General features: G+C 61.3%; 52 protein-coding genes (2 of these 52 cut by a window edge). 31 read left to right on the top strand and 21 right to left on the bottom strand.

Going from position 1 to position 55138, the window contains the following annotated elements; translation table 11 throughout:
• From AC6BYQ_RS06210 to AC6BYQ_RS06200, 3 genes are all read right to left on the bottom strand, one after another.
• Nucleotides 1-668, bottom strand: partial view of a LysR family transcriptional regulator gene (locus tag AC6BYQ_RS06210; protein WP_063918970.1) — the 5' portion only. 226 nt of this gene lie to the left of the window's left edge; 668 of the gene's 894 nt are visible here — the first part of the coding sequence; it begins with the start codon at nucleotides 666-668; the stop codon falls past the left edge of the window.
• 59 nt (nucleotides 669-727) lie between these two features.
• Complete coding sequence (locus AC6BYQ_RS06205) at nucleotides 728-1912, bottom strand: MFS transporter (protein WP_063918971.1); 1185 nt, start codon at nucleotides 1910-1912, stop codon at nucleotides 728-730.
• 212 nt (nucleotides 1913-2124) lie between these two features.
• The gene (locus AC6BYQ_RS06200; RefSeq protein ID WP_498056513.1) at nucleotides 2125-5124 is read right to left on the bottom strand and encodes an amino acid adenylation domain-containing protein; all 3000 of its coding nucleotides are present in this window, start codon (nucleotides 5122-5124) and stop codon (nucleotides 2125-2127) included.
• A 329-nt stretch (nucleotides 5125-5453) separates the two neighbouring features.
• On the opposite strand from AC6BYQ_RS06200, the gene cqsA reads away from it, so the two are divergent.
• From cqsA to fabG, 4 genes are all read left to right on the top strand, one after another.
• Nucleotides 5454-6614, top strand: a complete 1161-nt coding sequence (gene cqsA, locus AC6BYQ_RS06195; RefSeq protein ID WP_074054790.1) for an alpha-hydroxyketone-type quorum-sensing autoinducer synthase — start codon at nucleotides 5454-5456, stop codon at nucleotides 6612-6614.
• A gap of 137 nt (nucleotides 6615-6751) precedes the next feature.
• Complete coding sequence (locus tag AC6BYQ_RS06190) at nucleotides 6752-7255, top strand: pyridoxamine 5'-phosphate oxidase family protein (protein WP_197667599.1); 504 nt, start codon at nucleotides 6752-6754, stop codon at nucleotides 7253-7255.
• A complete protein-coding gene (gene acs / locus AC6BYQ_RS06185) occupies nucleotides 7252-9210 on the top strand; it encodes an acetate--CoA ligase (RefSeq protein ID WP_498056512.1) in 1959 nt (652 codons plus the stop codon). Before AC6BYQ_RS06190 ends, acs begins: the two co-directional genes overlap by 4 nt.
• 186 nt (nucleotides 9211-9396) lie before the next feature.
• On the top strand, nucleotides 9397-10149 hold the full coding sequence (fabG, locus tag AC6BYQ_RS06180; RefSeq protein WP_019453908.1) for a 3-oxoacyl-ACP reductase FabG: 753 nt from the start codon (nucleotides 9397-9399) through the stop codon (nucleotides 10147-10149).
• Between the two features lie 46 nt (nucleotides 10150-10195).
• On the opposite strand, the gene lsrK is transcribed toward fabG, so the two are convergent.
• Complete coding sequence (gene lsrK, locus AC6BYQ_RS06175) at nucleotides 10196-11761, bottom strand: autoinducer-2 kinase (protein WP_498056511.1); 1566 nt, start codon at nucleotides 11759-11761, stop codon at nucleotides 10196-10198.
• Nucleotides 11762-11954: 193 nt separating this feature from the next.
• Between lsrK and lsrG the strand changes: the two genes are divergently transcribed.
• The 3 genes from lsrG to AC6BYQ_RS06160 all read left to right on the top strand — a co-directional run bounded on the left by lsrG (nucleotide 11955) and on the right by AC6BYQ_RS06160 (nucleotide 13915).
• Complete coding sequence (gene lsrG / locus AC6BYQ_RS06170) at nucleotides 11955-12248, top strand: (4S)-4-hydroxy-5-phosphonooxypentane-2,3-dione isomerase (RefSeq protein ID WP_019453906.1); 294 nt, start codon at nucleotides 11955-11957, stop codon at nucleotides 12246-12248.
• A gap of 87 nt (nucleotides 12249-12335) precedes the next feature.
• Nucleotides 12336-13241: an EamA family transporter gene (locus AC6BYQ_RS06165; protein WP_498056510.1), complete on the top strand. Its 906-nt coding sequence runs from the start codon at nucleotides 12336-12338 to the stop codon at nucleotides 13239-13241.
• An 83-nt stretch (nucleotides 13242-13324) separates the two neighbouring features.
• Nucleotides 13325-13915, top strand: coding sequence for a LysE family translocator (locus tag AC6BYQ_RS06160; protein ID WP_197667334.1), 591 nt, complete (start codon nucleotides 13325-13327; stop codon nucleotides 13913-13915).
• Here the strand turns inward: AC6BYQ_RS06160 and AC6BYQ_RS06155 are convergent.
• On the bottom strand, nucleotides 13891-14718 hold the full coding sequence (locus AC6BYQ_RS06155) for an AraC family ligand binding domain-containing protein (RefSeq protein WP_498056509.1): 828 nt from the start codon (nucleotides 14716-14718) through the stop codon (nucleotides 13891-13893). The genes AC6BYQ_RS06160 and AC6BYQ_RS06155 overlap by 25 nt on opposite strands.
• A gap of 69 nt (nucleotides 14719-14787) precedes the next feature.
• Between AC6BYQ_RS06155 and AC6BYQ_RS06150 the strand changes: the two genes are divergently transcribed.
• A complete protein-coding gene (locus tag AC6BYQ_RS06150) occupies nucleotides 14788-15006 on the top strand; it encodes a DUF7661 family protein (RefSeq protein WP_019453902.1) in 219 nt (72 codons plus the stop codon).
• Nucleotides 15007-15015: 9 nt separating this feature from the next.
• On the opposite strand, the gene AC6BYQ_RS06145 is transcribed toward AC6BYQ_RS06150, so the two are convergent.
• On the bottom strand, nucleotides 15016-15864 hold the full coding sequence (locus AC6BYQ_RS06145) for a PA4780 family RIO1-like protein kinase (protein WP_019453901.1): 849 nt from the start codon (nucleotides 15862-15864) through the stop codon (nucleotides 15016-15018).
• A gap of 120 nt (nucleotides 15865-15984) precedes the next feature.
• The gene (amyA, locus tag AC6BYQ_RS06140; RefSeq protein ID WP_025160006.1) at nucleotides 15985-17475 is read right to left on the bottom strand and encodes an alpha-amylase; all 1491 of its coding nucleotides are present in this window, start codon (nucleotides 17473-17475) and stop codon (nucleotides 15985-15987) included.
• A gap of 502 nt (nucleotides 17476-17977) precedes the next feature.
• Here amyA and AC6BYQ_RS06135 point away from each other — a divergent pair.
• Nucleotides 17978-18883 carry a bifunctional helix-turn-helix transcriptional regulator/GNAT family N-acetyltransferase gene (locus tag AC6BYQ_RS06135; protein ID WP_154747044.1) on the top strand — a complete coding sequence of 302 codons (906 nt, stop codon included), beginning with the start codon at nucleotides 17978-17980 and terminating at the stop codon, nucleotides 18881-18883.
• An 85-nt stretch (nucleotides 18884-18968) separates the two neighbouring features.
• A complete protein-coding gene (locus AC6BYQ_RS06130) occupies nucleotides 18969-20267 on the top strand; it encodes an SLC13 family permease (protein WP_063918979.1) in 1299 nt (432 codons plus the stop codon).
• On the opposite strand, the gene dapF is transcribed toward AC6BYQ_RS06130, so the two are convergent.
• The 3 genes from dapF to bhsA (AC6BYQ_RS06115) form a co-directional block, all read right to left on the bottom strand.
• Nucleotides 20242-21117: a diaminopimelate epimerase gene (gene dapF, locus AC6BYQ_RS06125; RefSeq protein ID WP_498056508.1), complete on the bottom strand. Its 876-nt coding sequence runs from the start codon at nucleotides 21115-21117 to the stop codon at nucleotides 20242-20244. The genes AC6BYQ_RS06130 and dapF overlap by 26 nt on opposite strands.
• A 113-nt stretch (nucleotides 21118-21230) precedes the next feature.
• Complete coding sequence (gene bhsA / locus AC6BYQ_RS06120) at nucleotides 21231-21488, bottom strand: multiple stress resistance protein BhsA (protein ID WP_004939517.1); 258 nt, start codon at nucleotides 21486-21488, stop codon at nucleotides 21231-21233.
• 193 nt (nucleotides 21489-21681) lie between these two features.
• The gene (gene bhsA / locus AC6BYQ_RS06115) at nucleotides 21682-21939 is read right to left on the bottom strand and encodes a multiple stress resistance protein BhsA (RefSeq protein ID WP_019454708.1); all 258 of its coding nucleotides are present in this window, start codon (nucleotides 21937-21939) and stop codon (nucleotides 21682-21684) included.
• A gap of 176 nt (nucleotides 21940-22115) precedes the next feature.
• Between bhsA (AC6BYQ_RS06115) and AC6BYQ_RS06110 the strand changes: the two genes are divergently transcribed.
• The gene (locus AC6BYQ_RS06110; protein ID WP_498056507.1) at nucleotides 22116-22760 is read left to right on the top strand and encodes a TetR/AcrR family transcriptional regulator; all 645 of its coding nucleotides are present in this window, start codon (nucleotides 22116-22118) and stop codon (nucleotides 22758-22760) included.
• A 35-nt stretch (nucleotides 22761-22795) separates the two neighbouring features.
• On the opposite strand, the gene AC6BYQ_RS06105 is transcribed toward AC6BYQ_RS06110, so the two are convergent.
• The 4 genes from AC6BYQ_RS06105 to AC6BYQ_RS06090 all read right to left on the bottom strand — a co-directional run bounded on the left by AC6BYQ_RS06105 (nucleotide 22796) and on the right by AC6BYQ_RS06090 (nucleotide 26031).
• Nucleotides 22796-23614, bottom strand: a complete 819-nt coding sequence (locus tag AC6BYQ_RS06105) for a MetQ/NlpA family ABC transporter substrate-binding protein (RefSeq protein ID WP_498056601.1) — start codon at nucleotides 23612-23614, stop codon at nucleotides 22796-22798.
• Between the two features lie 19 nt (nucleotides 23615-23633).
• A complete protein-coding gene (locus tag AC6BYQ_RS06100; RefSeq protein ID WP_019454705.1) occupies nucleotides 23634-24302 on the bottom strand; it encodes a methionine ABC transporter permease in 669 nt (222 codons plus the stop codon).
• Nucleotides 24295-25320 (bottom strand): methionine ABC transporter ATP-binding protein, encoded by a 1026-nt coding sequence (locus AC6BYQ_RS06095; RefSeq protein ID WP_498056506.1) that lies wholly within the window; start codon nucleotides 25318-25320, stop codon nucleotides 24295-24297. Before AC6BYQ_RS06095 ends, AC6BYQ_RS06100 begins: the two co-directional genes overlap by 8 nt.
• Before the next feature lie 267 nt (nucleotides 25321-25587).
• On the bottom strand, nucleotides 25588-26031 hold the full coding sequence (locus AC6BYQ_RS06090) for an acetyltransferase (RefSeq protein ID WP_019454703.1): 444 nt from the start codon (nucleotides 26029-26031) through the stop codon (nucleotides 25588-25590).
• A 241-nt stretch (nucleotides 26032-26272) separates the two neighbouring features.
• Between AC6BYQ_RS06090 and AC6BYQ_RS06085 the strand changes: the two genes are divergently transcribed.
• The 3 genes from AC6BYQ_RS06085 (at nucleotide 26273) to AC6BYQ_RS06075 (ending at nucleotide 28965) form a co-directional block, all read left to right on the top strand.
• A complete protein-coding gene (locus AC6BYQ_RS06085; protein ID WP_025160004.1) occupies nucleotides 26273-27145 on the top strand; it encodes an oxygenase MpaB family protein in 873 nt (290 codons plus the stop codon).
• Nucleotides 27146-27308: 163 nt separating this feature from the next.
• Nucleotides 27309-28412 (top strand): suppressor of fused domain protein, encoded by a 1104-nt coding sequence (locus AC6BYQ_RS06080; protein WP_063918981.1) that lies wholly within the window; start codon nucleotides 27309-27311, stop codon nucleotides 28410-28412.
• A 25-nt stretch (nucleotides 28413-28437) separates the two neighbouring features.
• Complete coding sequence (locus tag AC6BYQ_RS06075; protein WP_498056505.1) at nucleotides 28438-28965, top strand: cysteine hydrolase family protein; 528 nt, start codon at nucleotides 28438-28440, stop codon at nucleotides 28963-28965.
• Between the two features lie 33 nt (nucleotides 28966-28998).
• Here AC6BYQ_RS06075 and AC6BYQ_RS06070 read toward each other — a convergent pair whose 3' ends face one another.
• Entirely contained in the window at nucleotides 28999-29874 is an 876-nt protein-coding gene (locus tag AC6BYQ_RS06070) for an NAD(P)-dependent oxidoreductase (protein ID WP_498056600.1), read from the bottom strand.
• A 290-nt stretch (nucleotides 29875-30164) separates the two neighbouring features.
• Here AC6BYQ_RS06070 and trpS point away from each other — a divergent pair, with 290 nt between their 5' ends.
• From trpS to urtE, 15 genes are all read left to right on the top strand, one after another.
• A complete protein-coding gene (gene trpS, locus AC6BYQ_RS06065) occupies nucleotides 30165-31172 on the top strand; it encodes a tryptophan--tRNA ligase (protein WP_498056504.1) in 1008 nt (335 codons plus the stop codon).
• Nucleotides 31173-31289: 117 nt separating this feature from the next.
• Nucleotides 31290-32123: a phosphonate ABC transporter ATP-binding protein gene (gene phnC / locus AC6BYQ_RS06060; protein ID WP_019454697.1), complete on the top strand. Its 834-nt coding sequence runs from the start codon at nucleotides 31290-31292 to the stop codon at nucleotides 32121-32123.
• A gap of 41 nt (nucleotides 32124-32164) precedes the next feature.
• Nucleotides 32165-33097 (top strand): phosphonate ABC transporter substrate-binding protein, encoded by a 933-nt coding sequence (gene phnD, locus AC6BYQ_RS06055; RefSeq protein ID WP_019454696.1) that lies wholly within the window; start codon nucleotides 32165-32167, stop codon nucleotides 33095-33097.
• Nucleotides 33098-33175: 78 nt separating this feature from the next.
• The gene (gene phnE / locus AC6BYQ_RS06050; protein WP_019454695.1) at nucleotides 33176-34039 is read left to right on the top strand and encodes a phosphonate ABC transporter, permease protein PhnE; all 864 of its coding nucleotides are present in this window, start codon (nucleotides 33176-33178) and stop codon (nucleotides 34037-34039) included.
• Nucleotides 34036-34935, top strand: coding sequence for a phosphonate ABC transporter, permease protein PhnE (gene phnE, locus AC6BYQ_RS06045; RefSeq protein ID WP_019454694.1), 900 nt, complete (start codon nucleotides 34036-34038; stop codon nucleotides 34933-34935). Before phnE (AC6BYQ_RS06050) ends, phnE (AC6BYQ_RS06045) begins: the two co-directional genes overlap by 4 nt.
• Nucleotides 34936-35166: 231 nt before the next feature.
• Nucleotides 35167-35631 (top strand): YehS family protein, encoded by a 465-nt coding sequence (locus AC6BYQ_RS06040; RefSeq protein WP_004939471.1) that lies wholly within the window; start codon nucleotides 35167-35169, stop codon nucleotides 35629-35631.
• Between the two features lie 176 nt (nucleotides 35632-35807).
• Complete coding sequence (locus tag AC6BYQ_RS06035; protein WP_498056503.1) at nucleotides 35808-38372, top strand: putative mucin/carbohydrate-binding domain-containing protein; 2565 nt, start codon at nucleotides 35808-35810, stop codon at nucleotides 38370-38372.
• A 223-nt stretch (nucleotides 38373-38595) separates the two neighbouring features.
• Nucleotides 38596-40425, top strand: a complete 1830-nt coding sequence (gene atzF, locus AC6BYQ_RS06030; protein ID WP_498056502.1) for an allophanate hydrolase — start codon at nucleotides 38596-38598, stop codon at nucleotides 40423-40425.
• A gap of 2 nt (nucleotides 40426-40427) precedes the next feature.
• Complete coding sequence (gene uca, locus AC6BYQ_RS06025; protein WP_498056501.1) at nucleotides 40428-44048, top strand: urea carboxylase; 3621 nt, start codon at nucleotides 40428-40430, stop codon at nucleotides 44046-44048.
• Nucleotides 44049-44062: 14 nt separating this feature from the next.
• Entirely contained in the window at nucleotides 44063-44773 is a 711-nt protein-coding gene (locus AC6BYQ_RS06020) for a GntR family transcriptional regulator (RefSeq protein ID WP_197667600.1), read from the top strand.
• A 35-nt stretch (nucleotides 44774-44808) separates the two neighbouring features.
• Complete coding sequence (gene urtA / locus AC6BYQ_RS06015) at nucleotides 44809-46077, top strand: urea ABC transporter substrate-binding protein (protein ID WP_498056500.1); 1269 nt, start codon at nucleotides 44809-44811, stop codon at nucleotides 46075-46077.
• Nucleotides 46078-46133: 56 nt separating this feature from the next.
• A complete protein-coding gene (gene urtB, locus AC6BYQ_RS06010) occupies nucleotides 46134-47714 on the top strand; it encodes an urea ABC transporter permease subunit UrtB (RefSeq protein ID WP_498056499.1) in 1581 nt (526 codons plus the stop codon).
• A complete protein-coding gene (gene urtC / locus AC6BYQ_RS06005; RefSeq protein ID WP_498056498.1) occupies nucleotides 47714-48790 on the top strand; it encodes an urea ABC transporter permease subunit UrtC in 1077 nt (358 codons plus the stop codon). The genes urtB and urtC overlap by 1 nt, the downstream gene beginning before the upstream one ends.
• On the top strand, nucleotides 48787-49593 hold the full coding sequence (urtD, locus tag AC6BYQ_RS06000) for an urea ABC transporter ATP-binding protein UrtD (RefSeq protein ID WP_019454685.1): 807 nt from the start codon (nucleotides 48787-48789) through the stop codon (nucleotides 49591-49593). The genes urtC and urtD overlap by 4 nt, the downstream gene beginning before the upstream one ends.
• Before the next feature lie 12 nt (nucleotides 49594-49605).
• Nucleotides 49606-50304, top strand: a complete 699-nt coding sequence (gene urtE / locus AC6BYQ_RS05995) for an urea ABC transporter ATP-binding subunit UrtE (RefSeq protein WP_063918990.1) — start codon at nucleotides 49606-49608, stop codon at nucleotides 50302-50304.
• A gap of 7 nt (nucleotides 50305-50311) precedes the next feature.
• Here urtE and AC6BYQ_RS05990 read toward each other — a convergent pair whose 3' ends face one another.
• Nucleotides 50312-50611, bottom strand: a complete 300-nt coding sequence (locus tag AC6BYQ_RS05990; RefSeq protein WP_498056497.1) for a type II toxin-antitoxin system RelE/ParE family toxin — start codon at nucleotides 50609-50611, stop codon at nucleotides 50312-50314.
• Nucleotides 50596-50859: a type II toxin-antitoxin system ParD family antitoxin gene (locus tag AC6BYQ_RS05985; protein WP_004939442.1), complete on the bottom strand. Its 264-nt coding sequence runs from the start codon at nucleotides 50857-50859 to the stop codon at nucleotides 50596-50598. The genes AC6BYQ_RS05990 and AC6BYQ_RS05985 overlap by 16 nt, the downstream gene beginning before the upstream one ends.
• A gap of 134 nt (nucleotides 50860-50993) precedes the next feature.
• On the opposite strand from AC6BYQ_RS05985, the gene AC6BYQ_RS05980 reads away from it, so the two are divergent.
• On the top strand, nucleotides 50994-51506 hold the full coding sequence (locus AC6BYQ_RS05980) for a DUF2165 family protein (RefSeq protein ID WP_198635624.1): 513 nt from the start codon (nucleotides 50994-50996) through the stop codon (nucleotides 51504-51506).
• A 22-nt stretch (nucleotides 51507-51528) separates the two neighbouring features.
• On the opposite strand, the gene AC6BYQ_RS05975 is transcribed toward AC6BYQ_RS05980, so the two are convergent.
• The 3 genes from AC6BYQ_RS05975 to AC6BYQ_RS05965 form a co-directional block, all read right to left on the bottom strand.
• A complete protein-coding gene (locus tag AC6BYQ_RS05975) occupies nucleotides 51529-52041 on the bottom strand; it encodes a GNAT family N-acetyltransferase (protein WP_019454682.1) in 513 nt (170 codons plus the stop codon).
• A gap of 41 nt (nucleotides 52042-52082) precedes the next feature.
• Nucleotides 52083-53300 carry an FAD-dependent oxidoreductase gene (locus tag AC6BYQ_RS05970; protein WP_498056496.1) on the bottom strand — a complete coding sequence of 406 codons (1218 nt, stop codon included), beginning with the start codon at nucleotides 53298-53300 and terminating at the stop codon, nucleotides 52083-52085.
• A gap of 82 nt (nucleotides 53301-53382) precedes the next feature.
• Entirely contained in the window at nucleotides 53383-53946 is a 564-nt protein-coding gene (locus tag AC6BYQ_RS05965) for a DUF4865 family protein (RefSeq protein WP_154746758.1), read from the bottom strand.
• Nucleotides 53947-54051: 105 nt separating this feature from the next.
• Between AC6BYQ_RS05965 and AC6BYQ_RS05960 the strand changes: the two genes are divergently transcribed.
• Nucleotides 54052-54921: a LysR substrate-binding domain-containing protein gene (locus AC6BYQ_RS05960; protein ID WP_063918991.1), complete on the top strand. Its 870-nt coding sequence runs from the start codon at nucleotides 54052-54054 to the stop codon at nucleotides 54919-54921.
• Here the strand turns inward: AC6BYQ_RS05960 and sseA are convergent.
• Nucleotides 54918-55138, bottom strand: partial view of a 3-mercaptopyruvate sulfurtransferase gene (gene sseA, locus AC6BYQ_RS05955; RefSeq protein WP_074054759.1) — the 3' portion only. It continues 625 nt past the right edge of the window; 221 of the gene's 846 nt are visible here — the last part of the coding sequence; the start codon falls outside the window, past its right edge — the gene reads right to left on this strand; it ends in the stop codon at nucleotides 54918-54920. The two genes, AC6BYQ_RS05960 and sseA, sit on opposite strands and share 4 nt — an antisense overlap.

The raw sequence follows: 55138 nt of genomic DNA, 5'->3' as shown, positions 1-55138 counted from the left end.
CTGACCGGGTAGCGTTGTTGGATGGCGATCTCTTTGCCGCGTTCGACGTAGCGCTGCGGATGGATGCGGTCGTTGAGCGGGTGGCGATAGTGCACCATCGGAAAACCCTGTTCCAGATCGCACGGGTGGCGGGGCGTGCCGTGGCGCGCCAGGTAGTCTGGGGTGGCGCAGCTGACCCAGTCCAGATCGAACAGGCGCCGCGCGATCAGGCTGGAGTCGGCCAGCGGGCCGCTGCGGATCACGCAGTCGGCGCTGTCGCTGATAAGATCGATAACGCGATCGCCGACGCTCAGATCGATCTGTATCTGCGGGTAGCGCGCCAGAAAGTCGGGAAGGGCGGGCAGCAGCAGCCGGCGGGCGGTGCCGCCGCCGGTATCGATGCGCAGCACGCCCTGTGGAGAACTTTGCGATTCGGTCAGGCAGCCTTCCATCTGCTCCAGATCCGCCAGCCATTTCACCGTGCGCTGGTAATAGCATTCGCCCTCACGGGTGACCGAAACGCTGCGGGTGGTGCGCTGGAACAGCTTGGTCTGCAGGTGATCTTCCAGGCTCTGGATCAGCTTGGTGACCGTGGCTTTCGGCATGCCCAGCGACTCGGCGGCGCGGGTAAAGCCGCCGGTTTCCACCACGCGGTTGAACACCCGTATGGCGAGTAAATGATGGTCCATAGGCTCTCAGCGTAGTGCGCCGGCTGCCGCCGGCGCGTGTTTATGCGGGTAAATAATGATTAACACTGTTTAGCGCCAATCACGCCGGCGCGCAAGCTGAGACCGAACACCAGCGCGGCGGAGAGGATCAGCGCGCCGCCGAACAGCATGGCGCTGCTGACGCCCTGCCAGTCCACCACCTCGCCGCCCAGCAATGCGCCGGAGGCCAGCGCGATTTGGACGACGCACACCAGCAGCGCCTGGCCGGCCTCCGGCGCCTGCGGCACCGCGGCGAACATCCAGTTGGTGGCGCACACCGGCACGGCGCCAAAGGCCAGTCCCCAGACCATCACCATCAGCGTGGCGCCGCCGAGGCCGCTGAGCAGCGGTGAGACGATCAGGATGCCCGCCAACATGGCGGCGATCAGGATAAAGGTGGCGCGCAGGCTGTATTCCCCCAGGCGTTCGCCGAGGAACGTGCCCAGCAGGCCGACGGCGCCATAGGCCAACAGCTGCAGCGAGATGGCCGACGGGCTGAGCACGAACACCTGCTGCAGCAGGGGGCGCAGATAGGTATAGGCGGCGAAGTGGCCGATGAACAGCAGCACGATGGCGATAAGGCCGATGCGCGCCATCGGCAGGCGCAGCGGCAGCACCAGATCGCGCGGCGTGACCGGCCGGGACGGCGGCACCGACGTCAGTAAGCGCAGTTGCGCCAACAGTACGCCGACCGCCAGCGCCGCGCCGCCGAAGAAGGCGGCGCGCCAGCCGAACAGATCGCCGACCAGTGCGCCGATCGGCACGCCGCACACCGCGCCGACCGAAACGCCGCTGAGGATCAGCGCGGTGGCTCGCCCCTGGCTGGCTTCCGGCACCAGATGGCGGCCATAGTTGGCGGCGAACGACCAGAAGCCGCCGACGCAGACGCCCAGCAGCACGCGGCCGAGCAACATCATCGGAAAGTTGACGGCCAGCGCCGCCACCAGATTGGATACCACCAGCAGCAACGACAGCCCCAGCATCAATAAACGCCGATCCAGGCGGCCGGACATCAGGCTCAATGCGGGGGCGGCCACCGCCGCCACGATGCCGGGCATGGTGACCATCAGCCCGGCGCTGCCGGTACTGACGCCGAGCGAGGGGGCGATGTTGGTCAGCAGACCGATCGGCAGAAACTCGGTGGTGACCATGACAAAACAGGCAACCGTCAGCGAGAAGATCGCCAACCACGGGGATGATGCAGGGTTATCTTTATGATTCAGCATAATGCCGCTCTTCTCAGGTGAATGCGCAGGCCGCGCGAGGGGCGCAGCGTGACCGAAATCACAATTTACGGCAGGCGAGAGCGGCGGATAAATCCATTCACGGTGGTTACACTGTTTCTGAGGGGGAATAATCGTGTTCGGCTCAGGCCGTCATCGAGATGAGCGGACGGGACAACAATGGCGGATCCCGCCCGCACCGGTTTTATCGCCGGTCAGTTCACATTGCTTCCTCGATAACCGATCGACTGTCGCAAATAGCGCGCCAGCACTTCACGGGTAAATTGCGCTTCCTGAATCGCACTGCCTTGCAAAAATTTCTTCACGTTGCGTTTGTCCCACTGGTAGGTGTTTTGATACAGCTCCGCCGTCGATTGCCCCCCGGTGGCATTGTCCTTCATCAGGCTCAACAAAGGATAAAGCGGTGATTCGGGGTCAGCTTCCCAATGTTCAAACCACTCGGCCAGTGGTTGGCGTTGGAAGCTGAAGCCAAAATGCTGCTCCAGCAGGCCGAAAAACGCATCCATCGTCAGGCTGTCTTCGGGCTCGGGGGTCAGATGGAATTTATGCCCTAACGCCTGAGGATTCCGGCTGATATGGGCAATCACGCTGGTGATGTAATCGACGGTGGTCAATCCTTCGCGAAACTCGTGCAGCGTGGGGACGATGCCGCAATCCAGGCAGGTCTTAACCAGGTTTCCCCACCACTGATAGTCTGCGCTGACGCCCGTTCCGCTGTGGTTGGTCGCATAGCCCAGCCGGAAAGTCATCATCGGCAGGCCGCGGGCGGCCGCCAGATTGGCGACTTTCTCCATGACCCATTTGCTGCGCACGTAGCCAATATCGGTCAGCACCTCCGGCAGATTCAAATCGATATCGTCATCTTCATGCATGATCCACCGTTCGGAATGCGGCGGCTTCCAGCTGTAGACGGCAATGGAGGAGAGCAGCATCAGCGGTTTGGTGCGCCCCTGCGCCGCAAAGCGAATAATCTCCCGCACCCCCTGCACGTTAATATGCTTCAGGTAAGAGTAAGGCTGGATAAAGTTTACCGCACCGGCAGAGTGATAAACGATGTCGGTCTCCTGACTTAACCGTTGATATTCCGCCGTCGTGAGGCCTAACTGCGGTTGCGCAATATCGCCGCAGAGCGGCAAGGTTCGCGCGAGCTGATCCTCTGTCAGCGCAATGCGGTAGTGCGCGAGTGCCTGCAGCAGCCGCTGCCGCGCAGTATGCGCATCTGGGCCGCGGATCAAGCAATAAATCTTCGCTTCGGTGCTGCGTAGCAGGTCGGCCATAAGGTGGCTACCGACAAAACCGGTGGTACCCGTCAGCAGAATGCAACGTGGCGCGGTAATTTGGCGTTCGTCGAAACGGGGATCGATGTGAAGATCGTCCGGCAAGAAAATATCGTCTTGCAGAATGCGCAGCGGTTCGGCCGCGCTGCTCGGCGAAATAGTCTGGCTGCGCTGCTCAAGCGCTTCGGCTAATAGGCGAATGGTCGGGTGATCGTAGATATCGTGCACATAGGTGCGAACACCTGTTCTCTCTGAAATCGCGACCGCCATTTTTGCCGCCGTCAGAGAGTGGCCGCCTGAATGAACGAAGTTGTCGTTCGGCCCAGGTAAAACGCCCAGAAGTGCCTGCCAGATTTCGGCCAGAGGCGCTTCACGAGGGGTAAAGGACGATTTATGCAAGGCGGATTCGGTGCATTGTCGCTGGTGGTGGGCCAGCAGGGCATGCTTATCCACCTTATTGTTTATCGTCAGCGGCAGACGCGGCAACACGATCATCGCCGAAGGCATGAAGTAAGCCGGCAGTGCGTCGCCGAGATGTCGCCGCAGCGATTCCTGGAACTCATAAGAATCAGCGGCGTGCGAACTGACAAACGCCAGTATGCGTTTTTCTAGCTCGGGCTCGTCTTGCACCAGCGCAACGGCGCTTTTCACCTGCGGGTGTCGCAGCAGGACGCTTTCAATTTCCCCCAGCTCTATGCGGTTGCCGCGAATTTTAACCTGGTCGTCGAGTCGGCCCAGATATTGTATCCGCCCGTCCGGCAGTCGACAGGCGCGATCGCCGCTGCGGTAAAGGCGTGTACCCGGCGTAAACGGTGAAGGGATGAAGCGTTGGTTCGTCATTTCAGCATCGCCTAAATAGCCGACGGCCAAACCGGGACCGCCGATAAACAGCTCACCGGGTTCGCCATCCTTGAGCGGCTGCAGGTTGTCATCCAAAATAAACGCTTCTGCACCCGCGATCGGCATGCCGATGCTGGCCACAGGGTTGGTGCTGGCGCAGGCGACTGGGTTGCAGGTGGTGAAAATGGTCGCCTCGGTAGGGCCGTAATAATCTACCAGCGGGTAATCGATCTGCGACAGGCTGACGGGGTTCAGCTTTTCGCCGGCGGTAAACAGATAACGCAGCGAGAGTTCGGGCGGCTGCGGGGCGCTGACAATCTCCGGCACGAGTACCGTCGGAACAAAAGCATGAGTCAGGCGGCGGCGAGCAAAAAAATCGAGCAGCGCTGTGGGGCTCAGGCGTGTTTCTTCGCTATCCGGCAGCACCAGCGTGGCGCCGCAGATCAGTGGAGACCACACTTCCCACTGGGCGACATCGAATCCTATGCCGGCGATCAGCGTGCTGCGGCAGTGTTGATCCACGGCGAAATTCGCGTTGTGCCAGTTCACCAGGTTGTGCAACGCAGCGTGAGTGATCATGACGCCTTTCGGCATGCCCGTCGTGCCGGAGGTAAAGATCACATAGGCAATGTTGCTTGGCTCAGGCAGGGAAGAGGGGGGCGGTGCGGAGATAGGCTCTTGACTTGGCTTATCAATGGCAATCACCTGCAGCCCCGTTGTTTCAGCAAGATAAGAAAATGCGCTGCTTCCTATCAGTACCGCCGGCGAATGGCTTTGCCCAACAATTTGTGCAATGCGCTTTTCCGGGTTGTGAACATCGATGGGGATATAAGCGGCTCCCGCTTTAGCTATGCCCAGCATGCCGATAATAAACTCCGGCGTGCGTTGGACAATTAAAGGAATACAATGGCCTGGCCCTATTTCCGCCTGCTTCAGTCGGCTGCATAATCGATCGCTTTCTCGGTTCAATTGCTGATAGGTCATTTGCATGTCGCCATAAGCTATCGCGATATTATTTGGAGATTTAATGGACTGATTAATAAACTGTTCTATGACATTGTTAAACGTTTTAGACATTTTGCACTCCAGTTTTTATATCATGTGAGTAATCAATGATTGGACTTAGGCCGGAAAACATCTGTAAAAAGTAAACGTTAAGAGTCCCATTGTTATTAACAGGTGGTTTGCGTTGATGGGAACATACGGATTATGTCGGAGGTTTGCTAAAAATGTATTTTATTTTTACAAAGTGCCGTTAAAGGAATGGTATGAAAATGATTAAACTTTAAATTATTTTATGGTTAATGTTAATTGTGTTGAGGCTTGTCGCAAACTTGACGAGGTAAAGTTCCTTGCGTATATAAAATGTACGCAGTTCTCGACCAACCTACCTGGAGAAATGCAATATGAAGAGAAAAGAGGTTCCTAATTTCTTAAGTAAAAGAATTCATGAGCGTTTTCAACATAGATTCAATACCGAATGGGGTGGGGTTAATTTATTTAAAGTTAATCCGAAAGATGATAATGATGTGATACTTTGCTCCAATGATTATCTGGGGCTTTGTGACGAAGAAAAGCTTCACCTCAGCAACAAAAGAGACAGGACGGGGGAGAAAATCATGTCGTCCGTGTTGCTCAATGAAACCAGCTATCAGGCGGAAGTTGAACGGGCGTTCACCGAGTTTTTCGGCACGGAAGACAGCATCATGTGCCAATCCGGCTATGCCGCCAATACCGGGCTGATCCAGGCTATCGCCAACGAGGATACGCCGGTCTATATCGATATTCTGGCGCATATGTCACTGCATGACGGCGTGCGCCTGGCCGGCGCGACATCCCATCCTTTCGCTCATAACAGCGCCGAAAGCGCCAGAAAAAAAATCGCTCGCCATGGCCCCGGCATCGTTGTCGTGGATACGGTATACAGCTCCAATGGGAGCATGTGCCCCATCGCGGATTTTGTCGCATTGGCGGAGGAAACCGGCTGTGTGCTGGTCGTCGATGAATCTCACTCTGCGGGCACGCACGGCCCGCAAGGACGCGGTGTCGTTTATGAGCAAGGGTTGACGGATAAAGTCGATTTTATCACGGCCAGTCTGGCTAAAACCTTTGCCGGCCGGGGCGGATTAATCACATGCCCGACCATTTTCAAAGACTATTTCCAGCTTGAATCGCACCCGTCATTGTTCAGTTCCTCCGTCATGAACTATGATTTGAAATGGTTTATGGATGCCATTGAATATATTAAAGCGGCGGACAAGAAAAGAGAGAAGTTGCATGCCCATTCGAAATATCTTCGCTCCACATTGGACGATTTGGGATATGACGTCTCCGGCGGCAGCGAGCAAATCATTTCATTGGAGATCGGTTCAGAGAAAGAAGTGATGTCGCTGAAAAACCATCTGGAGAGCAACGGAATATTGGCGACAATCTTTTGCTATCCGGCGACAACGAAAAATAAAGGGAAAGTAAGATTGACGGCAAATGCCAATCTCAGCAATCATGCTCTCGAACGAATTGTGGATGCATTTAGAGAATACAAGAAAATGACTTGCCAATCAGCATAATACTTCCGTCAGATTAAATGGCGTGCTTTGATTTTCTATGATTCGCAACGTTGATTTTTACATTTCATTGTCAGTGCTATATAAAATCTCACCTCTTACAAATTTGTTATTGGGTTTTATTTGGAGGCATTATGTCGATGTCAATTAAAGAGAGAAGTCTTTTCTTATTAAAGCACGCTCAATTTTTCACGCTTGCCAGCCGTTCTTTAGATGGTTCTGTTTGGGCTGCGACGCTCAGCTATGTGGTAAACCGCATACCGCTGAAAATAATCTGGTGTTCGGAGCGACATGCCAGGCATTCTGAAAACCTGCGCCATGATAACAGAGTCAGCGGCGCTCTTTATCTCGCTGACTTGCCCGTAGAGTCTCCATTAGGGATCGATGGCGCGCAGTTTATTGGCGTGTCGAGGGAAGTGTCTGAAAATGAAACGGACGAGGTTTATCGTTATTTTTCATGTCAAAAATTCCCGGACGAGTCTATTCGAACGCAATGGATGCCGCCTTTGTCTGAGTTCGCCCGGCAGGGATCGCGGCGTTTTTATGAGCTGGATATTACCGAACTTTGGCTGCTGGATACCGATCGCTGGTTGGAAAGCAAAAAAGATAAAAGAATCGCCGTCGATCTGAGTAACGGCCTATGAAGCGGCCGCATAAACGCGCAGTTCCCGTCACCGTTGCACAAAACGCGCTGATCAATCGGGCACAATACGAACAATACTACCGGCGTTCAATCCAGGAGCCGGAGGCCTTCTGGAGGGAGCATGGCAAAATTCTGGATTGGATCAGGCCCTATACTCAGGTAAAAAACACCTCGTTTGAACCAGGGCGCGTCAGCATCCGTTGGTTTGAGGACGGCACGCTGAATGTGTCAGCCAACTGCCTGGATCGCCATCTGGCGAAGCGCGGCGATCGGCCCGCTCTCATCTGGGAGGGCGACGATCCGGCGCAATCCCGGACATTCACTTACCGGCAGTTGCATCACGACGTTTGCCGCTTCGCCAACGTGCTGAAAACACTCGGGGTTAACAAAGGCGACGTGGTGGCCATCTACATGCCGACGGTGCCGGAAACGGCAATTGCGATGCTGGCCTGCGCGCGCATCGGTGCCGTGCATTCGGTGATCTTCGGCGGCTTCTCGCCGGAGGCGGTAGCCGGGCGCATTATCGGTTCCAGCGCGAAACTGGTGATCACCGCCGATGAAGGGGTGCGCGCCGGTCGCCGCGTGCCGCTGAAGCAAAACGTCGATGAGGCGTTGAAAAAACCGGGGGTGAGCAGCGTGAGCAAGGTGGTGGTGCTGCAACGCATCGGCGCGTTGATCGGCTGGCAGGAAGGCCGCGACTGCTGGTGGCATGAGCTGATGCAAGACGCCGCCGCCGAGTGCGCGCCGGAAGAGATGAACGCCGAAGATCCGCTGTTTATCATGTATACCTCCGGCTCGACCGGCAAACCCAAAGGGGTGTTGCACACGACCGGCGGCTATCTGGTGTACGCCGCCCTGAGCTTTAAATATGTGTTCGACTATCATGATGGCGATGTTTTCTGGTGCACCGCCGATATGGGGTGGGCGATCACCCACAGCTATTTGCTGTATGGCCCGTTGGCCTGCGGCGCCATCACGGTGATGTTTGAGGGCGTGCCCGGCTATCCAGGCGCCAATCGCCTGGCGCAGGTGATCGATAAGCACCGGGTCAACATTTTGTACACCGCGCCGACCGCCATTCGCGCGCTGATGGCTGAAGGCGACAGGGCGACCGAGGGCACCCGCCGCGATTCGCTGCGCATCATGGGCACGGCCGGCGAGCCTATCAACCCGGAAGCCTGGGCCTGGTATCACCGCGCCATCGGCAATGGCAAATGCCCGATTGTCGATACCTGGTGGCAAACTGAAACCGGCGGCGCCATGCTGACGCCGCTGCCGGGCGTAACGGAGCTGAAGGCCGGCTCCGCCACGCGGCCATTTTTCGGCGTGCGGCCGGCGCTGGTCGATGGCAGCGGCAGGCTATTGGAGGGGGAATGTGAGGGCAACCTGGTGATCCTCGACTCCTGGCCGGGCCAGGCGCGTACGTTGATTGGCGAGCATGAACGTTTCGAACAGGCCTATTTCTCGACGTTTAAAGGCATGTACTTCAGCGGCGACGGCGCTCGTCGCGATGAGGACGGCGATTACTGGATAACCGGCCGCATCGACGATGTGCTGAACGTTTCCGGCCACCGCATGGGGACCGCCGAAATCGAGTCCGCGCTGGTATCGCACCCGAAGATCGCCGAAGCGGCGGTGGTCGGCATTCCTCATCACATCAAGGGGCAGTCGATTTACGCCTATGTCATGTTGAACCGCGGCGAGGCGCCGACGCCTGAGCTGTATGCCGAGGTACGCAACTGGGTGCGCCAGGAGATCGGCGCTATCGCCGTGCCTGACGTGCTGCACTGGACGGATGCGTTACCCAAGACGCGTTCCGGCAAAATCATGCGTCGCATCCTGCGTAATATCGCCATTGGCGATACCGATAATCATGGCGATACCTCTACGCTGGCGGAACCGGATGTGATCGACAAGTTGCTGGAAGAAAAGCGGTCAATGAACCTGTCTTTATAAAGCGGGCATGGCGCTCTCCTTTCATTGGCATTCAATCGATGTCAATAATTTGCCGAGTAATATAAATAATTGTAATTATTACTTATTTTTTTGCTGCATTTTTGACTTCTCGGCTATTCGACTCTAGGGTTAATTGCTTTTTCATTTTATCAACGATGAATGAGGTTGTTTTTAATGGAGGGAAACATGGCAGGCAGAAAGGTGTTGGTGACCGGCGGGAGCGGCGGCATCGGGTTGGGCATTGCGCTTTATTTCGCCAAAAAAGGCGCTCAGGTGGGGATTGTGGGGCGCGGTGAAGAGAGAATCGCCGCTGCGCAAGACAAGGCGCAGGGCATGGGACTGACGCTGCAAGGGTACGCCTGCGATGTCCGCGACGCCAACAAACTCAACGCGACCGTAGAGCGCTTCGCGGCACATAATGGCGGCCTGGATGTGTTGTGCTGCAATGCCGGCGTTTTTCCTTCCGTACCGCTCAATCAGATGACGGAGCAGCAATGGGACGACGTTCACGCCATTAACAGCAAAGGCACCTTCTTCAGCGTGCAGGCGGCGTATCCTTGGCTGAAACAATCCGCCTGCGGGCGGATTGTGCTGACTTCGTCGATCACCGGCCCTTTAACGGGCTATCCCGGCTGGGCGCATTATGCGTCAAGTAAAGCGGCGCAGCTGGGCTTTATGCGCTCTGCGGCGCTTGAGTTTGCCGCTGACCAGATCACCGTCAACGCCGTATTGCCGGGCAACGTCCTGACGGAAGGACTGAGTGAAATGGGGGAGGAGTATATCGCGGATATAGAAAGAACCATTCCACTGAAACGGCTGGGCTCCGTGGATGATATTGCGGCGGCGGTCTGTTTCCTGGCGTCTGAAGACGCCGGTTACATTACCGGGCAGACGATCGTCGTTGACGGCGGGTTGGTGTTGCCGGAAACGCTGGCTTAAGCCGGACTCTCGGGCAAACGGGCGCCTGGCGGCGCCCGTTTGCGTTTTAAAGCCCCGGCGCTTTCCACATGGAGGTGGTCAGGCCGTTATCCACCAGCGTCAGCTGATCGGCGTAAACCTGCCGCCAGTTTTCCTTCTGCTCCTGATACAAGGCGTGGTTGATCATGTCCGGCTGATGTTCGCGCTCCCAGCGCACCAGGCGCTCGCCGGTTTCGGCCAGCGATTCGTACAGCCCGGCGCCGACGCCGGCGGCGATGGCGCAGCCCAGCGCGGTGGCCTCTTTCACCACCGGTACCCGTACCGTCAGCCCGGTGACGTCGCTGAGGATCTGACTCCACAGTTTGCCCTTCGCACCGCCGCCGGCGAACACCAGCGAGCGGGCCTGCACGCCGGAGAAGGCGGCGATCTGCTCCAGATTGCAGGCGGAGACGATGGCGGCGTTCTCTTCCAGCGCGCGGAACAGCGTTTGTTTGTTGCAGCGTTCCGGATCGATCGATAGGTTGATGAACGACGGCGCGGCGTGATACCAGGTTTTGAAATGCATAGCGTCGGAAAAGATTGGCATTACGCCGTAGGCGCCCGGCGGCACTCTGGCCGCCATCTCTTCCAGCAGGCTGTAGGCATCGACGCCCAACCGCTCCGCCAGCAGTTTCTCTTCGGCGCAGAACGCGTCGCGGAACCAACGCATGGTCAGGCCGGTAAAGAAGCTGATGGATTCCGCCTGCGCCATGCCGGGAATGACGTGAGGATTGATGCGGATATTCATCTCCGGATCGATGGCCGGCTCCGGCAGGTTAACGATTTGCTGCCAGAAGGTGCCGCCGAGCACCGCTGTTTGCCCGGCTCGCACGATGCCAAGCCCCAGACTGCCGAGTTGCACGTCGCCGCCGCCCATCACCACCGGGGTGCCGCGCAGCAGCCCGCTCTCCTGCGCCGCCTGTTCGGTGACGCGCCCCAGCACGCTGCCGGTCTCTTTCACCGGCGACAGAATATCTGCGCGCAGGCCGGCCATATCGAGCAGCGCCGGCCGCCAGTCGCGGCTGGTCAGATCCAGCATGCCGGTGGTGCCGGCGTTGGAAGGATCGACCGCCAGCTCGCCGCTCAGCATGTTGGCCAACCAGTCGCTGATCATGGTCAGCGTCGCCGCCTGGCGGTAGATGTCCGGCCGATGGTGCGCCAGCCACAGCAGGCGCGGCATGGCGCTCAACGCCAGCGTCTGGCCGGAATAGTGATACACCTCGCGTTCGAAACCGTGGTTGTGCAGCTCTTTCAGCTCGCTGACTTCGTGGCTGGCGCGCGCATCGACGTTGGCGCAGGCCCAGATCGGCACGCCGTTGCGATCGTACAGAACGATGCCTTCACGCATCGAGCAGCAGGCCACCGCGCGGATCGCCTGAGCGCTCAATCCTGCGCGTTGCATCGCCTGGCGGATGCACTGACAGGCCAGCTGCCAGTTGCGGCTGAGGTCGAACTCCATCGAGCCGGGCACGCCCGGCACCGCCAGATGCTGCCACTCCGCTTGGCCGTGCGCGATCTGATTGCCCGCCAAATCGAAGATCACCGCGCGAATACTGCCTGTTCCTGCGTCCAGCGCCATCAAGTAGTTATCCATAGCCTATGCTCTCAGGGGGAGGAGTGTTAACTATAGATGCCGCCGCCTTGCCCTGCCGGGGAAGGTATGGGCACCGCCGGTGCGATTTGTGAGCCAGGCGGCAAAATTGCCGTTGCGGCAGGGCAATCGACGGGAATGAACCTATGGTTGGAAAGCGCCATGTTACGGCGCGCCGTTTAAACAAGGAGCTGTCATGCACGTCACATTGGTTGAGATCAACGTTAAACAGGACAAAATCGACGAATTTATCGAGGTTTTCCGCGCCAATCACCTGGGGGCGATCGAAGAGCCGGGCAATCTGCGCTTCGACGTGCTGCAGGATGAGCATATTCCAACGCGGTTTTACATCTACGAAGCCTATCGCGACGAGCAGGCGGTGGCGGCGCACAAGCAGACTCCGCACTATCTGCAGTGCGTGGAGAAGCTGGAAGCGCTGATGACCGGTCCGCGCAAGAAAACCACCTTTATCGGCCTGATGCCGGAATAATCGACGGATTTTGCCGGTGTCCATACGCCCGGTTTGGCTGTAACCTGCAAGCTAAAGCGAATTTTCAATGGGATAAGCGGGGCGAGGATGACATTGCGCGATCGGCTGTTGGCGCTGTTGGTGGTGGTGATCTGGGGCGTGAATTTCGTCGTGATCAAGTTCGGTTTACAGGGCATGCCGCCGTTTCTGCTGGCCGGAATGCGTTTTTTGCTGGTGGCGTTGCCGGCGATCTTCTTTATCCCGCGCCCGACCATTCCGTGGAAATGGCTGTTGCTGTACGGCATGACCATGAGCTTCGCGCAGTTCGCTTTTCTGTTCGTCGCCATCAAGGTGGGCATGCCAGCGGGATTGGCTTCGCTGGTGCTGCAGGCGCAGGTGTTCTTCACCCTGCTGCTGGGGGTCGTGCTGATGGGCGACAAGCTGCGCGTCAATCATTTCGTCGGCATCGCTATCGCCAGCGGCGGCATGCTGGTGCTGGCGCAGGCCAGCCTGCATAAGCCGGGCAGCGGCGCGGTGCCTCTGGCGGGCCTGTTGCTGACCCTGGCGGCGGCGTTTTCCTGGGCGCTGGGCAACCTGACCAACAAGAAGATCCTGGCCGGTTTCCCGCAGCGTAATATCTTATCGCTGGTGGTGTGGAGCGCGCCGATCCCGGTGGTGCCGTTCCTGGCCTGCAGCTGGCTGTTCGACGGCCCGCAGGCGGTGCTGAGCAGCCTGAGCCATGTGCAGCTCGGCACCTGGCTGGCGGTTGCCTACCTGGCGTTCGCCGCCACGCTGTTCGGTTATTCGGTGTGGGGCAGCCTGCTGGGGCGCTACGAGACCTGGCGCGTTGCACCGCTGACGCTGCTGGTGCCGCTGGTCGGGCTGTTCGCCGCCTGGTTGCTGCTGAACGAAGCGCTGTCGCCGGCTCAGTTCGGCGGCGCATTGCTGGTGCTGGCCGGCATGGCGGTCAATACCTTCGGGCTACCGCGCCGCCGGGCGGCGATCGCGCGTTAAACCGAACAGGGCAATTCTGTTCAATACCGGGTCGGCGCGGCCCGGCACTCTGGTGCCTGTGAATATTTTCTCAGGTGCCTATCATGAACATTTACCTCTCTATGGCCGCGTTTGCGCTGGCGGCCTCCATCACCCCCGGCCCGGTCAACATCGTCGCATTGAGCGCCGGGGCGCAATTCGGCTTTGGCGCGACCCAGCGTCACGTGTTCGGCGCCACGCTGGGGTTTACCCTGTTGTTGGTGCTGCTGGGATTGGGCATGCACCAGCTGCTGATCCTGTGGCCGGCGTTGACCCGCTTGATCCAGTGGGCCGGTGTGGCCTTCCTGCTGTTTATGGCTTATCGCCTGGCGTTTGATGATGGCAATTTGGGCCGCGGCGCGGCACGGCCGCCTTCCTGGCGCTACGGTGCGCTGATGCAATGGCTGAACCCCAAGGCGTGGCTGGCGTCGGTGGCCAGCCTCGGCGCCTTTGTCGGCGACGGCGATTGGCTGCTGCTGTGGCAGTTCGCCGGGCTCTATTTTGTGATTTGCTATGCTTCGGTGGCCTGCTGGGCCTATGTCGGCGCGATGCTGCGCGGCCTGCTCAGGCAGGCGCGCAACGTGCAGCGTTTCAACCGCGCGATGGCGCTGCTGTTGGCGGCCAGCGCCTGCTATCTGCTGGCTGAGGGTTTTTGATACTGGCCCGGCGTGGCGGCCAACAGCTGTTTGAAGGTGCGCTGAAAGTGCGCCTGATCGGCAAAACCGCTTTCGCTGGCGGCGGCGGCGATCGGCAGGCCGCTTTTCAACAGGCGGTGGCCGTGCTGCACGCGGCGATTGACCAGATAGGCGTGCGGCGTCATGCCGTAACGCTGGCGGAAGGCGCGGATCAGGTAAGAGGGCGACAGGGCGGCGGCGCGGCAAATGTCTTCCAGCGTCAGTGCCTGGGTGCAGTGCGCGTCGATGAACGCCGCCGCCGCTTCCAGCCGGGGATGCGGCGTTGCTTCGGGATGGCGGATGTCACCCAGCGCGCGCAGCAGGGCGCTGAAATACTCCACCATGGCGATCTGCTTTTCCAGCGCGCCGCACTGCGGAGCCGTCAGTAGCGCGTACAGCCGGTTCAGGCCGCTGAACAGCTCTGGATCGCGGCTAAGCGGTTGGCTAAAGGGGACAAAACGGTCGCCGTCGCCGCCGAGCAGTTCCTGCTGCAGTGCGCCGATCCAGGCGAGATCGAGATAGAACATGATGTACGACCAACGGCGGTCGGCTATCGGGTTGCAGGCATGCGCCTGCTGCGGGTTGATGATCACCAGATCGCCGGCGCCGACCTGCATGCGCCGCTCGCCGTTGACATAGGTGCTGATGCCGCCGGTGATGGCGCCGATGGAAAAGAATTCGTGGCTGTGCAGGCTGTAGCACACCTGGCGGCCATCCTCGATGGCGCGTGCTTCGACAAACGGCAACTGCGGATCGCGCCAGAACTGCGGCGTTTTTTCACTCATACGCTTTCCTTTTCACTGCGGCGGCATCACAGTGTTATAGCCTGAAAGCGACGAGAGGGGGAATGGCGGATGATGATTTTTAACGTGTTCGGCCGCCTGGTGGGCGTGAAGCGCATCGGGGACGAATGGCGGTTGTTCCGCGTGACGCTGCCGGAGCGCAAGTATTCCCCCAACTACGATATCGTGCTGCCGGCCGAACTGCGCGAAGAGGAGATCGCCGGCTATCTGGGGGATATCTATCACGAGGCGGCGACGCCGCAGCGGCCTGACGTGTTTCGCGTCGAATAGCGCGGCGCGTTACTCTTCCGTATTGCGCGCCATCATCCGGCGTTGGTGCTCCTCGCTGGCGGCCTGGATCTCTTCCAGCACCGAGCCGACGTCGGCGCGCTTCTGGATTTCGCTGAACCGGCCGCTGAGCACGCTGTCCGGCGTCAGGTTGCCTTCCTGATACAGCGCCCAGATCTCTTTGGCGTATTGGCTGTCGCGCAGCTCCGGTGCGAACTGGCCGTAATACTCCGCCAGATTGCCGATATCGCGTTCGAACATGCTTTTGGCGTGGTTGTTGGCGGCGGCGTCCACCACCTGCGGCAGATCGATGATCACCGGCCCGTCTTTATCCATCAGCACGTTGAATTCCGACAGGTCGCCGTGCACCAGCCCGGCGCACAGCATGCGCACCGCGTAGTTCATCATCAGGGCGTGATCGGCGCGCGCCTGTTCCGGCGTCAGGGTAACATCGCTCAGGCGCGGCGCCACCAGGCCTTCTTCGTCGGTGATCAGCTCCATCAGCAGCACGCCGTCCAGGCAGATATCCGGCTGCGGCACCCGCACTCCGGCCTTGGCCAGCAGATACAGCGCGTCCACTTCGGTGTTTTGCCAAGCTTCCTCTTGCTGCTGGCGGCCGAATTTGGAGCCTTTGCTCATGGCGCGCGCGTCGCGGCTGTTGCGGACCTTGCGCCCTTCCTGATAGTGAACGGCCTGCTTGAAGTTGCGCTTCTCGGCCTCTTTGTACACTTTGGCGCAGCGGATCTCATCGCCGCAGCGCACGATAAACACGTCGGCTTCTTTGCCGCTTTTCAACCGGCGGATGACTTCGTCGATTAACCCGTCATCAACCAGCGGCTGGAGTCGTTTTGGAATTTTCATGCAGCCTTGTACCCTATTTAGGCTCCGGTGTGAATGGCTTGCGCAGTTGATAGCGTAAGTTAGACCCGAAAGGCAAACATTAGTTTTGCCGCCGCGTCATCATTACGCGGCGGCAGGCGCTCACAGGCTGGCGGCCGGCACCCAAACGCTGACGCTGCCGGCATTGACCGGGAAATGGGCGCTGCCCTGATCGTCGGTAGTGATTTCTTCCTGGCGGTTGCCGAGGAAATCGCGCCAGGCGGTGTGCGCCAGATCGGCGCCGAGCGCGACCGTCTTGCCGCTCTCGCCGCCGTTGGTCAGCACCACCACGCAGCCGGGGGCCTCGGCGGTGCCGGCGCGGCTGAAGGCCACGCAGTGGCTGTCGTCGAAGTAGTCGGTTTGTGGGCCGTTGGCGAAGCGCTGGCGAGCGGCGATCAGTTTCTCCAGCTCCGGGATCGCCGGCATGTCTATTTGGTATTCGCCGCCGTCGCGCCCTTTGTCGCGGTAGCTGGCGCCATACAGGTCTGGGTAAAACACGCAGGGCACGCCCTGTTCGCGCAACAGGATCAGCGCGTAGGCCAGCGGTTTGAACCAGGGTTCCACCGGCGCTTCCAGCGACTGCAGTGGCTGGGTGTCATGGTTGGCGACCAGCGTCACCGCATGGGCCGGATCGGCGGCGGTCAGGGTATCGGTGAAGATCTGTGCCATGTCGAAGCCGTCGCCCTGTTTCGACGCCTGATGAAACTTCAGGTGCAGCGCCACGTCGAACAGCATCACCTTACCGTCCACCAACTCGATGTATTGTTGCAGCGCGCTGAGATCGTGCGACCAGTATTCGGCAACGATAAACAGGTCGCGTTGCGCACTGCCGCGCACGTGATCCGCCCACTCTTTGAAAAACCAGGCGGGAATGTGTTTGGCGGCGTCGAGGCGGAAGCCGTCGCACGGCAGGCTGTCCAGCAGCCAGCGCGCCCAGTATTTGAGCTCCTCCGTCACGGCGGCGTTGCGGAACTCGACGTCGGCGCCCATCAGATAGTCGTAGTTGCCTTTCTCGTCGTCGACCTGATCGTTCCAACCGTCGTCGCCATAGTCGTTGGCGATTTTGAATACCCCTTTGTCGTCCGGTTGCTCAACGTAGTCGACGCCGCCGAAGCATTTGTAATCCCAGATGAATTCGGAGTGCATGCCCTGGCGGCCGGGGAAGGTGAAGCGGGTATAGGCCAGCGCGTCGAAGCCCTGGTCGTCGATGTCATTGCGGTTGTTGGCATCCACTTTGAACACGTGTACCCGTTCTTTTTCGTCCGCGCCGAGCTTGTGGTTGAACACCACGTCGTAGATCACCCCCACGCCGTGTTCGCGCAGGGTAGTGGCGGCATGTTCGAGCGCCGCCCTGTCGCCGTATTTGGTGGCCACGCTGCCTTTCTGGTCAAATTCGCCCAGGTCGAACAGATCGTAAGTATCGTAGCCGACGGAGTAGCCGCCGGAAGCGCCCTTATAGGCGGGCGGCAGCCACAGGGCGGTGATGCCCAGTTCGGCGAGGTGCGGGGCGCGTTCGGCGGCCTCCCGCCACAGTTTGCCGCCGTCGGGGTAATACCAGTGGAAAAATTGCAGCAGGGTGGTTTTTTGCGTCATGAGCCAGCGTCCCGGTTAGCCAGAAGGAGAGGAGCAGTTAAAAGCATGGGCTACTTTTGGCAAAAGGGTAAATGACGCAGAGAGAAGAGCGGGGGCGGAAGGAAATATGTAACCGATCTTAACGAGATAGCGGTGAGGTTGTCGCTATCAATCTTTTTGATTATTCATTTTTATTATTATTTTTCAATTGGATGTGTTTTGTTTTCTTTATTGTCTCTATTCTTGTTGTTTTTGCGCCCTTTTTTATTTGGTTTTTATTTCAATTTTAATTGATTATTTAATATTTAAATTCAATTTATCGTTATTTATAAGTTTAAAATTCTGTTTAATGAAATGTTTTGACATATCCGCTTACGCCGTTGGTTATTCATTCGCAATTATTTATGCGTTATCGTTATGTTCTAAATTAGGTAACACTATCAACCAATAATCTGTCGCAACGCAGAGCGAACGAGAGAGCACAGAGGAGCATAACGCCGTGAACATCAGGGATTTCAGAGCATTGGCGCGCAGTTTGGTCAGAGAATTCGGCATGTTGAACAAGCAGAGCAACGGCTCGCGCTTTTCGCCGCTGCAGATCCATCTGATGATCGAAGTCAGCGAGCAGCCGCTCGGCGTCACGGAGTTGGCGGCCCGATTGTGCATTGACAAGGCCAGCGCCAGCCGGGCGTTGCGCAGCCTGGTCGCCGCCGGCGTGATAGAGACGGTGGATCATCCGGATGACAAGCGGCACAGCCTCCATCGGTTGAGTAAACCGGGCGGCAAGACGCTGGCCAGCATCGAGAACGACGCCGACGGTTTTATGCAGGCGGCGCTGGCGCAGTTGGACGACGATGAGCTGGCGAGCACCACTGCGGCGATGAAAAAGATGACCGCGGCGCTGCGCAGCGCGCGCAAACAGCGCGACGCCAACCTGCGGGTACGGCCGATCGCCGCGCGCGACGATGCGGCGATGGCGGCGATCATTCGCGGCGTGTTTCGCGAGTACGGCATGGACAAGATGGAGGGGGTCAGCCTGCACGATCCGGATCTCGATCGGTTGACCGGCCTGTATCGCGACAACGGCGGCCGCTATTGGGTGCTGGAGCGGGACGGGCAGGTGGTGGGCGGCGTCGGCATGGCGCCGCTGGCCGGCGAAGAGCCCGGCTATTGCGAACTGCAGAAACTGTTCTTCAAACCCGGCGCGCGCGGATTGGGCATGGCGCGCCATATGGTGGTGCAGGCGCTGAAGGCGGCGCGGGCGGCGGGTTATCGCTACTGTTACCTGGAAACCACCGAGCAGTTGAAAGAGGCGATCGGGTTGTACTACGCGCTCGGTTTCACGCTGCTGACGGAGCGGCGCGGCAATACCGGCCACCACGGCTGCAACGTGTGCATGCTGAAAAATCTGCAGAACGACGATATGTGAGCGGTTTCAAGGTTAGCGCCCGCGCCTTGTGTCACCCTGTTAACCGTTTGATAACAATCATAACGTTTTATCAGGGAGGAGAAGGATGTTGGGGGATCCGATGGCGCTGTCTGCGCTGGTTACGCTGGTGGTCATTGTGCTCTGGGCCAGCGCCCGTTTACCGGAGTATGTGGTCGCGCTGCTGTTCTTCGCGGCGGTGATGGTGTTGCAGCTGGCGCCCGCCGCGGTGACCTTTTCCGGTTTTGCGTCTTCCGCATTCTGGCTGGTGCTCAGCGGCTTCGTACTGGGCACCGCCATCCGCAGCACCGGGCTGGCGGATCGCCTGGCCAACCGACTCTTGCCGCATCTGTCCGGTTCCTGGCTCCGCCTGGTGGGCGGCGTAGTGGCGATAAGCTATGCGTTGGCGTTTGTCATGCCTTCCAATATGGGGCGCATCACGCTGCTGATGCCGATCGTCATGGCGTTGGCCGAGCGCGCCGGGCTGGCGGAAGGGTCACGCGGCCGTATCGGTTTGGCGCTGGCGGTGGGGTTCGGCACCTTCCAGCTCTCCGCCAGCATTCTGCCGGCCAACGTGCCCAACCTGGTGATGAGCGGCGCGGCGGAAAATGCCTACGGCAGCCACTTCGCTTATCTCACTTATCTGCTGCTGCACGCCCCGGTTCTCGGGGTAGCCAAAGGCGCGCTGCTGACGCTGTGCATTTGCGGCCTGTTTCGCGCCCGGCCGCAGCCGGTGGCGGCCATGGCGGCGCAACCTCCGCTCAGCGCCGCCGAATGGCGGCTGATCGCGCTGTTGGGCGTCACGGTGCTGCTGTGGATGACCGACAGCTGGCACGGCATCGCTCCCGCCTGGGTGGGGTTGGCGGCGGCGTGTTGCTGCCTGCTGCCGCGCATCGGTTTTCTCAACGGCGAGCAGTTCGCCGTCGGGGTCAACGTGCGCACCTGCATCTATGTCGCGGGGATCTTGGGCCTGACCGCGCTGGTCAGCCATTCGGGTCTTGGCGATCGACTGGGCGGCGTGCTGTTGACGGCGATACCGGATCTGCACGGCAAGCCGTTCACCGCGTTCGGCGCGTTGGTGGGGATCACCGCATTGCTCAATTTCGTGGTGACCGCCAATGGCGTGCCGGCGCTGTTTACCCCGTTGGCGGAGGCGCTGTCGGCGGGCAGCGGTTTACCGCTGCTGACGGTGCTGATGACCCAGGTGATCGGTTACGCCACGCCGCTGCTGCCGTATCAGGCTGCGCCGATCGTGGTGGCGATGGGGATGGGCAAAGTGCCGGCGCGCGAGGGGCTGAAGCTGTGCCTGTTGCTGGCGCTGCTCAGCTTCGCGCTGCTGGTGCCGTTGGACTATTTGTGGTTCAGGCTGCTGGGGTGGATCCCGTAAACAACCCCGCGCCGCCGGCAAAACAATCTTCGTCCAGCGTCAGAGTGGCGATTTTATGCACCGGCCCGCGCATGCTGACCTGAAAGTCGCCGCTGAAGGCGATCTGCAGCTCGCCGCCCGGCATCCGTACGCTGACCCGATCGTCGACTCGTCCCAGCTTGCGCATCACACTGGCGGCGGCGCAGCTGCTGCTGCCGGAGGCCAGGGTGAAACCGGCGCCGCGCTCCCAGATGCCGATGCGCAGCGTCTGGCGATCGACCACTTCCACCAGTTGTACATTGGTGCGTTTCGGGAACAGCGGATGGCGTTCAATCTGCGGCCCCAGCCGGCGCACCTGTGCCAGATCCAGTTTTTCAACCGGCACCACGCAGTGCGGGTTGCCCATCGACACCAGCGACACCCTCAAGGTCTCTTCCTCCAGCGGCAACGGGTAGTTCAGCGCCTCCGGCAGATCGATCAACGCCGGCAGGGCCGCCGGGCTGAAATTGGCGCGCCCCATCTCCACGGTGATCTGATGCGGGTCTTCCGCTACCTGGCAGCGCACGTCGCCGCCGGCGGTGTGCACCAGAAACGGTTGATGCCCTATGCGGCCGATGTCGAACAAATAGCGCGCGTAGATACGCAGACCGTTGCCGCTTTTCTCCGCTTCGGATCCGTCCGGGTTGATGATGCGCAGGGTGGGATTGACGGCGTCGCCGCTGTCGATCAGCAGGCCGTCGGAACCGACGCCGTAATGCGGATGGCACAGCAGACGAATTTGCTCCTGATTCAAGCGGTCGGCGACCGCACGGTGACACACCAGGTAGTCGTTGCCCAGCCCGTGATATTTGTGGAACAGCAGGGGAGTCATGGCGTTGCTCGGCTCAGCAAGAAAAGGTGGCTACAGCTTACAACAGAATGTTGGCGTCAAAACCAACAAAAGGCGGCCTAAGCCGCCCTTTTGCACGATTGCCGGTCTGGCAATTAATTGTAGATGATCGCGGTGCCGTGCAGCTTGTTGTCACCGGTGGTCGCGATGATCTGGAAGGATTTTGCGCCCGCCGCGTCGGCTTTGGCCGCCAGTTTGTTCTCCAGGCTGCTCAGGTCGGATGCCCCGCTGACGGTGACGACGCCGGCTTTTTGCAGATCGGCCGGTTGAGCGTTGACCAGTTCGGCGGCGAAGCTGCCGAAGGAGACGGAGGCCAGTGCGATGGCGGCGATGGTCATTTTCAGGTTTTTCATGGTCTTATTTCCTATCTGTGTTCTTTACAATGTTTGTTTGGTAAGGTCGTTAAATTAATTAACGATCGATAATTTAATGTTAGATGCCGGTTTGACGGATTGCAAGTATTTTTTAACGTTCGTTAATTAATTTTTTTCTTACGCCCTGGCGCGGTGAGCAGAAAGTCGTGCAGTCCGTGAGTGTAATGCTTTGTTATTGATAGATTTCAGCAGTGCCGTGCAGCTGGTTGTTACCACCGGCGCCGATGATGCGGAAGGATTTTGCACCGGCCTGATCGGCTTTCGCAGCCAGGCTGCTTTCCAGTGAGGTCAGATCGGATGCGCCGCTGACGGTGATGACGCCCACTTTCTGCTGGTCGGCCGGTTGGCTGCTGACTAAATCAGCGGCGAAGCTGCCGAAGGAAACGCTGGCCAGAGCGAGGGCTGCTAGAGTTAATTTTAAGTTTTTCATGATGTTAATTCCTTTCCGATAACGGTGAATAGAGGGTGTTAATCCGGTTCGCTAATTTTTCTTAACGATCGATAACTAAATGCTAATCGGTTCTCGACGCGGGCGCAATATTTTTTTATAATGATCGTTAAGTTATTTGTGCTAACCCTGCCGTGGAGCGGGATAGGAGAGGAGCGATGAGCATCAATGAAGCGGTTTGCGGCAAGAAAAGCCGTGGCAGACCGAAACAATTTGATCGCGACCGGGCGCTGGAAAGCGCGCTCGATCTGTTCTGGCGGCACGGTTATGAAGCCACTTCGCTGGCCGATCTGGTGGAAGTGACCGGCGCCAAAGCACCGACGCTGTATGCGGAGTTCGGCAACAAGGAAGGGATGTTCCGCGCGGCGGTGGAGCGCTATCTGCAAAAATATACCGCCTGCACCAACCAACTGTTGGAACAGGCGTTGCCGGTGGCCGAGATCGTCGAGGCCTACGTGCGTTCTTCCGTCGAAGTGTTTACCGACCCCGATACGCCGTCAGGCTGCTTTATGGTGTGTGCCTCCGCCGCGCTATCGTCCGCTTCCGACGACGTCGCCCAGATGCTGCGCAAGAAACATCATGCGCAGGAAGCGGCGCTGAAAGCCTGCTTCGATCGCAAGGTGCAACAAGGCGAACTGCTGGCGAAAACCGACACCGCGCTGCTGGCGAAATACGTGATTTGCACCATTGAAGGCATGTCGGTGCAGGCGCGCGAAGGGGCAAACCGGGGCGATCTGTTGCGGTTGCTCGAGGCGCTGATGCTGGTGTGGCCGCGGCTCAGCCAGATAGGCAATAAGGTGTAATAACGGGCCCGGTTTTCACCGGGCACCGTAAAGCATTACTGATTGACCGGGATCACCGCGCCCTGGTACTTCTCGCGAATAAAGTCCTGAATCGGCTTGGAGTGCAGCACCTTCACCAGTGCCACGATCTCCGGTTTGTTCACGTCGGCTTTATGCACGGTGATGATGTTGGCGTACGGGTTGTTTTCGCCGCTTTCGACCGCGATCGGGTCTTTGGTGGGATTCAACCCGGCGTCGATGGCGTAGTTGGCGTTGATCACCACCGCGTCGCCTTCGTCGTTGTTGTACATCTGCGGCAGCAGCGCGCCCTCAACGTTGGCCTGGAACTTCAGGTGTTTCGGGTTTTCCACCACGTCGGCGATGCGCGCATCCACCTTGCTCACCCCCGGTTTCAGCTTGATCACGCCTTGCTGTTCAAAGATTGACAGGATACGGCCTTCTTCCGCCACCGCGTCGCGCATGATGATTTTGCCGCTGTCCGGCAGATCTTTCAGGCTTTTGTACTTTTTCGAGTAGATGCCGATAGGCTCGATATGGATCGCGCCGGCGCTGACGAAGTCGTAGCTCTTGTCATCGGCATGGTCTTTCAGCACCGAGTTCAGGTAAGGCACGTGCTGGAAGTAGTTGGCGTCGATGTCGTGGCTGGCCAGGGCGGTGTTCGGCAGAATGTAATCCTGAAAGCGCTTGATCTGCAGATCGATGCCTTCCTTCGCCAGTATCGGTTTGGCCTGTTCGAGGATTTCGGCGTGCGGCACGTTGGAGGCGCCGACCACCAGCTTGGTCGCCGCGGCGGCGCCATAGGAGGCGAGGGTGGCGACGGAGGCGAAAGCCAACATCAGTAGGTGCTTTTTCATCATCGTTTTCCTTGGTTAATTAACGTTTGTCGAGCGTTCTTGTCAGGGTGTCGCCAATGAACTGAATGACGAAAACGATCAGCAGAATCGTCAGCGTCGCCACCAGCGTCACGTCACTGTGGTTGCGTTGGAATCCTTCCAGATAGGCCAGGTTGCCCAGGCCGCCGGCACCGATCACCCCGGCCATCGCGGTGTAGCTCACCAGCGCGATCAGAGTGACGGTGATGCCGGAAACCAGCGCCGGCGAGCTCTCCGGCAGCAAGACGCGGAAAATCAGGGTGCGGTTTTTGGCACCCATCGAGCGCGCCGCCTCGATCACCCCTTTGTCGACCTCGCGCAGCGCAATCTCCACCAGCCGGGCGTAGAACGGCGCCGCACCGACGATCAGCGCCGGCAGGGCGGCGTCGGCGCCGAGAATGGTGCCGATCAGCGACTTGGTGAACGGAATCAGCAGTACGATCAGAATGATGAACGGAATGGAACGGAAGACGTTGACCAGCACGGAGATCAGCGAGTAGACCGCTCGGTTCTGCAACAGCTGCCCTTTCGAGGTTAAAAACAGCAGCACGCCGAGCACCATACCCAGCACCAGCGTGGCCAAACCGGCGAGACCGGTCATGTACAGCGTTTCCCAGGTGGCGTCCCACAGTTGATCCAGACGCAGGTGGGGGAACAGGGATTCAATCATGTTGGATAACCTCGACGGCGATGTTTCTTTCGTTCAGCAACTTGAGCATGTCGGCGACCTGTTGTTCGTTGCCTTCGGCGTGGATGTACAGTTCGCCGTACGAACCGTTGAGGGTGTGGCTGATCTTGCCGTGCAGAATGTTGACGGTCAGGGCGTAGCGTCGGATCACCTCGGAAATCACCGCCTGATGGGTTTGCACGCCGACGAAGGTCAGCTTGAAGATCGCGCCCGGCAGGTGGGCGGTGAGCCGTGGGTTGAAGCTCTCTTCGGCGTCCGCATATTGCGACACCTGTTTGACGAACTGCCGGGTGATCGGCTGCTGCGGTCGGGTGAAGACGTCGAGCACCGGGCCTTCTTCGACGATGCGGCCGTTCTCCATCACCGCCACGCGGTGACAGATCTTGCGCACCACATGCATCTCGTGGGTGATCAGCACGATGGTCAGTTTCAGCTGGCGATTGATGTCCAGCAGCAGATCGAGAATGGCGTCGGTGGTCTGCGGATCGAGGGCCGAGGTGGCCTCGTCGCACAGCAGCACGCTCGGCTTATTGGCCAGCGCGCGGGCGATGCCGACGCGCTGTTTTTGGCCGCCGCTGAGCTGCGACGGGTAGGCGTCTTCGCGCCCCTGCAGGCCGACCAGCGCGATCAACTCCGCCACGCGCGGCGCAATCCGCGCCTTGGGCACGCCGGCGATCTGCATGGAAAACGCGATGTTCTGGCTGACGGTGCGCGACCACAGCAGGTTGAAGTGCTGAAACACCATGCTGATTTTCAGCCGCGCCTGGCGCAGATGGCTGCCTTTGGCGCGGGCGATGTCGAAACCGCCCACCTCAATGCGGCCGCGGGTCGGTGTTTCCAACCCGTTGAGCAGGCGGATCAGCGTGCTTTTACCGGCGCCGCTGTAGCCGATGATGCCGTAAATTTGCCCGGCGTCTACCGCCAGACTGACGTCGTCTACCGCCACGACGGGGCCCTGAGTGCTGTCAAAAGTTTTGCAAACGTTCGAAAGAACGATCATAGCGAAGCGAATCCTTATCGATACATCACAGCATTCCGTCCGGAACGCGTTGCGCCGGACAGGGATCGTTCGGCTTATCGGCGGGGCACAGCCCGGCGGGAAGTGGCGGACGGAACCGCTGTTGCGAGTGAATACCGGGCAATCCTACCGAGGGTTTATAGTGACAGGAAGAATGTAAAATCTATTACTTATTCTTGTTTGATATATATAACGGCGGGCGAAACGTGGAGGGGAAAAACCGGCCGCAGGGCGGCCGGCGATGGCGGGCTAGCGTTTGTCCAGCTTCATGTGCAGCAGCGGGAACGGGTTGCCCTGGCCGTCGAGCGGCGAGCGGCCGGTGATGACAAACCCATAGTGGCGGTAAAAGCCGCTGGCCTGCGGATTTTGCTCGTTCACGTCCAGCTGCAGCTCATCGTGCAGCGTTTCCGCGTGGGTCAACAGCGCTTTGCCCACGCCTTGGCCGCGCTGATCGGCATCGATAAACAGCATCTCCACCTTGTTGCCGTTCAGGCCGATAAAGCCGCAGGGATGCCCCGGTTGGTCTTCGGCCACCCAGACGTTGACCGCGGGCAGGTAGTCATTCAACACCAGCGGGAACAACTGCGCGATGTTGTCTTCGGTTAAAAAATGGTGGGTGGCGCGCACCGAACGCAGCCAGATATCTGCCAATTGCGCGTTGTCTTCCGCCGCGCGTGCTCTGATGGTAATCATCGAACTCTCTGCTATCTAAGTTGAAGGAAAAGAAACTAGATAGAGGTTTTGTGGGGTTAGTGCCGAATTAACGTGGGTTAACGCCCTGCAAAGCGCCTCTGCAGTGGATCGAATAGGCCCGCCTTCTTGCAAGCGGTATAACAACTGTAATTCAGCAAGTTAATGCTTTCAACCGCCCATGGCGCAATGAGGCGTTCGCCGCATGATACACTGGCCGCTGAACCAGCAAGAGGGCGACAGGATGGAAGCGGTACGCGCAGCGATAGAAAAACAGGTGCTCAGCCTGACCGGGCTGGCGCTCGGCGGCGTCGACTTCGAGAACCCGCCGGGCGATCCGGGGTTGTTCGGCCCGCAGTCGGTCATCTGGCAGGTACACCGCGATTTCACCCCGATGCTGTGCGGCGGCGTCAGCGCCTTGCTGCTGCAAATGCTGCACCCGCTGGCGCTGGCCGGGGTGTGGGATCACTCCAACTTCCGCGAAGATATGATTGGCCGCCTGCGCCGCACCAGCCAGTTCGTGTCGGTCACCACCTTTGGCCCGACCGCCGAGGCGGAGCGGCTGATCGCCAAAGTCAAAGCCATCCATCTGCGGGTGACCGGCGTCGGCAGCGACGGCACGCCTTATGCCGCCAGCGATCCAGCGCTGCTCACCTGGGTTCACGTGGCGGAGAGCAGCCGTTTTCTGGCCAGCCACCTGCGCTACCGCAATCCCCATCTTTCCCGCGATTTACAGGATCAATACTATCGCGAAGCGGCGCGGATAGCCGCTGCGTTGGGGGCGACCGCCATCCCCCAGTCCTGCGCGGAGGTCGAAGAGTACCTGCAGACGATGCGGCCGCAGTTGGTGTGCGACGAACGGACTCAAGAGGTGGCACGCATTCTGCTGAAGGCGCCGGCGCCGAGCGCATTGGCGCGCCCGCTCGGCAGGGTGGTGATGCAGGCGGGCATCGATCTGTTGCCCGATTGGGCGCAGCGGCAGTTCGGTTTTCAGCCGGGCGCGCTGCGGCGGCGGCTGGTGCGAACGGGCGCCGCAGGCCTCGGCAAGGTGCTGGGCGCGTCGATGCGCAACGGCTCCTATCAGCGCGCGGTGCGGCGCATTACTCAGCCGTCATAAGCCACAGCCGCTATAATTAGTCTTTGTTTATCTTCGTTTACGGCCGCTTTTGAGACTTTTACGGGTGATCCGGCCAGTAATGCGTTTTACACTTGGGGGCAAAGCCACATTCCATTTTTGGCGCGCAGCCGATTCTGCCGCGCCCTGACCCTATTGAGGTGATATGAACGAATCATACGTACTTGCTGAAGTCAGCAATGAGAACCAGACGCTGGTCGCGGTGGTTCAGCAAGATCACCGGGCAGCCTATTTTTACATCTATCCCGCCGAAGCCTACAGCGATCGCTATCAGGTGCGTGCCTGCTGGCTGCGCAATCTGGCCGCCGCGCCGCTGCAGGAAGATCGCGCCGCGCTGGAGCAAGGGCAGCCGCCGATGTTGGCGGCGGAGTTTTGCCGCAACCTGGAAGGGGAAGCGCCGCTGAACCCGGAAGGGTTGATGGTGGTGTGGAGCGAAAGCGACGACGGCGCAGCCCTGTGGTATTACGGCCAACTGCTGGCGGTGATCCCCGGCTGGAGCCTGTATATCGACCATTCGGTGTGCTATTCCGCCAGCTGCATCAAGGAGAGCCCGTTGGCCTATCCGCTCGGTTCGGCCTCGACCAACACGCAATATGCGCAGGCGGAGAGCACCCGCCAATTCTGGCGCAGCTGGCAGCGTGAAGAGGGCAATCCGTGGCCGAAGATGCAGCGCGATTTTCAGGCGCGCTATGAGCAGCATTTCGGCCCCTCGGTAAAATACTACGCCATCGATCAGGGCAAGTGGCCGCCGATGGCCATCACCCAGCACGAGCGCGACGGCATTTATTACTTTCTCACCATGGGGGTCAGCATCCGGCCGATGCCGTGGGTGGAGATCCTGTTCAACGACGAGGCTTCGCGCTATCGCCGCATGGAGATGGCGATCGCCATCGACAGTCAATACATGACCGAAGACAACGCGGTGCAGATGGCCAGCGCGCTGGCCGGTTTCGCGCACGCGCCTTGGGCGCGGCTAACCTGGATCGGCGAAGGGCATACGTTGGAGTCGGACGTGGCGCCGCTGGGCTACGAGGGCTATATTTTATCGTCGTCCTTCTACCCATATAACGCGCACCTGGCTTTGCCGCAGCAGTACGGCGACCCGGTGAACCTGTTCTGGGCCAGCCCGGTGTTTACCGCCGAACGCCAACTGGCGCACGCCACGCCGAACGGCGGGCACGATCTGGTGAACCGGCTGCGCGAGCAGGGCGTCGACCATATTTTCCGCCCGCGCCAGCCGGTGTGCTGATGCGATTGACTCTTCAGGAGCTGCCATGACCGCCGCGCTGTTGATTATCGATGTGCAGGAAGGGTTGTTTACGCCGCCGCCGGCGGATGCCACGGGCACCGTTGCGCGCATCAATCTGCTGAGCGAGCGCGCCCGTCGGGCCGGCGCGCCGGTTGTCGTGATTCAGCACCACACGCCGGACGACGAACTGCCGCACGGCAGCGCCGCCTGGCAAGTGCTTGCGGCGTTGACGGTGGCGCCGGGCGACCACCGGGTGGAGAAAACCACGCCGGACTCCTTCCTGCGCACCTCGCTGGGCGCATTGCTGATCGCCAACGGCGTTTCGCAGCTGGTGGTGTGCGGCTACTCCACGCCGTTTTGCATCGATACCACGGTGCGTAGCGCGGCGGCGCGCGGTTATCCGGTGACGCTGGCGGCGGATGCTCATACCTGCCACGACAAATCCTATGCCGACGGCCTGCTGATCCGCACCCACCATAACGAGACGCTGTCGAATATCGACAGCTTCGGCGTGTCGATCCGCGCCGTGCCTGCGGTGGACATCGTGTTCTGATTACGGAAAAACGGGGGCCTCGGCCTCCGTTCGTTATTTCAGGCCCGCCCGCCGCGCCGCCACCTTGGCCAGCGCCGCCCAATCCAGATCCGCATCCCCCTGCGCCATCGCGTCGAGGAAGTTGTCTTTCAGCACCCCGGCGAACGGCATCGGCGTATGGCTGTCGGCGCCGGCGGCCAGCGCCAGCCCGACGTCCTTCAGCCCCAGCGCCAGCCGGAATCCGGCGGGTGAATACTTCTCGGCGGCGATCAGCGCGCCATAGCCCTGATAGGCCGGGGCAGCGAAGACGGTGCTGCTCAGCATCTGCAGGTAGTCGGCGCCGGACACGCCGTAGTTGCGCACCAGCGCGCTGCCTTCCGCCATCGCTTCAATGGCGCTGGCCAAGGTAAAGTTGGTGGCGATCTTGACCACGTTGGCCTGCGCCGGATCGGCGCCGAAGTGCCAGGTTTTCTGGCCGAGGGCATCGAACAGCGGCTGCGCTTGCTTCAGCCGCTCGCTATCGCCGGCCGCCAGAATATTCAGCTTGCCGGCGGCGGCCACGTCGACCCGGCCCAGCACCGGCGCGGCGAGATAGCCGATGCCGTGTTCCTCATGCAGCGCCGTCAGGCGTTTGGCGAGTTCGACCGAGATGGTCGCCATATTGATATGCAGCGCGCCCGGTTTCATCTGTTGCAGCAATCCGCTGTCCACCACCACCTGTTGCGTGGCGGCATCGTCAGCCAGCATGGTGATCAGCACGTCGGCATCGGCCAACTGTTCCGGCCGCTCGGCCTGCCGCGCGCCGGCGCTCACCAGCGGCTGCGCCGCCTGCGGCGAGCGGTTCCATACCGTTAAGGCGAAGCCCGCCTGCAACAGGTTGGCCGCCATGGCGCTGCCCATCCCACCCAGTCCGGCAAATCCGATCTTCATCATGCGCTCCTTTTTCAGGTTGAAGGTTTTACCCTAGCGCGCCGGGCCAGGAACGCAAATGCCGGAATGTAACGTCGTCTTACGCATCGGCGGCGGGTTATTGACGCGCTGCCGCAGCGGGTATACCTTGATGCCATGAATATATCAATGCACTCCACCCACAATCAGTCATGGTGGCGCCTCTTCTGAGGCGGCACGAGTATTCACATCTCTTTTTAATGCCGCCGGTTTGGCGGCATTATTCTTTGTGGCGTTGATCCGGCGGTCTACAGACCTTCAGGAGCACTGTCATGAGCTACACCATTCTTACCGGCGATCGCGCCACCGGCCCACTGCATTTAGGCCACTTCGTCGGCTCGCTGCGCCAGCGCGTGGAACTGCAGCACCAGCATAACCAAACGGTGATGGTGGCGGATCTGCAGGGCCTGACCGATAACGGCAACAATCCGCAAAAAATCAGCGCCAACGTGCTCAACGTGGTGGCCGATTATCTGGCGGTGGGCATCGATCCGCACAAGACCACCATTTGCCTGCAGTCGGCGCTGCCGGCGTTGGCCGAGCTGACGATGTACTACCTCAATCTGGTCAGCGTGGCGCGGCTGGAACGCAACCCGACGGTGAAAAACGAAATCGCCGAGAAGGATTTCGCCCGCAGCCTGCCGGCCGGCTTTTTGATCTATCCTGTCAGCCAGGCGGCGGACATCACCGCCTTCGGCGCCACCCACGTGCCGGTTGGCGAGGATCAGCTGCCGATGCTGGAGCAAACCAACGAGATCGTGCGGCGCTTCAACCACATCGTCGGCCAACCGATATTAACGGAGTGCCAGCCGCTGTTGAGCAACGTCGGGCGTCTGCCGGGGCTGGACGGGCAGGGCAAGATGTCGAAATCGCGCGGCAACGCCATCCCGCTTGGCGCCGGCGCCGACGAGGTGCACAAGGCGGTGATGAGCATGTTCACCGATCCCGGCCATCTCAACGTCAGCGATCCCGGCCGGGTGGAGGGCAACATGGTGTTCACCTACCTGGACGCCTTCTGCGAAGACGCCGCGCTGGTGGCGGATCTGAAGGCGCATTACCGCTGCGGCGGGTTGGGGGACGTGAAAATCAAACGGCTGCTGGAGGATTGCCTGCAAAGCCTGCTCGAGCCGATCCGCACCCGCCGCGCCGAATTCATCGCCGATAAAGGCGAGCTGACGCGCATCCTGCAGCACGGCACCCGCCGCGCGCATCAGGTCAGCCAGCAGACGCTGCAGCAGGTCAAGGCGGCGCTGGGGCTGGACTTCTTTAGCCTGGAATGATGCGCACGCCGGGGCGTCACGCGTCACGCCCCGGCCATAAAACCATCATCCCACTGTCATAAACTTATTCGTTAATAGGTGCCCATAATGATTAGCCACTGAAACCAGAGAAATCATATGGCTCAGGCACTGTTAAAATTGGCACAGCACGACTTCCCAGGGCAGCACGCCGCCGCATCCCGCAAAGTGTTATCGGTAAAGGGACTCGGCAAGGCCTACAAAGCGCAGCAGCGCGTGCTGGATGACATCAACTTCGATCTGCACGCCGGCGAGTTCGTGGCGGTGATCGGCCGTTCCGGCGCGGGCAAGTCCACGCTGCTGCACACCCTGAACGGCACCATCCCTTCCAGCTGCGGCGAGATGCTGCACTTCGAAGACGATGGCGTGGCGCAGGATATCGCCCAGCTTGCCGGCCGCCAGATGCGCCAGTGGCGCGCGCGCTGCGGCATGATCTTCCAGGACTTCTGCCTGGTGCCGCGGCTGGATGTGATGACCAACGTGCTGCTGGGTCGTCTGAGCCACACGTCTACCCTGAAATCCTTCTTCAAACTGTTCGATGACGCCGACCGCGCTCGCGCCATCGAGCTGTTGCAGTGGCTCAACATGCTGCCGCATGCGCTGCAGCGCGCCGAGCACCTCTCCGGCGGCCAGATGCAGCGCGTCGCCATCTGCCGTGCGCTGATGCAAAACCCGCAAATCCTGCTGGCCGATGAGCCGGTGGCGTCGCTCGATCCGAAAAACACCCGCCGCATCATGGACGCGCTGCAGAAAATCAGCGAAGACGGCATCGCGGTGATGGTGAACCTGCACTCGGTCGAACTGGTGAAAGAGTATTGCTCGCGGGTGATCGGCATCGCCCACGGGAAGATCGTGTTTGACGGGCATCCTTCGCAACTGAACGAACGGATCCTGCACCAGCTGTATGGCGAAGAAGCCAATCAGATCCATTGAAGCACTTTTGACCTTTACCCTTTACACACAAGGCACACCTAATGAAAAAAGTATTGAGTCTGACCACCCTGATGGCCGGCGCGATGATGGTCTTTAATGCTGCCGCAGCGGATGCGCCGAAAGAGCTGAACCTGGGCATTCTCGGCGGCCAGAACGCCACCCAGCAGATCGGCGATAACCAGTGCGTGAAGCAGTTCCTGGATAAAGAGCTGAACGTCGATACCAAGCTGCGCAACTCGTCCGACTATTCCGGCGTGATCCAGGGCCTGCTGGGCGGCAAGATTGATCTGGTGCTGAGCATGTCGCCGTCCTCGTTCGCTTCGGTCTATATCAAGGATCCGAAAGCGGTGGACATCGTCGGCATCGCGGTCGACGACGTCGACCAGTCGCGCGGCTACCACTCGGTCGTGGTGGTGAAGGCCGGTAGCCCGTACCAGAAGCTGGAAGACCTGAAGGGCAAGGCCATCGGCTTCGCCGATCCGGACTCCACCTCCGGCTTCCTGATCCCGAACCAGGCGTTTAAAAAGCTGTTCGGCGGCACGGTCGACAACAAATACAACAACACCTTCTCCAGCGTCACCTTCTCCGGCGGCCACGAGCAGGACATCCTCGGCGTGCTGAACGGCCAGTTCGAAGGTGCGGTAACCTGGGCGTCGATGATCGGCGATTACAACACCGGCTACACCAGCGGCGCGTTCACCCGCATGATCCGCATGGATCACCCGGACCTGATGAAACAGATCCGCATCATCTGGCAGTCGCCGCTGATCCCGAACGGCCCGATCCTGGTGAGCAACTCGCTGCCGGCCGACTTCAAGGCCAAAGTGGTCACCGCCATCAAGAAGCTGGATAAAGACGATCACCAGTGCTTTATCAAAGCGATGGGCGGCAAGCAGCACATCGGCGACACCACCCTGGCGGAATACCAGAACATCATCGATATGAAGCGCGAGCTGACCAAAGGCGACCGTTAATTCCCGGCTGCCTCGGCCGTCCGAATGAAGGGGTTCAGCGTGCTGAACCCCTTGTTCCATAAAGATGGAAGACCTGTTTTGAATACCGATTTCGCACACTATTACCAACGGATCCGCAGCAAGCAAAAGCGCGAAGCGCTGTTGTGGTCGCTCGGGCTGGTGGTGTTGTACCTGGGCGCCGGCAACCTCGCCGAGTTCAACCTGCACACTGTCTGGGTGTCTATTCCGCACTTCTTCGACTACCTGGCCGAAACCATTCCGACGCTGCACTGGCACCTGCTGTTCGCCGACGGGCGCACCGAAGGCTCGCTAGCCTATTGGGGTTACCGCCTGAACATTCAGCTGCCGCTGATCTGGGAGACCCTGCAGCTGGCACTGGCGGCGACCATTTTCTCGGTGCTGGTGGCGACCGTACTGGCGTTCCTGGCGGCCGGCAACACCTACACTCCGGCCTCGGTGCGGCTGGCGATCCGCACGCTGGTGGCGTTTCTGCGCACCATGCCGGAACTGGCGTGGGCGGTGATGTTCGTGATGGCGTTCGGCATCGGCGCCATTCCCGGCTTCCTGGCGCTGGCGCTGCACACCATCGGCAGCCTGACCAAACTGTTCTACGAATCGATCGAAACCGCCTCCAACAAGCCGGTGCGCGGGCTGGCGGCCTGCGGCGCGACGCCGCTGCAGCGCATGCGCTTCGGCCTGTGGCCGCAGGTGAAACCGGTGTTTCTCTCCTACAGCTTCATGCGGCTGGAGATCAACTTCCGCCAGTCGACCATTTTGGGACTGGTGGGGGCGGGTGGCATCGGCCAGGAGCTGATGACCAACATTAAACTCGACCGCTACGATCAGGTCAGCATGACGCTGCTGCTGATCATCGTGGTGGTTTCCGTGCTCGACTATGTGTCGGGCGAACTGCGCAAGCGCGTGGTGGAGGGGGCAAAATGACAGCGGGCACTCCGGCGTCGGCGGAAACGCTGCGCCAGCTAAAACAGCAGCATCCGGCGATCTTCGCGCAGCAGGGGCGTTACCTGCGCACCGTCGGCCTGATCGCGCTGGCGATCGTGCTGTACTACGTGTTCTTCTTCCTGGTCTTCGGCATTAGCTGGCCGCAATTTATCAACGGCTGCCAGCAGCTGGGGCGCTATTTTCTGCGCATGTTCGTCTGGCATGACTTCGTCAACTGGCCGTTCATGTACTACTTTCAGCAGATTGGCATCACCATCGCCATCGTGTTCGCCGGGACGATCACCGCGTCGCTGATCGCGCTGCCGTTGTCGTTCTTCGCCGCGCGCAACGTGATGTCGACGCCGCTGCTGCGGCCGATTTCGGTGCTGGTACGCCGCTTGCTCGACGTGCTGCGCGGCATCGACATGGCTATCTGGGGGCTGATCTTCGTGCGCGCCGTCGGCATGGGGCCGCTGGCCGGGGTGTTGGCTATCGTGATGCAGGACGTCGGGCTGCTGGGCAAACTGTATGCGGAAGGGCACGAGGCAGTGGACAAGTCCCCGAGCCGCGGCCTGACGGCGGTGGGCGCCAACGGGTTGCAGAAGCACCGCTACGGCATCTTCACCCAATCGTTCCCCACCTTCCTGGCGCTCAGCCTGTACCAGATCGAATCCAACACCCGCTCTGCGGCGGTGCTGGGCTTCGTCGGCGCCGGCGGCATCGGCCTGGTGTATGCGGAGAACATGCGGCTGTGGAACTGGGACGTGGTGATGTTCATCACCCTGATCCTGGTGGTGGTGGTGATGATCATGGATAAGGTCTCTTCGCTGCTGCGCAACAAGTACATCATCGGCGAAGATATCCCGCTGTATCAGCAAAAAAGCCAAATCGATTGAGAAACCCCTTGCCGATCCCTATACTGCCGCACATTCAAGGTGTGCGGCCATACCCGTCATACTTGGAGCTGCCTCTTTGTTGGCTGCATTTGCGCGCCCCGGTCACATAGTTAACTATGCTCCGGGGGCTTACAAATTTGCCGCCGCGATGCAACTCCAACTATTTTGGGTATGGGGCATTTTTTTACAATGCGCACGTCCCCGTTAGACAAGTAAAGGCAATGCAATCCCATGATGAACAACGACGTGCTGCGCAGCGTGCGCTATATGCTGAGCATTAACAACGCCAAAATGGTCGAGATTATCAAACTGGACGATTTCGAGGTGGCGGTGTCGGCGATGGACGCTTACGTGATCAAAGAAGGCGAGCCGGGCTACGAGAAGTGCCCGGACGAAGTGATGGCGCACTTCCTCAACGGCCTGGTGTTCTTCAAACGCGGCAAGGACGACAAGTTCCCGGCGCCGGCGGTAGAACTGCCGATCACCAATAACCTGGTGCTGAAAAAGCTGCGCGTGGCGTTCGAGCTGAAAGACACCGATATGCACCAGATCTTCACCGCGGTGGATTTCCGCATCTCCAAGCCGGAACTGAGCGCGCTGTTCCGCAAAGAGGGCACCAAGAACTACCGCCCATGCGGCGATCAGATGCTGCGCTACTTCCTCAAAGGGCTGGCGCAGCGCGTTCGCGGCGAGTAACGCGCAGCGTTCACCGAGCATCAGGCGCAATCACAAGGTTGCGCCTTTTTTATTATCTCTCTCCCGCCTGCCGTTGTTGTACAGGCCCTCAGCCATCCGTCATCGATGGAGGGCGCGCCGCCTATCCGGTTACTTTTTCATGGTCAATTCAATCCCCCAACCATGAGGAAAGCAGGATGCCAACCATCACGAAAACCCAATCACTCTACACATTGACCCGGCCGGTCTGGCTGGATGCGGCAGGCATGAGCAAGGGCATCGACCACGATCGCCAGCACCTGGGCATCATTCTCGCCGCCGGGCAGGTGCTGCGCGTGCGGCAGACCAACGCGGCGTTTACCGGCAAGCTAACGCTGCGCTTGCTGAATGACGACAGCAAAACGGAGGCTGAATTCAGCGTCGGCGCGAGCTGGGTCGAGGCCCAGGTCAATGCCGTCTCGGTACCCTTTATCGATACGCCGTACGGGCAGGGCGAACCGGTACTGGAGTTCGACTATCCGGACACGGCGAAAGCGCTGCCGGTTTATCGCCGTGGCGAAAACGAAGCCGCATTCTTTGCCCGTTGGGACGATCGGGATGCCGAGTTTGCCCTGATCGATGCGGAATACGCCGTGTTGCTGGTGCCGAAAATCAGTAAACCGGCGCTGAAGTCGCTGGGTGAAGCGAAAAACATCGACGGGCTGATCGCTTACTACGACCGCATTTTCACTTTCTACAATGCGCTTACCGGCGTCTCGTTCGAGGCTGAACACGAATCCGATCGCAATATTCACAACCGCTATTTTATGAAGGCCGATAAACACGGCGCCGGCGCCGCGTATTACGGTGGCCGTTGGACGGCGGAAACCAGCGACTCGGTCAGCAGCTTCTGGCTGACACCGCAAGACAGCAACTGGGGCAGCCTGCATGAGATCGCGCACGGCTATCAGGGGCACTTTATGGGCGATAAATATTTCTCCACCGGTGAGATGTGGAACAATATTTATGCCGCTTGCTATCAGGACGTGATGCTGGGGGAACGCAAGTACCGGGAGGGGTGGCTGTATAACTACGGCAACGCGGCCGGCGTCGAGAAGAAAATCGTCGATCTGATCGCTCAAGGCACGCCGCTCAACCAGTGGGATCTGCGCTCCAAGCTGTTCTTCGCGATGCTGATGGTCGACAAGGCTGGCAAGAACGCCTTCACGCACTTTAATCAGCAGTATCGCCAAAGCTGCAATACGCCGGGCTTCGTGCCGTCAGAACATGCCTTGCTGGATCTGCTGTCGGCAAGCTTCGCCGCGGCTGGCGAGCAGATCGACGTGACGCCGTTCGTCGAGTTGACCGGTGGCGTGATCACGCAAACGCAGCGCGATCTCAACGCGTTCAGCCACGCCAAGGCGGTATATCCGCTGTATCAACTGGTGGATGCGCAGAGTTTGCCGGCGGTGCAGGCGCAGCTGAAGCTGGATTCCTCCCTGCGCCTGGTCGATTCTTATCAGCTCAAGGCGAGCGGCCTGAAAGGCGATGTCACCCTGAGTCTGGATATCGATGATTTTGCGCAGATCTACGGTGAGGATTTGATCCTGATGGAAGGGGCGCGCTATGCCCACAAGGTCCGTATCGACGCGCCGACCCTGACCCTGGCTGCGTTGCCGATCGGCGTGTACACCCTGCGATTGCCGACCGGCAAAGATCGCAAATACCGGCCAACGGCGGGTTACCTGACGGTGAAGCAGGGGAAAAACGTGGCGACGCTTCGCTTCGTGCGTAAAGCGGCTTCGCCGATCGTTTCACAGGAGATCAATCTGTTGGGCCTGAGCGATGCGGTCTTCGCCACCGTGGTCGTCGATCGCGCCAAAGGGGCGGTGGTGGTTGACGTGACCAGCACCACGCCGCACGCCTACTTCCCGGGTGAAACCTATGCCCGGGTGACGCTGCGCGATCGACAGGGCGCGGTGCGCTTCAGCAAGGAGATTCAGGGCACTCAGGCTACCTTAAGTCATGACGAGCTGCCGTTTGCCGAGGGTGATGATATCGAAATTTACCATGTGGAGCCGAGCCGGGTGCGCCTGAATCCGGCGGCGACCGGAGTTATCGATAACAAAAACAAAACCAACGTGCTGCGTATCGAAAAAAGCGGGCTGAAAAACCCGGCGCTGTCCGGCGATCCTGAACAAGCGCTGCTGACGCGTCTGGAACAGGCTGCGCAGCGTTTGCGCCGCCTGTTGCCGGCCTATTATGCGCCGTCGTCGTTCAAGGACGATATTTATCTGGCGATCGGCGCCTTCACCGAGCCGCAGCGCGAGTCACTGTTGGCGACCTATCGGGATTGCCTGCCTGCCGACAATACGCCGCCGGGCGCCAACGTCGGCAATGCGTTTACCGTGGCTGCCAAAGGGATCGGCGATCGCCAGTTTCTGACCTGTGCCGTCGATCTGGTGAAGAAAACCGTGACCGTCACGTTGGCGGCGGGGATTGCTCACCACTACTTTGCCGACAGCTACGCCTTCCTCAGCGTGACGGATGCGGACGGTAGTACCTTGCTCAGCTACGACATCATCGGCAGCCAGAATCAACCGGCCAAAACCTGGGTGCTGCCGCTGTCGGGCTATGGCGGCGAGGTGATCCATCTGCGGCATGAAGAGCCGGACAACCGTCTGGCGATCGTCAACGAGATGCAGCACGTGCGGTTGGCGGAGAAGGGCAAGCAACAGACCTACTGCATTACGCCGGTCGGTTTGAAACGCATCAACGACTGATTCCACATAGTCCTTCCGGGGCGGTGAGTTTCGCCGCCCCGGTTTTCCTCTGCACATTGCCTTATTGCACTCTTTTTGTTCTCCCGTTGCGCGCCGCTGGTGCAGCCCGTTCGCCGGGGCTGTCATAAGTTTTAATTATAATTTATTGAAATCATGAGATTAAAAACTGGCACGCCGGTTGCTCTGTTGAATCCCATCTTGTGTACCAGATGGAATTCAGCCGATGAGCGAACCTGTTGAAGCGTGCGGTTTTACCCTCAGTGAATGGCAGCACCATTATCAAACCCGTCCGGCGGGCGAGCGCCTTGCCTGCGTCAGTGCGACGATCGAAACGCTGGTCGCCGGCCTGAACCCGGACGATAACGCCTGGCTGTATCTCGCCACGTCGGCGCAGCGCGAGCAGCAGTATCGGCAGCTGGCGCAGAGGCTCGAAGCGGTCGCCGGCGATCTCAGCCGCCTGCCGCTGTTCGGCGTGCCCTTCGCCATCAAAGACAATATCGACGTCGGCGGCTGGCCGACCAGCGCCGCCTGCCCGGCGTTCACCTATCAGGCCGCGGCGGACGCCACCGTGGTCGCCCACCTGCGCGCCGCCGGGGCGATCGCCCTCGGTAAAACCAACCTCGACCAGTTCGCTACCGGGTTGGTGGGCACCCGCTCACCTTATGGCGCGGTGGTCAACAGCTTCGACAGCCGCTACGTCAGCGGCGGTTCCAGTTCCGGCTCCGCCTCGGTGGTGGCGCGCGGCCTGGTGCCGTTCGCGCTCGGCACCGATACCGCCGGTTCGGGGCGCGTGCCCGCCGGGTTCAACAACATCGTCGGGCTGAAGCCGACCAAGGGGCGGTTATCCAATCGCGGCGTGGTGCCGGCCTGCCGGTTGAACGATACGGTGTCGGTCTTCGCGCTGACGGTGGCCGATGCCGCGCAGGTGGCGGAACTGGCGAGCGGCTTTGACGAAGCAGATCCGTATTCCCGCCCCGATCCGCATACCGCGCCGGCGGATATCCCCGCCGCGCCGTGTTTCGCCGTTCCCGCCCAGCTGGAGTTTTTCGGCGACGTGCAGGCCGAGCGGGCGTTTCATCGTGCGCTGGCGCAGCTGCAGGCGGGCGGCGCCACGCTGGAACCCCTCGATTTCGCGCCGTTTCGCACTCTGGCGGAACAGCTGTATTACGGCCCCTGGGTAGCGGAGCGCACGGTGGCCATTGAGCAGGTGCTGGAAGCGAGCCCGCAGGCCATCGATCCGGTGGTGCGCGGCATCGTTGGTAACGGCCTGGGCTACAGCGCCTGCGACGCCTACAAGGCGGAATACCTGCGCGCCGAATTGGCGCGGCAAATCGCCCAGCGGCTGGCGCCGTTCGACGCGCTGGTGGTGCCGACCGCGCCCACTATCCGCACCCTGGCGGAGATGGCGCAGGAACCGGTGCTGTTCAATTCGCAGTTCGGCACTTACACCAATTTCACCAATCTGGCCGATCTGAGCGCGCTGGCGCTGCCGGGGCCGCTGCGCGAAGACGGTCTGCCGGCGGGCATCACCCTGATTGCGCCCGCCTGGCATGACCGGGCGCTGGCGGCGTTTGGCCTGCGCTGGCAACGGCAATGCGCCTTGCCGCTCGGCGCTATCGGCCGGGCATTGCCGCCGCAGCCTGCGCCGGCGCCGTCCACAGGGCACGTGCGTCTGGCGGTAGTGGGCGCTCACCTTAGCGGCATGCCGCTCAACGTCCAGCTGACGCAGCGCGACGCGGTGCGGGTGGAGCAAACCGTCACCGCCCCCTGTTATCGCCTCTACGCGCTGGCCGATACCGAGCCGCCCAAGCCGGGGCTGGCGCGCGTGGCGCAGGGCGCGGCGATCCGTCTTGAGCTGTGGGACATCCCGCTGGCGCGTTTCGGCGAGTTTGTGGCGGAAATTCCGGCGCCATTGGGCATCGGCACGCTGCTGCTGGCGGACGGCCGGCGGGTGAAGGGGTTTATCTGCGAAGCCTGGGCGCTGGAAGACGCGACGGATATCACTGAGTTTGGCGGCTGGCGCGACTATCTCGCCAGCGTTAAGGGGGCATGAACATGTTTACTACCGTACTGATCGCTAACCGCGGCGAAATCGCCTGCCGCGCCATTCGCACCCTGAAACGCCTGGGCATAACCAGCGTGGCGGTCTATTCAGACGCCGACCGCAATGCGCCGCATGTCACCGAAGCCGACAGGGCGATGGCGCTCGGCGGCGACAAGGCCGCCGACAGCTACCTGCGCATCGACAAGATCCTTGCGGCGGCCACCGCTACCGGCGCGCAGGCGATCTATCCCGGCTACGGCTTTTTGTCCGAGAGCGCCGAGTTTGCCGACGCCTGCGAGGCGGCGGGCATCGCCTTTATCGGCCCGACGGCGGCGCAGATCCGCGAGTTCGGCCTCAAGCACCGGGCGCGCGAGCTGGCGGCGTTGGCCGGGGTGCCGATGACGCCGGGCACCGGCTTGCTGGAGAACGTTGAGCAGGCGGTCGTCGCCGCTGCGCGCATCGGCTACCCGGTGATGCTGAAAAGCACCGCCGGCGGTGGCGGCATCGGCCTGACGCGCTGTGACGACGAGGCGGCGCTGCGCGACGCGTACGATAGCGTCAAACGGCTGGGGGAGCAGTTCTTCCGCGACGCCGGCGCCTTTATCGAACGCTTCGTCGATCGGGCGCGCCACGTCGAGGTGCAGATTTTCGGCGACGGCCAGGGGCGGGTGGTGGCGCTCGGCGAGCGCGACTGCTCGCTGCAGCGCCGCAACCAAAAGGTGGTGGAAGAAACCCCGGCGCCGCACCTGCCGGCGGCGACCCGCCAGGCGCTGCATCGGGCGGCGGTGGCGCTGGGCGAGTCGGTGAATTACCGCAGCGCCGGCACGGTGGAATTCATTTACGACGCCGCACGCGACGAGTTTTATTTCCTGGAAGTGAACACCCGCTTACAGGTAGAGCACCCGGTTACCGAGATGGTCACCGGTCTGGATCTGATCGAATGCATGTTGCAGGTGGCGGCGGGCGACGCGCTGAATTGGGCGGCATTGCACCGCGCGCCGCAGGGCGCGGCGATCGAGGTGCGCCTCTATGCCGAAGATCCGCTGAAAAACTTCCAGCCCAGCCCCGGCGTGTTGACCGAGGTGCATTTCCCGACCGACGTGCGCCTCGACGGCTGGGTGGCGACCGGCAGCGAAGTCTCTGCGTTTTACGACCCGATGATCGCCAAGCTGATCGTCCACGGCGCCGATCGGTCGCACGCGCTGGAAAAACTGCGCGTGGCGCTGGCGGCGACCCGTCTGCACGGCATCGCCACCAACCTCGACTATCTGCGGCAGGTAATCGCCATGCCGCAATTTCAGCGCGGCGACGTCTGGACGCGCTTGCTGGACGATGTGCGTTTCCAGCCGCACTGCCTCGAAGTGCTGCAACCCGGCACCTACAGCAGCGTGCAGGACTATCCCGGCCGCCTCGGCTATTGGGATATCGGCGTGCCGCCGTCCGGCCCGATGGACGACTTCGCGTTTCGGCTGGCCAACCGCATCGTCGGCAACCATCCGGCGGCCGCCGGGCTGGAATTTACCCTGCAGGGGCCGACGCTGCATTTTCACTGCGACGCCACCATCGCGCTGACGGGCGCCAGCTGCCCGGCCGATCTCGACGGCGAAGCGGTCGCTTACTGGCGGCCGATTACGGTGCGGGCCGGGCAGGTGCTGACGCTGGGGCGCGCTACGCACGGCTGCCGCACCTATCTGGCAGTGCGTAACGGCTTCGACGTGCCGGTATATCTCGGCAGCCGCTCTACCTTCGCGCTCGGGCAGTTCGGCGGCCACGCCGGGCGCACCTTGCGCGTGGCGGACATGCTGGCGATCGCTCAACCGGCGCTGGCGGCCAGCACCACCCCGGCGCCGATCGCCGCGCCGCAGGCGATGGACGACAGCCTGATCCCGCACTACGGCGATCAATGGCACATCGGCGTGCTGTATGGGCCGCACGGCGCGCCGGACTTTTTCACCACCGAATCGATAGAGGCCTTCTTCGCCACCGACTGGCAGGTGCATTACAACTCCAACCGCCTCGGCGTGCGCCTGGCGGGGCCGAAGCCCGAGTGGGCGCGGGAGGACGGCGGCGAAGCCGGTTTGCATCCTTCCAACGTGCACGACTGCGAGTACGCCATCGGCGCGATCAACTTCACCGGCGACTTCCCGGTGATCCTGACCCGCGACGGGCCCAGCCTCGGTGGCTTCGTTTGCCCGGTGACCATCGCCAAGGCCGAACTGTGGAAAGTGGGGCAGGTGAAGCCGGGCGACCGCATCCGTTTCCATCCGATCGGCTTCCGGCAGGCGCAGTCGCTGGAGCAGGCGCAGCTTGGCAGCATCGAAGCGCTGGCGGCGGTGAAGGCCATCACCCTGCCGCCGCCGGATCTGGCCCCGGCGGATACCGTTTCCGCCGCGGTGCTGGCGGCGCTGCCGGCGGCGGAGGGGCGCCCAGCGGTGGCGTATCGTCAGGCGGGGGACGGCTACATCCTGATGGAGTACGGCGACAACGTGCTCGATCTGGCGCTGCGCCTGCGCATTCATCTGCTGATGCAGTCGCTGCGCCAGGAGGCGATCCCGGGCGTGGCGGAGCTGGCGCCGGGCGTGCGTTCGCTGCAGATCCGCTACGACAGCCGGCAGATAAGCCAGGCCGACCTGTTGCAGCGCCTGCTGGCGCGCGAACGGGCGCTGGGGGACGTCAGCCGGCTGAAGGTGCCGACGCGCACCGTCTGGCTGCCGATGGCGTTCGAGGATTCGGCCACGCTGGGGGCGGTGGATCGCTATCAGCAGACGGTGCGCGCCTCGGCGCCCTGGCTGCCGAACAACGTCGATTTCATTCAGCGCATCAACGGCCTGAGCCGACGCGAGCAGGTACGCGACATTCTGTTCGACGCCAGCTACCTGATCCTCGGGCTGGGGGATGTGTACCTCGGTGCGCCCTGCGCGGTGCCGCTCGATCCGCGCCATCGCCTGCTGAGTTCCAAATACAACCCGGCGCGCACCCACACCGCCGAAGGGACGGTCGGAATCGGCGGCATGTACATGTGCATCTACGGCATGGATTCGCCGGGCGGTTACCAGTTGGTCGGGCGCACGCTGCCGATCTGGAACAAATTCCTCAAAAACTCGCAGTTCACCGCCGGTGAACCCTGGCTGCTGCGCTTCTTCGATCAGGTGCGCTTCTACCCGGTCAGCGAGCAAGAGTTGGACGAGCAGCGCGAAGCGTTCCGCGAAGGGCGCATGCAGGTGCGCATCGAAGAGAGCGAGTTCGACTTCGCCGCATACACCCATTTCCTGGCCGACAACGCCGGGGCGATTGCCGATTTCCAGCATCGTCAGCAACAGGCGTTCAGCGCCGAAGTGGCGCGCTGGCGCAGCGATGACGACGAGGCCGAGGCGCAGCTGTTGCCGCCGGTGGAAGAAGACGCCATCGACGGCGATCTGGTCAGCGCCGATCTGAACGGCAGCGTGTGGAAGATCCTGGTGGAGCCGGGGCAGGCGGTGGCGGCCGGGCAGCCGCTGATCGTGGTCGAGGCGATGAAGATGGAGCTGGCGGTCACCGCGCCGCGCGCCGGGATCGTTAAGCGCATCAGCTGCCGGCAGGGGCGGCCGGTCGGGCCGGGCGACGCCCTGCTGTGGCTGGAAAAGGCGGTTTGAACGGAGGGGAGATGATGCAAATCACCAACGGAGAGCACAAGGCGCGCCCGGAGGGGCTGGCGGAGCGCATTTATCTGCAGCTCAAGGCCGACATCTTCGAGTTTCGTCTGCTGCCGGGCGATCGCTTCAGCGAAAGCGAGGTGGCGCAGCGCATGGCGGCCAGCCGCACGCCGGTGCGCCAGGCGCTGTTTCGGCTGGAGCGTGAAGGCTATGTCGAGGTGCTGTTTCGCAGCGGCTGGCAGGTGCGGCCGTTCGACTTCGCCTACTTCGAAGAGCTGTACGATCTGCGCATCGTGCTGGAACAAGAGGCGGTGAAACGGCTGTGCGAACGCCCGGCCGGGGAAACGCAGGGCGCGCTGGCGGCGCTGAGCCATTTTTGGGCCGAAGCGCCGCGACTGGCGGACGGCAAGGCGGTGTCGCAGCACGATGAGCAGTTTCATCAGGCGTTGGTGGCCGCGGCGGGCAACGGCGAAATGGCGCGCATTCACCGCGAACTGACCGAAAAGATCCGCATCATTCGCCGGCTGGATTTCACCCAGCAGGCGCGGGTGGACGCCACCTACCGCGAACACGCCGCCATTTTGCAGGCGATCCTGCAGCGGCGAAGCAGGGAGGCGCAAACGCTGCTCGGCGAGCATATCGCCGTCAGCAAGGCAGAGGTACGAAAAATAACGCTGCACATGTTGCACCAGGCGCGGGCTCAGCAGCCTGCGCGCTCGGCGTAACGATTTTGATTTCACACACATCAGGAGTTTGAACTATGCAACGTCGTCGTTTTATCAAAGCTTTTGCGCTGTCCGCCGCCGCGATCGGCCTGGGCCTGGCCTGGAGCGCACAGGCCGCCGACACCATCAAGGTCGGCATTCTGAGTTCGCTCTCCGGCACCATGGCGATTTCCGAGACGCCGCTGAAGGATGTGGCGCTGATGACCATCGACGAGATCAACGCCAAAGGCGGGGTGCTCGGCAAAAAGCTGGAGCCGGTGGTGGTGGATCCGGCTTCTAACTGGCCGCTGTTCGCCGAAAAGGCGCGCCAGCTGCTGAGCCAGGACAAGGTGGCGGCGGTGTTCGGCTGCTGGACTTCGGTGTCGCGCAAGTCGGTGCTGCCGGTGTTTGAGGAGCTGAATGGGCTGCTGTTCTACCCGGTGCAGTACGAAGGTGAAGAGATGTCGCCGAACGTGTTCTACACCGGCGCGGCGCCCAATCAGCAGGCGATCCCGGCGGTGGAATACCTGCTGAGCGAGGACGGCGGCGGCGCCAAACGCTTCTTCCTGTTGGGCACTGATTACGTCTATCCGCGCACCACCAACAAGATCCTGCGCGCTTTCCTGCACAGCAAGGGGGTGCAGGACAAGGATATCGAAGAGGTCTACACGCCGTTCGGCTACAGCGATTATCAGACCATCGTCGCCAACATCAAGAAATTCGCCGCCGGCGGCAACACCGCGGTGATCTCCACCATCAACGGCGATTCCAACGTGCCGTTCTACAAAGAGCTGGCCAACCAGGGCGTCAAGGCCACCGACGTGCCGGTGATCGCCTTCTCGGTCGGCGAGGAAGAGCTTCGTGGTATCGACACCAAACCGTTGGTGGGCAACCTGGCGGCCTGGAACTACTTCGAATCGCTGGATAACGCGACCAATAAACAGTTTGTCAGCCAGTGGAAAGCCTACGCCAAGGCGCACAATCTGCCGAATTACGCCACTGCGGTGACCAACGACCCGATGGAGGCCACCTACGTCGGCCTGCACATGTGGGCGCAGGCGGTGCAAAAGGCCGGCACCACCGACGTCGATAAGGTGCGCGCGGCGATGGCCGGGCAAACCTTCGCCGCGCCGTCGGGATTCACGCTGACCATGGACAAAACCAACCATCACCTGCACAAGCCGGTGATGATCGGCGAGATCGAGGGCAACGGCCAGTTCAACGTGGTGTGGCAGACCGAGGCACCGGTGCGCGCGCAGCCGTGGAGCCCGTATATCGCCGGCAACGACAAAAAACCGGATTACCCGGTGAAAGGCGGCAAGTAACGTCACTCAGCGCCGGCGCAGCCCAACGCCCGCCGGCCCAACAGAAGAGGCAGCTGATGCAATCTCCGTTTTTATCCTCTCTGCGCGCCGGGCTGTGGCTGCTGTGCGCCTGGCCCCTGCTGGCGCAGGCCGGGCCGGCCGATGAGTTCGCGGCGGCCAACCGTGCACAGCAGGCCAAACTGCTGCAGGCGTGGGCGGCCGAGCCGGACGCCGCGCACCTGCCGTTGCTGCAGGGGCTGCAGCAGGAAACCGTGGCGATCGACGGGGCGAAGCGCGCCTTTATCCGCCAGGGCGACCGCTATCTGCCGCTCGAAGGTGCGGCGGCTCCGGTTGGCGAACCGAAGAAGGTATGGCTGAACAACCGGCTGCGCATTCTGATCGCCAACGCGTTGTCGGCGCAGCGATTGGTCAGCGCGGATGCGGCGGTGCGGCTGCAGGCGGCGACCGCGCTGCAGCGTGAGGCGCAGGGCGAGCAGTTGCCGCTGTTGACCCGGCGGCTGGCGCAGGAGAAAGATCCGCAGGTGCACGACGCGCTGAGCATTGCGCTGGCTAACCTGCAATTGACCGACGCCAGCCCGCAGGTGCGTTTCAATGCGGTGCGGCTGCTGGGCGAATCGGGCGAGCCGGAAACCCGCGTGCGGCTGCAAGCGTTGACCGATGCCGCGCACGAGCCGGACGCCGCGGTGCGCGCCGAGGCGCAACGCAGCCTGCAGCGCGTGCAGCACCGTCTGATGATCGGCGATCTGCTCGGCCAGGCGTTCAGCGGCCTGTCGCTCGGTTCGATCCTGCTGCTGGCGGCGCTCGGCCTGGCGATCACCTACGGCCTGCTCGGCGTCATCAATATGGCGCACGGCGAAATGCTGATGCTCGGCGCCTATTCCGCTTACCTGGTGCAGGGGCTGTTTCAGCAGTGGGCGCCGCAGTGGCTGGCGCTCTATCCGCTGGCGGCGCTGCCGGTGGCGTTCGCCATCACCGCCGGGATCGGCATGCTGCTGGAGCGCACGGTGATCCGCCACCTGTACGGCCGGCCGCTGGAAACCCTGCTGGCTACCTGGGGCATCAGCCTGGTGCTGATCCAGCTGGTGCGAGTGCTGTTCGGCGCGCAGAACGTCGAGGTCGCCAACCCGGCGTGGCTGTCGGGCGGCGTGCAGCTGTTGCCGAACCTGGTGCTGCCGTGGAACCGCATCGCGGTGATCGCGTTCGTGCTCTTGGTGCTGGCGTTGACCTGGCTGCTCTTGAACAAGACCCGCCTCGGCATGAACGTGCGCGCGGTGACGCAAAACCGCGCGATGGCCGCCTGCTGCGGTGTGCCCACCGGGCGGGTGGACATGCTGGCTTTCGGGTTGGGATCCGGCATCGCCGGGCTCGGCGGGGTGGCGCTGTCGCAGCTGGGCAACGTCGGGCCGGAGCTGGGGCAAGGCTACATCATCGATTCGTTCCTGGTGGTGGTGCTCGGCGGCGTCGGCCAGCTGGCGGGGACGGTAGCGGCGGCCTTTGGCCTCGGCATCGTCAACAAGATCCTCGAGCCGCAGATCGGCGCCGTGCTGGGCAAGATCCTGATCCTGGTGCTGATCGTTCTGTTTATTCAAAAGCGTCCGCAGGGGCTGTTCGCCCTTAAGGGCAGGGTGATTGACTGATGAGCCAACCATTGACCGTAACCGGCGTGCAGAAAGCGCCCCGGCTGGCGTTGAGCATCGGCGCGCTGGCGTTGCTGGCGCTGCTGGTCATGCCGTTCATGACGCTGTTGCCGGCGGATCATCCGCTGGCAGTGTCCACCTATACCCTGACGCTGACGGGCAAGATCCTGTGCTACGCGGTGGTGGCGGTGGCACTCGATCTGGTGTGGGGCTATGCCGGGCTGTTATCGCTCGGCCACGGGCTGTTCTTCGCGCTCGGCGGCTACGCCATGGGCATGTACCTGATGCGGCAGGCGGCGGGCGACGGGCTGCCGGCGTTTATGGCGTTCCTTTCCTGGGCTGAGCTGCCGTGGTTCTGGAGCGGCACCCAGCATTTCGCCTGGGCGCTGTGCCTGATCGTGCTGGTGCCGGGCCTGCTGGCCTTTCTGTTCGGCTACTTCGCCTTCCGCTCGAAAATCAAAGGGGTGTATTTCTCGATCATGACCCAGGCGCTGACCTATGCCGGCATGCTGCTGTTCTTTCGCAATGAGACCGGTTTCGGCGGCAATAACGGCTTTACCGGTTTCACCACGCTGCTCGGCTTTCCCATCACCGCCGCCGGCACGCGGGTGGCGCTGTTTCTGGCGACGGTGCTGCTGCTGGTCGCCAGCCTGGCCATCGGCTTTGCGCTGGCGCGCAGCAAGTTCGGCCGGGTGCTGACTGCGGTGCGCGATGCGGAAAACCGCCTGACTTTCTGCGGCTACGATCCGAAGGGCTTCAAGCTGTTCGTCTGGACGCTGTCGGCGGTGCTGTGCGGGCTGGCCGGCGCGCTCTATGTGCCGCAGGTCGGCATCATCAACCCTGGCGAAATGTCGCCGACCAACTCGATCGAGGCCGCCATCTGGGTGGCGCTTGGCGGGCGCGGCACGCTGGTGGGGCCGCTGCTCGGCGCCGGCATCGTCAACGGCGCCAAGAGCTGGTTCACCATGGCCATTCCCGAATACTGGCAGCTGTTCCTCGGCCTGATGTTTATTGTCGTTACGCTGTTTCTGCCCAAAGGGGTGATCGGCCTGCTGCGGCGGAGGAAAAGCTCATGAAGGCGATGCAAGTGACCGACGAGCTATTTACCCATCCGCTGCCGGCGGATAAATATCGGCAGCAAACCGATCCGGTGCTGCAGCTCGACAACATCAACGTCAGCTTCGACGGTTTTCGCGCGCTGACCGATCTGTCGCTGCGCATTGGCGTCGGCGAACTGCGCTGCGTGATCGGCCCCAACGGCGCCGGCAAGACTACGCTGATGGATGTGATCACCGGCAAGACTCGGCCGGACAGCGGCAGGGTGTTTTACGACCAGACCGTCGATCTGACCCGGCTGGCACCGATGCAGATCGCCCACGCCGGCATCGGCCGCAAGTTTCAAAAACCGACGGTGTTCGAGGCGCTGACGGTATTTGAAAACCTGGAGATCGCGCAGAAAACCCGCAAGTCGGTGTGGGCCTGCCTGCGCGCTCGCCTGAGCAGCGAACAGCGCGATCGCATCGATGAGATGCTGAAAACCCTGCGGCTGGGGCATGAGCGCCACCGGCCCGCCGGGTTGCTGTCCCACGGGCAGAAACAGTTTCTCGAGATCGGCATGCTGCTGGTACAGGAGCCGCACCTGCTGCTGCTCGACGAACCGGCGGCCGGCATGACCGACGCCGAAACCGACTACACCGCCGAACTGTTCCGCGAGCTGGCGGGCAAGCATTCGCTGATGGTGGTGGAGCACGACATGGGGTTTGTGGAGACCATCGCCGATCGCGTGACGGTGCTGCATCAGGGACAGGTGCTGGCGGAAGGATCGCTGGCGCAGGTGCAGGCCGATGAACGGGTGATTGAGGTATATCTGGGGCGCTGAGGAGGCGTAATCATGCTGCAGGTAGAGGAATTGAATCAGTATTACGGCGGCAGCCACATTCTGCGCGGCCTGTCGTTTGAGGCGCGCATCGGCGAAGTGACCTGCCTGTTGGGGCGCAACGGCGTGGGCAAGACCACGCTGCTGAAATGCCTGATGGGGCTGATCCCGGCGCGCAGCGGCAGCGTCCGTTGGCAGGGCGAAACCATCACCGGTAAAAAGCCGCACCAGCGGGTGCAGGCGGGCATCGCCTATGTGCCGCAGGGGCGGGAAATCTTCCCGCGTCTGACGGTGGAAGAAAATCTGCTGATGGGGCTGGCGCGCTTCTCCGGCGGCGCCGCGCGCACGGTGCCGGATCCGATCTATGACCTGTTTCCGGTACTGAGGCAGATGAAGGATCGGCGCGGCGGCGATCTCTCCGGCGGGCAGCAACAGCAGCTGGCGATCGGCCGGGCGCTGGCCTGCCGGCCGCAGCTGTTGATCCTCGACGAGCCGACGGAAGGGATCCAGCCGTCGGTGATCAAGGAGATCGGCGCGGTGATCAAGCAGCTGGCGGCGCGCGGCGATATGGCGATCCTGTTGGTGGAGCAGTTCTATGATTTTGCCGCCGATCTGGCGGACAGCTATCTGGTGATGTCGCGCGGCAGCATCGTGCAGCGCGGTGCCGGCAGCAATATGGAACAGGACGGCGTACGCGGGCTGGTGGCGATTTAACGTTGGGTCAGCTGAAAAAGGATTGGCTGAGCGGATCGCGGGAATGATGCAGCACTCTGATGATATTCACCTCCCGCCTGTGCTGTCGAAAATAAATCAGGTGGTTGGCGACGGGCAATACCCATAGGCCGGGGCCGATTTCATCGAGGTTTCTGCCGAGTTGGTGGTGGCTAAGGTTATCGAAAGCCTGATGCAGGCGGCGCAGATAATCTTCGGCCACCTGTAAGCCAAAGCGCGCCAACCCGTAAAAATAGATCTCTTCCATATCGTCCAAGGCTTTTGGACGAACGGTTATTCTCCTGCGCATCCTTTTGCTTTGCTCCGTATTCTTTCCATGAACACATCACGATCCCATTCGACGGCTTCGCCGCTGTTCTCTCCTTCAGCGATCAAGCGCCTAAGCTCTTCCAGCTTTGAGGCGGCGGTACGTTCGCGCAAAGTGCGCACGGATTCTCGGATGACTTCGCTGGGCGTGCGGTAATCGCCGCTGGCCACCAGGTCTTCGACGAAGCTACGCAGTTCGTCACCCAGATCTACCGTTAGTGTTCTGCCCATTGTTCCTCCTCACTTTCGGCTATGCTGCGTCATTGTAAGATTAGTTCTTACATTGTGCACGTCAAACTATCAGGATCTCAATAGCGGTCCCGTCATGAGGGCGGGAGCCACCCGTTTATTCATTAAGGATTACCATGAACGAAATCACTGTGTCACGCCTCGCTTGCATCGTCCTGTCCCTGTTTCCGGCCCTGTGGGGGCTGTTCAGCCTGTTGAACAATACGGCGGACTTCGCCGGCACCGCGCGCAATGCGGTGGGGCCGCTGCTCGCCATGCAGGATACCTATCAGACGCCGGGGCTGATGTGGCGCGCCGTCACCGCCGACTGGGCCTGCATGTTGGGGCTGGCGGTCATCACCGCGCTGGAAACGCTGGCCGGGTTGCTGGCGACGGCCGGCGTGGTGCTGATGGTCGGGCGATTGAAAGGCCCTTACGCCGCCTTCGCCAAGGGTAAAGCCTGGGCGATGCTGGGGGCGCTTTGCGCGATCGCGGTGTGGGGCGTCGGCTTTATGGTGGTCGCCGGCGACTGGTTTATGGCCTGGCAGGCCAAAGAGAACCCGCTGGCGGTGCAACTGGGGGCGCTGATCTACCTGGCGCCCAATGCGTTTGCCTTGCTGTTCCTGATGCTGCAGCGGGAGCCGCGCTAAACGGCGGCGGAGCGGGGCGCGGTTACAGCGCCTTGCTCATATACCAGATGCCTATCGAGCCTTGGGCGCTGGTGTAGCAGGTCTCGCCACAAATGCTCAATCCCTGACGCTGATAAAAACGTTGGGCGCCGGTGTTGCGTTGCAGCACCTCCAGCCACAGCGTTTTTTGCCGGCGCTCGATGGCCCGCCGCTGCACCTGTTCGAACAGGCGCTGGCCATAGCCGTTGCCGGCGTGGCCCGGCAGGAAATAGATTTTCTGCAGCTCTGCGCCGATTTGTTCGGTTGGTGCCAGCAGGCTGTCGAAGTTCACCCGCGCATAGCCGACGAGGGCATCATTCTCATAGGCCAACAGCCAGCACACGTCGGGATCGCGCAGCGTCCGTTCCAGCGCGGAGACGGAAAAATCCTCGGCCAGAAAGGCCTCCAGCTCGTGCGGGTAGTGCCACAGCTCACCGAAGTGCGAACGATAGGTGCTGATGCCGATATCGCGCACCTGGGTTAAATCTTCTACCAATGCCTGACGGACGGTGAACATGAGTGAACCTCATCGAAGCGAGAACCGATGAGTATAGCGGCTTAATTTTCAAGATGCCGCGGCGTTTCGCGGCGAAAGCCCAGGCCGATGATGCGGCCGAACAGGCGTGGCAGCCAACGGCTGTTGCCGACGCGAGCGATCAGGCGCGAACCGCCGGCGGCGCGGCGCTGACCCGGCTTGCGCTGGCTCATTTTGATCTGCAAAAACTGGATCGCCCGGGTGGGGAACTCGCGCCGGCGCTGCACGCTCAGCAAATGTTTCAGCTGCAGCCGATGTTGGCGCAGCGGCGGTATCAGGGCGTTGGCGGCGGCTACCGCGTCCTGAATCGCCAGATTGACGCCCACGCCACCGATCGGTGACATGGCGTGCGCGGCGTCGCCGATGCACAGCACGCCCGGTTTGGCCCAGCGATCCAGACGATCGATGCGGATGCTCAGCAGTTTCAGCTGATCCCACTCGACGATCTCCTGCAGGCGATCGTCCTGGAATGGCGCCACCTCGGCGAGGTGCAGCAAAAATTTCTCCAGCCCGTTGCGGCGGATCGCGTCGAAGCTGCCTTTGTCGATCGAGTAGCCGCACTGCCAGTAGTCGCCGCGATCGATCATGATGAAGTTCTGCTTTGGCCCGGTGTGGCCCATCGACCAGGCCGGATCGCCCGGCTGCTTGCTGAGCTTCATCCACAAGACGTCGCGCGGGGCGCCGAAGGATCGGCTGCTGAGCGCCGCCTGCTCACGCACCACCGAGTTGCGGCCGTCGGTACCGATCACCAACTGGCTGCGCACGCGGATCGGGCCTTCCGGCGTGTCGGCCAGTACGCCGCATACCTGGCCGCGGTCATACAGCAGCTCATGAACCTGCGTTGAGGTCAACAATCTGAAATTGGGAAAAGCGGCGGCCTGCTGGGCCAAAAAGTTGAGGAACTCCCACTGCGGCATAAAGGCGATAAATTTGCAGCGCGTCGGCAGGCGGGTGAAATCCGCCAGCTTGATGTTGCGCCCGGCGACTTCGGCGTGCAGGGATTCCGCGCGCTGGTGCGGCAGCGTCAGCAGTTCATCGAGCAGGCCCAGCTGATGCATGACTTCCAGCGTCGAGGGATGAATGGTGTCACCGCGAAAATCGCGCAGGAAGTCGGCGTGCTTCTCCAGCACCGTCACGTCGATCCCCGCCCGCGCCAGCAGATAGCCGAGCATCAGCCCGGCGGGGCCGCCTCCCACGATGCAGCAGGCGGTGGCGTAAGGTGTGATCGGTGATGACGACATGGCGGTTGACCCCGGAGAGCGGCCCGCATCCCGCGAACCGCAAATGAGTGTTTAGTATTGATAATGATTATCAATATCACATTTAACTGTCAACCCGCGGCGCAGTGTGGTCAAAGGGAGCGGACAGATGGCCGACGCGGAACAGCTGGCTGTTTTGCGGCCGCGCCTGCGGCGCTTCACGCCAGATATCCAGCCGTACTAACCGCCACTCGGCGGGATCGAACGCCACGATGGAGGCCAGCGCGCCGGAGGCCGCCTGCTGTTGGCGACGCAATGCAGGCAGATCGCTGTAGGGGGCGATGGCCTGTTCCTGACGGGTCGCCCAAGCGGCCTCGGCCAGATGAAGGCGATCGAAATGCGTCAGCCACGGCAGCCAGTGGCTGACGCGCGGCCAGCCGAACGCCTGGCTGAGGCCCCTGAAGCCTTCGCCGGCCAGGAAGTCGCTCATGCCGGCGCTGCTGTTCCACAGGTAAAAAGGAGCGTAGAGATTCTCGGCGCTGCCTTCGCTGCGCTGCGCGTACAGATAGGCTTTGACGATCAGCTGCGGGCAGGCGTCGAGCAGGTGGCCGAAATCGGCAATGCGGCGGCGAACGATCGCCATATCGTAGTCGGCGGGCAGGGTGAAACGGTATTGCATCGCGAGCATAAGGATTCTCCTGAAAGACATTGACCCGGAGAGCGTGACACGCCATCTTTATCAGTAAAATCGGTATTATTTTGATTGATGGTTCAGAAAATCAGGATGGTCAGCATGGGACGAATTACCTTCGATCTCGAGGATTTACGCAGCTTCGTCACCGGCGTCGAGCTGGGCAGCTTCGCCAAGGCGGCGGAACGGCTGGGGCGTTCGACGTCGGCGGTCAGCGCCCACCTGAAAAAGCTGGAGCAGCAGGTCGGCGCGCCGATCCTGCGCAAGGCCGGACGCGGCATGGTGATGACTGAGGCGGGGGAGACCCTGCTCGGTTACGCGCGCCGTCTGCTGGAGCTCAATGATGAGGCCGCCGCCGCGGTGCGAGGATTGGATCTGCAGGGCACGGTGCGGCTGGGGCTGCAGGAAGATTTCGGCGAGACGTTTCTGCCGCAGGTGTTGGGCAGCTTCGCGCGCGCCAATCCGAAGGTGCGTATCGAGGCGCGCATCGCCCGCAATGCCGAGTTGATCGACTGGGTGCTGAAAGGCCAACTGGATCTGTCGCTGGCGTGGGATGGCGGTTTGAGCACGCCGTTTCATCAGGCGCTGGGGCAGCGGCAACTGCACTGGATCGCCTCGCCCGGCTTCGCGCTGGCGCCCTGGCGAGAAGGGGATGAGCCGCTGCCGCTGGTGATGTTCGACGCGCCCTGCCTGATGCGCAGCGCGGCGACGCAGGCGCTGGATCGCGCCGGCATCCCCTGGCGCATCGCCTTTACCAGCCGCAGCCTGAACGGCGTGTGGGCGGCGGTGAACGCCGGGTTGGGCGTCACGGTGCGGGCGGCTGCCGGTTTGCCGCCCGGCCTGACGCCGCTGGCGCCCGATTTGCTGCCCGCTCTGGGCCAGCTCGGCGTGGTGCTGCACCGCGCCGAGGATCAGCCTTCTGCCGCCGTGCAGCGGCTGGCGCAGATCGTGGTCGAGCGGATCGAATCTTAATCTTTGGCGATCGGCTGCTTGCCGCTCAGTTGGCCCCATTCGCTCCAGGCGCCGTCATACAGTTTGACCTGCGGAGCGCCGAGCGACAGCAGGCCGAACGCCAGCACCGCCGCCGTTACGCCGGAGCCGCAGCTGGTGATGATCGGGCCGTTGATGTCCACGCCCTTGTCGCTGAAGGTTTGGCGCAGCGCTGCCAGCGATTTGAAACGGCCGTTCT

This window comes from Serratia sp. LTN-2 (assembly GCF_059740205.1).
The sequence above is the reverse complement of the archived record's forward strand: the minus strand, read 5'-3'. Positions and strand labels throughout refer to the sequence as shown.

Excerpts from the sequence above, each read along its gene's own strand:
- AC6BYQ_RS06035 (WP_498056503.1), top strand. The coding sequence starts at position 35,808 with ATGCCAACCATCACGAAAACCCAATCACTCTACACATTGACCCGGCCG.
- AC6BYQ_RS05975 (WP_019454682.1), bottom strand. The coding sequence starts at position 52,041 with ATGTTCACCGTCCGTCAGGCATTGGTAGAAGATTTAACCCAGGTGCGC.
- urtA (WP_498056500.1), top strand. The coding sequence starts at position 44,809 with ATGCAACGTCGTCGTTTTATCAAAGCTTTTGCGCTGTCCGCCGCCGCG.
- AC6BYQ_RS06150 (WP_019453902.1), top strand. The coding sequence starts at position 14,788 with ATGATGATTTTTAACGTGTTCGGCCGCCTGGTGGGCGTGAAGCGCATC.
- urtE (WP_063918990.1), top strand. The coding sequence starts at position 49,606 with ATGCTGCAGGTAGAGGAATTGAATCAGTATTACGGCGGCAGCCACATT.
- AC6BYQ_RS06100 (WP_019454705.1), bottom strand. The coding sequence starts at position 24,302 with ATGATTGAATCCCTGTTCCCCCACCTGCGTCTGGATCAACTGTGGGAC.
- AC6BYQ_RS05965 (WP_154746758.1), bottom strand. The coding sequence starts at position 53,946 with ATGCTCGCGATGCAATACCGTTTCACCCTGCCCGCCGACTACGATATG.
- AC6BYQ_RS06155 (WP_498056509.1), bottom strand. The coding sequence starts at position 14,718 with ATGAGTGAAAAAACGCCGCAGTTCTGGCGCGATCCGCAGTTGCCGTTT.
- AC6BYQ_RS06090 (WP_019454703.1), bottom strand. The coding sequence starts at position 26,031 with ATGATTACCATCAGAGCACGCGCGGCGGAAGACAACGCGCAATTGGCA.
- dapF (WP_498056508.1), bottom strand. The coding sequence starts at position 21,117 with ATGACTCCCCTGCTGTTCCACAAATATCACGGGCTGGGCAACGACTAC.
- acs (WP_498056512.1), top strand. The coding sequence starts at position 7,252 with ATGAAGCGGCCGCATAAACGCGCAGTTCCCGTCACCGTTGCACAAAAC.
- trpS (WP_498056504.1), top strand. The coding sequence starts at position 30,165 with ATGAGCTACACCATTCTTACCGGCGATCGCGCCACCGGCCCACTGCAT.
- amyA (WP_025160006.1), bottom strand. The coding sequence starts at position 17,475 with ATGACGCAAAAAACCACCCTGCTGCAATTTTTCCACTGGTATTACCCC.
- AC6BYQ_RS06080 (WP_063918981.1), top strand. The coding sequence starts at position 27,309 with ATGAACGAATCATACGTACTTGCTGAAGTCAGCAATGAGAACCAGACG.
- AC6BYQ_RS06200 (WP_498056513.1), bottom strand. The coding sequence starts at position 5,124 with ATGTCTAAAACGTTTAACAATGTCATAGAACAGTTTATTAATCAGTCC.
- AC6BYQ_RS06110 (WP_498056507.1), top strand. The coding sequence starts at position 22,116 with ATGAGCATCAATGAAGCGGTTTGCGGCAAGAAAAGCCGTGGCAGACCG.
- atzF (WP_498056502.1), top strand. The coding sequence starts at position 38,596 with ATGAGCGAACCTGTTGAAGCGTGCGGTTTTACCCTCAGTGAATGGCAG.
- AC6BYQ_RS06040 (WP_004939471.1), top strand. The coding sequence starts at position 35,167 with ATGATGAACAACGACGTGCTGCGCAGCGTGCGCTATATGCTGAGCATT.
- AC6BYQ_RS06165 (WP_498056510.1), top strand. The coding sequence starts at position 12,336 with ATGACATTGCGCGATCGGCTGTTGGCGCTGTTGGTGGTGGTGATCTGG.
- phnE (WP_019454694.1), top strand. The coding sequence starts at position 34,036 with ATGACAGCGGGCACTCCGGCGTCGGCGGAAACGCTGCGCCAGCTAAAA.
- AC6BYQ_RS05980 (WP_198635624.1), top strand. The coding sequence starts at position 50,994 with ATGAACGAAATCACTGTGTCACGCCTCGCTTGCATCGTCCTGTCCCTG.
- AC6BYQ_RS06160 (WP_197667334.1), top strand. The coding sequence starts at position 13,325 with ATGAACATTTACCTCTCTATGGCCGCGTTTGCGCTGGCGGCCTCCATC.
- AC6BYQ_RS05970 (WP_498056496.1), bottom strand. The coding sequence starts at position 53,300 with ATGTCGTCATCACCGATCACACCTTACGCCACCGCCTGCTGCATCGTG.
- AC6BYQ_RS05990 (WP_498056497.1), bottom strand. The coding sequence starts at position 50,611 with ATGCGCAGGAGAATAACCGTTCGTCCAAAAGCCTTGGACGATATGGAA.
- AC6BYQ_RS06070 (WP_498056600.1), bottom strand. The coding sequence starts at position 29,874 with ATGAAGATCGGATTTGCCGGACTGGGTGGGATGGGCAGCGCCATGGCG.
- AC6BYQ_RS06130 (WP_063918979.1), top strand. The coding sequence starts at position 18,969 with ATGTTGGGGGATCCGATGGCGCTGTCTGCGCTGGTTACGCTGGTGGTC.
- AC6BYQ_RS06095 (WP_498056506.1), bottom strand. The coding sequence starts at position 25,320 with ATGATCGTTCTTTCGAACGTTTGCAAAACTTTTGACAGCACTCAGGGC.
- bhsA (WP_004939517.1), bottom strand. The coding sequence starts at position 21,488 with ATGAAAAACCTGAAAATGACCATCGCCGCCATCGCACTGGCCTCCGTC.
- urtC (WP_498056498.1), top strand. The coding sequence starts at position 47,714 with ATGAGCCAACCATTGACCGTAACCGGCGTGCAGAAAGCGCCCCGGCTG.
- AC6BYQ_RS06205 (WP_063918971.1), bottom strand. The coding sequence starts at position 1,912 with ATGCTGAATCATAAAGATAACCCTGCATCATCCCCGTGGTTGGCGATC.
- urtD (WP_019454685.1), top strand. The coding sequence starts at position 48,787 with ATGAAGGCGATGCAAGTGACCGACGAGCTATTTACCCATCCGCTGCCG.
- AC6BYQ_RS05960 (WP_063918991.1), top strand. The coding sequence starts at position 54,052 with ATGGGACGAATTACCTTCGATCTCGAGGATTTACGCAGCTTCGTCACC.
- fabG (WP_019453908.1), top strand. The coding sequence starts at position 9,397 with ATGGCAGGCAGAAAGGTGTTGGTGACCGGCGGGAGCGGCGGCATCGGG.
- AC6BYQ_RS06190 (WP_197667599.1), top strand. The coding sequence starts at position 6,752 with ATGTCAATTAAAGAGAGAAGTCTTTTCTTATTAAAGCACGCTCAATTT.
- AC6BYQ_RS06145 (WP_019453901.1), bottom strand. The coding sequence starts at position 15,864 with ATGAAAATTCCAAAACGACTCCAGCCGCTGGTTGATGACGGGTTAATC.
- AC6BYQ_RS06075 (WP_498056505.1), top strand. The coding sequence starts at position 28,438 with ATGACCGCCGCGCTGTTGATTATCGATGTGCAGGAAGGGTTGTTTACG.
- AC6BYQ_RS06105 (WP_498056601.1), bottom strand. The coding sequence starts at position 23,614 with ATGAAAAAGCACCTACTGATGTTGGCTTTCGCCTCCGTCGCCACCCTC.
- phnC (WP_019454697.1), top strand. The coding sequence starts at position 31,290 with ATGGCTCAGGCACTGTTAAAATTGGCACAGCACGACTTCCCAGGGCAG.
- lsrG (WP_019453906.1), top strand. The coding sequence starts at position 11,955 with ATGCACGTCACATTGGTTGAGATCAACGTTAAACAGGACAAAATCGAC.
- AC6BYQ_RS06085 (WP_025160004.1), top strand. The coding sequence starts at position 26,273 with ATGGAAGCGGTACGCGCAGCGATAGAAAAACAGGTGCTCAGCCTGACC.
- lsrK (WP_498056511.1), bottom strand. The coding sequence starts at position 11,761 with ATGGATAACTACTTGATGGCGCTGGACGCAGGAACAGGCAGTATTCGC.
- uca (WP_498056501.1), top strand. The coding sequence starts at position 40,428 with ATGTTTACTACCGTACTGATCGCTAACCGCGGCGAAATCGCCTGCCGC.
- phnD (WP_019454696.1), top strand. The coding sequence starts at position 32,165 with ATGAAAAAAGTATTGAGTCTGACCACCCTGATGGCCGGCGCGATGATG.
- bhsA (WP_019454708.1), bottom strand. The coding sequence starts at position 21,939 with ATGAAAAACTTAAAATTAACTCTAGCAGCCCTCGCTCTGGCCAGCGTT.
- AC6BYQ_RS05985 (WP_004939442.1), bottom strand. The coding sequence starts at position 50,859 with ATGGGCAGAACACTAACGGTAGATCTGGGTGACGAACTGCGTAGCTTC.
- cqsA (WP_074054790.1), top strand. The coding sequence starts at position 5,454 with ATGAAGAGAAAAGAGGTTCCTAATTTCTTAAGTAAAAGAATTCATGAG.
- urtB (WP_498056499.1), top strand. The coding sequence starts at position 46,134 with ATGCAATCTCCGTTTTTATCCTCTCTGCGCGCCGGGCTGTGGCTGCTG.
- AC6BYQ_RS06020 (WP_197667600.1), top strand. The coding sequence starts at position 44,063 with ATGCAAATCACCAACGGAGAGCACAAGGCGCGCCCGGAGGGGCTGGCG.